The organism is Flavobacterium chungnamense (genome assembly GCF_039539165.1).
GTDB lineage: Bacteria > Bacteroidota > Bacteroidia > Flavobacteriales > Flavobacteriaceae > Flavobacterium > Flavobacterium chungnamense.
The window spans coordinates 1-57,671 of record NZ_BAABCS010000009.1 but is presented as its reverse complement, the minus strand read 5'-3'; the positions used below and the strand labels follow the sequence as shown (position 1 = coordinate 57,671).

55 protein-coding genes and 1 tRNA gene (1 of these 56 running past the window's edge) are annotated in these 57,671 nt (G+C 32.3%); 35 read left to right on the top strand and 21 right to left on the bottom strand.

The window, feature by feature from the left end; all coding sequences use genetic code 11:
• The 6 genes from ABD771_RS05005 to ABD771_RS04980 all read left to right on the top strand — a co-directional run.
• Window positions 1-803 carry the final stretch of a M1 family metallopeptidase gene (locus ABD771_RS05005; RefSeq protein ID WP_345091502.1) on the top strand. It extends 1,117 nt beyond the left edge of the window, so 803 of the gene's 1,920 nt are visible here — the last part of the coding sequence; its start codon lies off the left edge, out of view; it ends in the stop codon at window positions 801-803.
• Window positions 804-884: 81 nt separating this feature from the next.
• Window positions 885-2,231 carry an RIP metalloprotease RseP gene (gene rseP / locus ABD771_RS05000; protein ID WP_345091498.1) on the top strand — a complete coding sequence of 449 codons (1,347 nt, stop codon included), beginning with the start codon at window positions 885-887 and terminating at the stop codon, window positions 2,229-2,231.
• Between the two features lie 132 nt (window positions 2,232-2,363).
• Window positions 2,364-2,437 (top strand) — tRNA-Asn (locus ABD771_RS04995).
• Between the two features lie 254 nt (window positions 2,438-2,691).
• Window positions 2,692-2,907: a type II toxin-antitoxin system Y4mF family antitoxin gene (locus tag ABD771_RS04990; protein ID WP_345091495.1), complete on the top strand. Its 216-nt coding sequence runs from the start codon at window positions 2,692-2,694 to the stop codon at window positions 2,905-2,907.
• Window positions 2,894-3,223 carry a HipA N-terminal domain-containing protein gene (locus ABD771_RS04985; protein WP_345091493.1) on the top strand — a complete coding sequence of 110 codons (330 nt, stop codon included), beginning with the start codon at window positions 2,894-2,896 and terminating at the stop codon, window positions 3,221-3,223. Before ABD771_RS04990 ends, ABD771_RS04985 begins: the two co-directional genes overlap by 14 nt.
• Window positions 3,224-3,315: 92 nt before the next feature.
• Window positions 3,316-4,254 (top strand): HipA domain-containing protein, encoded by a 939-nt coding sequence (locus tag ABD771_RS04980; RefSeq protein ID WP_345091491.1) that lies wholly within the window; start codon window positions 3,316-3,318, stop codon window positions 4,252-4,254.
• A 500-nt stretch (window positions 4,255-4,754) separates the two neighbouring features.
• Here ABD771_RS04980 and ABD771_RS04975 read toward each other — a convergent pair whose 3' ends face one another.
• The 4 genes from ABD771_RS04975 to ABD771_RS04960 all read right to left on the bottom strand — a co-directional run bounded on the left by ABD771_RS04975 (window position 4,755) and on the right by ABD771_RS04960 (window position 7,991).
• Window positions 4,755-5,699, bottom strand: coding sequence for a CE1 family esterase (locus ABD771_RS04975; RefSeq protein ID WP_345091488.1), 945 nt, complete (start codon window positions 5,697-5,699; stop codon window positions 4,755-4,757).
• 270 nt (window positions 5,700-5,969) lie between these two features.
• Entirely contained in the window at window positions 5,970-6,542 is a 573-nt protein-coding gene (locus ABD771_RS04970; protein WP_345091485.1) for an alpha/beta hydrolase family protein, read from the bottom strand.
• Window positions 6,543-6,605: 63 nt separating this feature from the next.
• On the bottom strand, window positions 6,606-6,815 hold the full coding sequence (locus tag ABD771_RS04965) for a hypothetical protein (protein WP_345091482.1): 210 nt from the start codon (window positions 6,813-6,815) through the stop codon (window positions 6,606-6,608).
• A gap of 189 nt (window positions 6,816-7,004) precedes the next feature.
• Window positions 7,005-7,991 carry a CE1 family esterase gene (locus ABD771_RS04960; RefSeq protein ID WP_345091479.1) on the bottom strand — a complete coding sequence of 329 codons (987 nt, stop codon included), beginning with the start codon at window positions 7,989-7,991 and terminating at the stop codon, window positions 7,005-7,007.
• Window positions 7,992-8,717: 726 nt separating this feature from the next.
• On the opposite strand from ABD771_RS04960, the gene ABD771_RS04955 reads away from it, so the two are divergent.
• From ABD771_RS04955 to ABD771_RS04945, 3 genes are all read left to right on the top strand, one after another.
• A complete protein-coding gene (locus tag ABD771_RS04955) occupies window positions 8,718-10,073 on the top strand; it encodes an alpha-amylase family glycosyl hydrolase (protein WP_345091477.1) in 1,356 nt (451 codons plus the stop codon).
• 95 nt (window positions 10,074-10,168) lie between these two features.
• A complete protein-coding gene (locus ABD771_RS04950; protein WP_345091475.1) occupies window positions 10,169-12,187 on the top strand; it encodes a M13 family metallopeptidase in 2,019 nt (672 codons plus the stop codon).
• Between the two features lie 137 nt (window positions 12,188-12,324).
• Entirely contained in the window at window positions 12,325-14,427 is a 2,103-nt protein-coding gene (locus ABD771_RS04945; protein ID WP_345091472.1) for a prolyl oligopeptidase family serine peptidase, read from the top strand.
• 293 nt (window positions 14,428-14,720) lie between these two features.
• Here ABD771_RS04945 and ABD771_RS04940 read toward each other — a convergent pair whose 3' ends face one another.
• A complete protein-coding gene (locus tag ABD771_RS04940; protein ID WP_425556449.1) occupies window positions 14,721-15,269 on the bottom strand; it encodes a hypothetical protein in 549 nt (182 codons plus the stop codon).
• Between the two features lie 128 nt (window positions 15,270-15,397).
• Here ABD771_RS04940 and ABD771_RS04935 point away from each other — a divergent pair, with 128 nt between their 5' ends.
• The 5 genes from ABD771_RS04935 to ABD771_RS04915 all read left to right on the top strand — a co-directional run bounded on the left by ABD771_RS04935 (window position 15,398) and on the right by ABD771_RS04915 (window position 21,137).
• Window positions 15,398-16,408: a hypothetical protein gene (locus tag ABD771_RS04935; RefSeq protein WP_345091466.1), complete on the top strand. Its 1,011-nt coding sequence runs from the start codon at window positions 15,398-15,400 to the stop codon at window positions 16,406-16,408.
• Between the two features lie 194 nt (window positions 16,409-16,602).
• Window positions 16,603-16,818 carry a helix-turn-helix domain-containing protein gene (locus ABD771_RS04930; RefSeq protein ID WP_345091463.1) on the top strand — a complete coding sequence of 72 codons (216 nt, stop codon included), beginning with the start codon at window positions 16,603-16,605 and terminating at the stop codon, window positions 16,816-16,818.
• Window positions 16,818-17,765 (top strand): DNA cytosine methyltransferase, encoded by a 948-nt coding sequence (locus ABD771_RS04925; RefSeq protein WP_345091458.1) that lies wholly within the window; start codon window positions 16,818-16,820, stop codon window positions 17,763-17,765. Before ABD771_RS04930 ends, ABD771_RS04925 begins: the two co-directional genes overlap by 1 nt.
• A gap of 32 nt (window positions 17,766-17,797) precedes the next feature.
• Window positions 17,798-19,453, top strand: coding sequence for an McrB family protein (locus ABD771_RS04920; protein ID WP_345091455.1), 1,656 nt, complete (start codon window positions 17,798-17,800; stop codon window positions 19,451-19,453).
• 4 nt (window positions 19,454-19,457) lie between these two features.
• On the top strand, window positions 19,458-21,137 hold the full coding sequence (locus tag ABD771_RS04915; RefSeq protein ID WP_345091451.1) for a hypothetical protein: 1,680 nt from the start codon (window positions 19,458-19,460) through the stop codon (window positions 21,135-21,137).
• Between the two features lie 13 nt (window positions 21,138-21,150).
• Here ABD771_RS04915 and ABD771_RS04910 read toward each other — a convergent pair whose 3' ends face one another.
• Complete coding sequence (locus ABD771_RS04910; protein ID WP_345091448.1) at window positions 21,151-21,744, bottom strand: 2OG-Fe(II) oxygenase; 594 nt, start codon at window positions 21,742-21,744, stop codon at window positions 21,151-21,153.
• A gap of 205 nt (window positions 21,745-21,949) precedes the next feature.
• On the opposite strand from ABD771_RS04910, the gene ABD771_RS04905 reads away from it, so the two are divergent.
• Window positions 21,950-22,543, top strand: a complete 594-nt coding sequence (locus ABD771_RS04905) for an ATPase (protein ID WP_345091445.1) — start codon at window positions 21,950-21,952, stop codon at window positions 22,541-22,543.
• Window positions 22,522-22,668 carry a hypothetical protein gene (locus ABD771_RS04900; RefSeq protein ID WP_345091442.1) on the top strand — a complete coding sequence of 49 codons (147 nt, stop codon included), beginning with the start codon at window positions 22,522-22,524 and terminating at the stop codon, window positions 22,666-22,668. The genes ABD771_RS04905 and ABD771_RS04900 overlap by 22 nt, the downstream gene beginning before the upstream one ends.
• 604 nt (window positions 22,669-23,272) lie before the next feature.
• On the opposite strand, the gene ABD771_RS04895 is transcribed toward ABD771_RS04900, so the two are convergent.
• On the bottom strand, window positions 23,273-23,446 hold the full coding sequence (locus ABD771_RS04895; protein ID WP_345091694.1) for a hypothetical protein: 174 nt from the start codon (window positions 23,444-23,446) through the stop codon (window positions 23,273-23,275).
• Here ABD771_RS04895 and ABD771_RS04890 point away from each other — a divergent pair.
• From ABD771_RS04890 to ABD771_RS04875, 4 genes are all read left to right on the top strand, one after another.
• Window positions 23,364-24,632: an ammonium transporter gene (locus tag ABD771_RS04890; protein WP_345091691.1), complete on the top strand. Its 1,269-nt coding sequence runs from the start codon at window positions 23,364-23,366 to the stop codon at window positions 24,630-24,632. The genes ABD771_RS04895 and ABD771_RS04890 overlap by 83 nt on opposite strands.
• Window positions 24,633-24,759: 127 nt before the next feature.
• Window positions 24,760-25,251 carry a nuclear transport factor 2 family protein gene (locus ABD771_RS04885; protein WP_345091439.1) on the top strand — a complete coding sequence of 164 codons (492 nt, stop codon included), beginning with the start codon at window positions 24,760-24,762 and terminating at the stop codon, window positions 25,249-25,251.
• A 78-nt stretch (window positions 25,252-25,329) separates the two neighbouring features.
• Window positions 25,330-25,755 (top strand): hypothetical protein, encoded by a 426-nt coding sequence (locus tag ABD771_RS04880; protein ID WP_345091436.1) that lies wholly within the window; start codon window positions 25,330-25,332, stop codon window positions 25,753-25,755.
• 22 nt (window positions 25,756-25,777) lie between these two features.
• On the top strand, window positions 25,778-26,368 hold the full coding sequence (locus tag ABD771_RS04875; protein WP_345091433.1) for a globin family protein: 591 nt from the start codon (window positions 25,778-25,780) through the stop codon (window positions 26,366-26,368).
• Between the two features lie 60 nt (window positions 26,369-26,428).
• Here ABD771_RS04875 and ABD771_RS04870 read toward each other — a convergent pair whose 3' ends face one another.
• Window positions 26,429-27,376, bottom strand: coding sequence for an NAD-dependent epimerase/dehydratase family protein (locus tag ABD771_RS04870; protein ID WP_345091430.1), 948 nt, complete (start codon window positions 27,374-27,376; stop codon window positions 26,429-26,431).
• 159 nt (window positions 27,377-27,535) lie between these two features.
• Here ABD771_RS04870 and ABD771_RS04865 point away from each other — a divergent pair, with 159 nt between their 5' ends.
• Window positions 27,536-28,129 carry a hypothetical protein gene (locus tag ABD771_RS04865; RefSeq protein ID WP_345091427.1) on the top strand — a complete coding sequence of 198 codons (594 nt, stop codon included), beginning with the start codon at window positions 27,536-27,538 and terminating at the stop codon, window positions 28,127-28,129.
• A gap of 2 nt (window positions 28,130-28,131) precedes the next feature.
• Entirely contained in the window at window positions 28,132-31,488 is a 3,357-nt protein-coding gene (gene mfd, locus ABD771_RS04860) for a transcription-repair coupling factor (protein ID WP_345091424.1), read from the top strand.
• Between the two features lie 49 nt (window positions 31,489-31,537).
• Here the strand turns inward: mfd and ABD771_RS04855 are convergent, their stop codons facing one another.
• The 4 genes from ABD771_RS04855 to ABD771_RS04840 form a co-directional block, all read right to left on the bottom strand.
• Window positions 31,538-33,748 carry a M12 family metallo-peptidase gene (locus tag ABD771_RS04855; RefSeq protein WP_345091421.1) on the bottom strand — a complete coding sequence of 737 codons (2,211 nt, stop codon included), beginning with the start codon at window positions 33,746-33,748 and terminating at the stop codon, window positions 31,538-31,540.
• Between the two features lie 97 nt (window positions 33,749-33,845).
• Window positions 33,846-34,205 (bottom strand): YraN family protein, encoded by a 360-nt coding sequence (locus tag ABD771_RS04850; RefSeq protein ID WP_345091418.1) that lies wholly within the window; start codon window positions 34,203-34,205, stop codon window positions 33,846-33,848.
• A 91-nt stretch (window positions 34,206-34,296) separates the two neighbouring features.
• The gene (locus ABD771_RS04845; RefSeq protein ID WP_425556448.1) at window positions 34,297-35,190 is read right to left on the bottom strand and encodes a S66 peptidase family protein; all 894 of its coding nucleotides are present in this window, start codon (window positions 35,188-35,190) and stop codon (window positions 34,297-34,299) included.
• A 94-nt stretch (window positions 35,191-35,284) separates the two neighbouring features.
• Window positions 35,285-35,884 carry a hypothetical protein gene (locus ABD771_RS04840; protein WP_345091412.1) on the bottom strand — a complete coding sequence of 200 codons (600 nt, stop codon included), beginning with the start codon at window positions 35,882-35,884 and terminating at the stop codon, window positions 35,285-35,287.
• A 124-nt stretch (window positions 35,885-36,008) separates the two neighbouring features.
• Between ABD771_RS04840 and metG the strand changes: the two genes are divergently transcribed.
• The 3 genes from metG (at window position 36,009) to ABD771_RS04825 (ending at window position 39,477) form a co-directional block, all read left to right on the top strand.
• On the top strand, window positions 36,009-38,069 hold the full coding sequence (metG, locus tag ABD771_RS04835) for a methionine--tRNA ligase (protein WP_345091409.1): 2,061 nt from the start codon (window positions 36,009-36,011) through the stop codon (window positions 38,067-38,069).
• Window positions 38,070-38,079: 10 nt separating this feature from the next.
• Window positions 38,080-38,769: an HAD family hydrolase gene (locus tag ABD771_RS04830; RefSeq protein WP_345091406.1), complete on the top strand. Its 690-nt coding sequence runs from the start codon at window positions 38,080-38,082 to the stop codon at window positions 38,767-38,769.
• 84 nt (window positions 38,770-38,853) lie between these two features.
• On the top strand, window positions 38,854-39,477 hold the full coding sequence (locus ABD771_RS04825; RefSeq protein WP_345091403.1) for a CatA-like O-acetyltransferase: 624 nt from the start codon (window positions 38,854-38,856) through the stop codon (window positions 39,475-39,477).
• On the opposite strand, the gene ABD771_RS04820 is transcribed toward ABD771_RS04825, so the two are convergent.
• The 4 genes from ABD771_RS04820 to ABD771_RS04805 form a co-directional block, all read right to left on the bottom strand.
• Window positions 39,474-39,917 (bottom strand): hypothetical protein, encoded by a 444-nt coding sequence (locus ABD771_RS04820; protein ID WP_345091400.1) that lies wholly within the window; start codon window positions 39,915-39,917, stop codon window positions 39,474-39,476. The genes ABD771_RS04825 and ABD771_RS04820 overlap by 4 nt on opposite strands.
• A 221-nt stretch (window positions 39,918-40,138) precedes the next feature.
• Window positions 40,139-40,567 carry an HRDC domain-containing protein gene (locus tag ABD771_RS04815; RefSeq protein WP_345091397.1) on the bottom strand — a complete coding sequence of 143 codons (429 nt, stop codon included), beginning with the start codon at window positions 40,565-40,567 and terminating at the stop codon, window positions 40,139-40,141.
• 22 nt (window positions 40,568-40,589) lie between these two features.
• The gene (locus ABD771_RS04810; RefSeq protein WP_298308794.1) at window positions 40,590-40,922 is read right to left on the bottom strand and encodes a single-stranded DNA-binding protein; all 333 of its coding nucleotides are present in this window, start codon (window positions 40,920-40,922) and stop codon (window positions 40,590-40,592) included.
• Window positions 40,923-40,983: 61 nt separating this feature from the next.
• Complete coding sequence (locus tag ABD771_RS04805) at window positions 40,984-41,307, bottom strand: single-stranded DNA-binding protein (protein ID WP_344815910.1); 324 nt, start codon at window positions 41,305-41,307, stop codon at window positions 40,984-40,986.
• Between the two features lie 329 nt (window positions 41,308-41,636).
• Here ABD771_RS04805 and ABD771_RS04800 point away from each other — a divergent pair, with 329 nt between their 5' ends.
• From ABD771_RS04800 to ABD771_RS04780, 5 genes are all read left to right on the top strand, one after another.
• A complete protein-coding gene (locus tag ABD771_RS04800; protein ID WP_345091393.1) occupies window positions 41,637-42,416 on the top strand; it encodes a hypothetical protein in 780 nt (259 codons plus the stop codon).
• A 14-nt stretch (window positions 42,417-42,430) separates the two neighbouring features.
• Window positions 42,431-42,781: a hypothetical protein gene (locus ABD771_RS04795; RefSeq protein ID WP_345091390.1), complete on the top strand. Its 351-nt coding sequence runs from the start codon at window positions 42,431-42,433 to the stop codon at window positions 42,779-42,781.
• Between the two features lie 99 nt (window positions 42,782-42,880).
• Entirely contained in the window at window positions 42,881-45,262 is a 2,382-nt protein-coding gene (locus ABD771_RS04790) for a M20/M25/M40 family metallo-hydrolase (RefSeq protein WP_345091387.1), read from the top strand.
• Window positions 45,263-45,312: 50 nt separating this feature from the next.
• A complete protein-coding gene (locus ABD771_RS04785) occupies window positions 45,313-46,143 on the top strand; it encodes an NAD(P)H-binding protein (protein WP_345091384.1) in 831 nt (276 codons plus the stop codon).
• Window positions 46,140-46,382 carry a CBU_0592 family membrane protein gene (locus tag ABD771_RS04780; RefSeq protein ID WP_345091381.1) on the top strand — a complete coding sequence of 81 codons (243 nt, stop codon included), beginning with the start codon at window positions 46,140-46,142 and terminating at the stop codon, window positions 46,380-46,382. The genes ABD771_RS04785 and ABD771_RS04780 overlap by 4 nt, the downstream gene beginning before the upstream one ends.
• On the opposite strand, the gene ABD771_RS04775 is transcribed toward ABD771_RS04780, so the two are convergent.
• Together ABD771_RS04775 and ABD771_RS04770 are read right to left on the bottom strand one after the other, a co-directional pair.
• Window positions 46,372-47,097: a GLPGLI family protein gene (locus tag ABD771_RS04775; RefSeq protein WP_345091378.1), complete on the bottom strand. Its 726-nt coding sequence runs from the start codon at window positions 47,095-47,097 to the stop codon at window positions 46,372-46,374. The genes ABD771_RS04780 and ABD771_RS04775 overlap by 11 nt on opposite strands.
• 64 nt (window positions 47,098-47,161) lie before the next feature.
• Complete coding sequence (locus ABD771_RS04770) at window positions 47,162-49,204, bottom strand: M13 family metallopeptidase (RefSeq protein ID WP_345091375.1); 2,043 nt, start codon at window positions 49,202-49,204, stop codon at window positions 47,162-47,164.
• 136 nt (window positions 49,205-49,340) lie between these two features.
• On the opposite strand from ABD771_RS04770, the gene ABD771_RS04765 reads away from it, so the two are divergent.
• From ABD771_RS04765 to feoB, 3 genes are all read left to right on the top strand, one after another.
• Window positions 49,341-50,036 (top strand): SCO family protein, encoded by a 696-nt coding sequence (locus ABD771_RS04765; protein ID WP_345091372.1) that lies wholly within the window; start codon window positions 49,341-49,343, stop codon window positions 50,034-50,036.
• 128 nt (window positions 50,037-50,164) lie between these two features.
• Complete coding sequence (locus ABD771_RS04760) at window positions 50,165-50,401, top strand: FeoA family protein (RefSeq protein WP_345091368.1); 237 nt, start codon at window positions 50,165-50,167, stop codon at window positions 50,399-50,401.
• Window positions 50,401-52,506 (top strand): ferrous iron transport protein B, encoded by a 2,106-nt coding sequence (gene feoB, locus ABD771_RS04755; RefSeq protein ID WP_345091365.1) that lies wholly within the window; start codon window positions 50,401-50,403, stop codon window positions 52,504-52,506. Before ABD771_RS04760 ends, feoB begins: the two co-directional genes overlap by 1 nt.
• 118 nt (window positions 52,507-52,624) lie before the next feature.
• On the opposite strand, the gene ABD771_RS04750 is transcribed toward feoB, so the two are convergent.
• The 3 genes from ABD771_RS04750 to ABD771_RS04740 are packed head-to-tail and all read right to left on the bottom strand — an operon-like array spanning window position 52,625 to window position 55,543.
• Window positions 52,625-53,011 carry a hypothetical protein gene (locus tag ABD771_RS04750; protein WP_345091362.1) on the bottom strand — a complete coding sequence of 129 codons (387 nt, stop codon included), beginning with the start codon at window positions 53,009-53,011 and terminating at the stop codon, window positions 52,625-52,627.
• Window positions 53,012-53,014: 3 nt separating this feature from the next.
• A complete protein-coding gene (locus ABD771_RS04745) occupies window positions 53,015-54,886 on the bottom strand; it encodes an Nramp family divalent metal transporter (RefSeq protein WP_345091360.1) in 1,872 nt (623 codons plus the stop codon).
• A gap of 3 nt (window positions 54,887-54,889) precedes the next feature.
• Entirely contained in the window at window positions 54,890-55,543 is a 654-nt protein-coding gene (locus ABD771_RS04740) for a metal-dependent transcriptional regulator (RefSeq protein WP_345091357.1), read from the bottom strand.
• An 81-nt stretch (window positions 55,544-55,624) separates the two neighbouring features.
• On the opposite strand from ABD771_RS04740, the gene ABD771_RS04735 reads away from it, so the two are divergent.
• Window positions 55,625-56,368: a transporter gene (locus ABD771_RS04735; RefSeq protein ID WP_345091354.1), complete on the top strand. Its 744-nt coding sequence runs from the start codon at window positions 55,625-55,627 to the stop codon at window positions 56,366-56,368.
• Window positions 56,369-56,371: 3 nt separating this feature from the next.
• Window positions 56,372-57,511: a lycopene cyclase family protein gene (locus ABD771_RS04730; protein WP_345091351.1), complete on the top strand. Its 1,140-nt coding sequence runs from the start codon at window positions 56,372-56,374 to the stop codon at window positions 57,509-57,511.
• The last annotated feature ends 160 nt before the right edge of the window (window positions 57,512-57,671 follow it).

The window sequence follows — 57,671 nt, the reverse complement described above, 5'->3', positions numbered from 1 at the left end:
ACAGCATTACTTCTCAAGTTGGTGGTGCAGTTTATCTTACAGATACTGAGGCTCTAAACGTAGGACGTATCTTCAGTTCAAGATTATCCTACAACAAAGGCGCGATGGTTTTAAACATGTTGCGACTAAAAATGGGTGATACAATGTTCTTTCAAGCTTTAAGAAATTATCTAGCCGACACCAATTTAGCTTATAAATATGCTGTTACAAGTGATTTAAAATTTCATTTAGAAGCAGTTTACGGAAGTAGCTTAACAGAATTCTTCAATGATTGGGTTATTTATCAAGGATATCCATCTTATAATATTACTGCACAAAATTGGGGTGCTGGGCAAGCTAAGATTACCGTTAGCCAAACACAATCTCATAGCAGTGTTTCATTTTTCGAAATGCCAATTCCAGTAAGATTAACTGGCGCAGGAGGGCAAACATTTGATACAATTTTAGAAAATACAACCAATAATCAAGAGTTTATTATATCGGTTCCCTTTGCAATTACTGGGGCAAATTTCGACCCAGAGAAAGATATAATCTCTAAAAACAACACGGTTACTTTAGGTAATGAAAATTTCAATTTAGAAAAAGCTATAGCTCTTTACCCAAATCCTGTGTCAAATGAATTACACATACAAATACCAAGCAATATTTCTATAGAAAAAGTAATCATTTTTAATAGTTTAGGACAAAAAACAATTGAAAGTAATGAATTAAATTTCTCTGTTAACCAATTATCTTCTGGTGTACATTTCGTTCAAATTCAAACATCAGAAGGGACATTTCATAAAAAAATTATAAAAAATTAGACATAAACAACATATTTAGTAAAAAGTAAGGTGAAAACCTTACTTTTGCTTTTTTTAGAAACATTAGATTTACAAGATTAAATGATACAAGTTGCACAAATTATTTTTATCCTTTCAGTATTAGTTATACTTCACGAGTTCGGTCACTACATTACCGCAAAAATTTTTAAAGTAAGAGTCGAAAAATTCTACCTTTTTATGGATGCTGGTTTTTCATTAGTAAAGAAAAAAATTGGAGAAACTGAATGGGGTATTGGATGGTTACCAATTGGAGGATACGTGAAACTTTCAGGAATGATTGATGAAAGCATGGACACCGAGCAAATGAAACAACCAGCTCAACCATGGGAATTTCGTTCGAAACCAGCTTGGCAAAGATTAATAATCATGCTTGGTGGAATTATTGTAAATATTATTTTAGCAATAACGATTTATACCATAATGTTTTCTACTGTTGGACAGAAATACACAGCAACTAATGTGGTCCAAAAAAATGGATTAAGTTTTAGCCAAGTAGGAAAAGATGTAGGCTTTAAAAATGGAGACAAAATAGTTTCTGTAGATGGCGAACTAGTTCAAAATAAATTTAATAGGTTAATTATAGACGTTCTTTTAAGTGATAAATTAATTGTAGATCGAGACGGACAAAACAAAGAAATTACTTTATCAGATGAAGATAAAGCAAAAATATTGGGTGCAGAAGGCAAAAACTTTATGGCTCCAAGAATTGAAGGATTTAAAATTGATTCTATTTTACCAAAATCAGGTGCATTCAATGCAGGTTTAAAAGTAAACGATCAAATTATATCGGTAAACAATAAAGAATTTAAATATTTTGATGAATTCTCTGAACTAATTACTAACAAAGCCAATGATTCAATCGCTTTAGCAGTTCAAAGAGACAATAAAATTGTAAATCTTAAAGCTAAACTTGATAAAAATAGTAAATTAGGCTTTCTGCCTGGTCTGAGTCTTACCAATGATAAAGAAAAATATGAGGTAGTAAACAAACTGTCTTTTGGCAGTGCATTACCCCAAGCAATGAGAGAATCTTGGGAATTACTTGTTTATAATGTTAAACAATTCAAACTAATCTTAAAACCAAAAACTCAAGCTTACAAACAAGTAAAAAGTCCAATTGGTATTGCAAGAATGTTACCAGACGAATGGAACTGGGAATTTATTTGGAGTTTTACAGCACTTTTTTCAATTGGTTTAGCCTTCATGAACCTACTTCCAATTCCAGGATTAGATGGAGGACATGCTCTTTTCACTATTGTAGAAATGATTACAGGTAAAACTTTAAACGAAAAAACAGCAGGTTACGTTCAAACCGCTGGAATGATTATCTTACTGACTTTAATGGCTTTAACCTTTGGAAAAGACATTTATCAATTAGTAATGGATAAAATTTTTACAAATCATTAAAAAAATTATTCTTTTTTGTTTGCAAAAAATAAAAAACGCTTTATATTTGCAACCGCTTAGCAGATAAAAATTATCTTTTTTATTCTTGAGTAGCCACAAAAAAGTTCTTAAAAAAAATTAAAATATACAGTTTCCTTCTTAGCTCAGTTGGTTAGAGCATCTGACTGTTAATCAGAGGGTCCTTGGTTCGAGCCCAAGAGAGGGAGCTACTAAAGAAAAGACTTCACAGAGATGTGAGGTCTTTTTTGGTTTTATAGGTCATACATTTGTAAAACTTTCTCCATTTTCTTTACAGACCAAAGTTGCTATGATAAAAAAATTGCGTTTTCTTATCATATCAAAAAACATCTCTTTTATTATACCCGTTGTGGTATATTGTCTCTTGAAAAAATAAATTTACACCTTAAAGGGTATAAATTAAAAATATATTACTACTTTTATACCCGAAAAGGTGCATATTATGGAATTAAGTAAGTTTGTAAAACAAAAAAGAACCTCCGCTAAATTAACTCAACCAGAATTAGCAGAGAAAGCAGGAGTGGGTCTTCGTTTCCTCCGAGAATTGGAACAGGGTAAAGAAACACTAAGGTTAGACAAAGTAAATCAGGTGTTAAAATTATTTGGATATAAGGTAGGAGCAGTGCAACTAATAGTAGAGGAAAATGAGAAAGGCTGAAATAAAAATATATGATACAACTTCGGGTTGGTTGGTAGAAGATGAAAATGGATATCATTTTAACTATGATAGTTCTTATTTGAATTCTTCAAATCCTGACCCTATTAGTTTGACCCTTCCACTCAAAGAACAACCTTATACAAGTAAAATCTTGTTCCCTTTTTTTGATGGTCTTATACCCGAAGGATGGTTGTTAGATATTGCTCAAAACAATTGGAAACTAAACCCACGAGATAGAATGGGTCTTTTAATGGCTTGTTGTAAAGATTGTATAGGAGCCGTTAGTGTCCATCCATTAAATAATGAAGAACTATGAAATCGCCACTAACTATTAGTTTGCCTAAGCAAACACCTATAAATAAAAAGGGGATAACATATATGACCGTTAACAAATAAACTTATACATATATGAAAAGATGTCTCTATTGTTACGAAACATTATCTGAAAATGAAGTAGATTTTCATCCTTCTTGTTGTAAAAAAATATTTGGACAATCTACTCCACCGGAATTACCATATACAGAAAATCAAATGGAAGAATTGGCTTTACAGGTAGTGAAAAGTCAAACTACTTTAACAGGGGTACAAGCTAAATTATCTTTGGAATTAACACCAAGTGCAAAGGGAGAAGCCAAACGATTTACAATAGTTGGTCTGTGGGGAGATTACATATTAAAACCACCTACTAAAAATTTTAATCAATTACCGGAGGTAGAAGACCTAACAATGCACTTGGGAGCCATAGCAAAAATAAAAATGGTACCCCATAGTTTGATACGATTACAATCAGGAAATCTTGCCTACATCACCAAGAGAATTGACCGCGTAAAAGGTCAAAAACTTTTAATGGAGGATATGTGTCAATTGACAGAAAGAATGACCGAAAACAAGTATCGCGGGTCTTACGAACAGATTGCTAAAGTTCTTTTGAAACATTCCTCTAATCCGGGGTTGGATTTAGTAAATTTCTTTGAACAAGTGTTATTTTCATTTTTAACCGGGAATGCGGATATGCACTTAAAAAACTTCTCTATAATCAAAACAAAGGAGCAAGGATACATTCTATCTCCCGCTTATGATATGGTGGCAACCGCAATCGTTAATCCTGCCGATGATGAAGATTTGGCTCTAACTCTTAATGCTAAGAAGAAAAAAATTAGCAGAAAAGATTTCACAACGGTATTCAATTCATTTAAGTTAGACAACAAACAACAGGAAAATATTTTTAATAAAATGGAGAAGGCTAAGGATAAATGGTTTCGTTGTATTGATGAAAGTTTTATGAGTGATGAGTTTAAGGTTGCCTACAAAGAATTGATAAAAAACAGATTTGAAAGAATTGCTTAAAATAAATTACAAAAATCATATCAATTACTTTACTTTTTCAAATAATACTATATTTATTATAGTAATAGATAATGATGGGTCTTAAAGACCGGCAAACCCCACCACGAGAAGAAGAGGATATGAAGTGGGGGAATATGATATCTATTATATAAATCTACCTTGAACGTTGTTGGATATGGGTAGTCGGTAATTCCGTTAAAAACTCTGTAGGGCTGAGAAATCAGTTGAGCAACCAGGTTCAACTTAATTGTTGAGCGAGAACATAAACTTTGTTCTCCCCAGCCCAGCAAAAAACAAGAAACTTTCCATTTTCTTAGCAGAAAATAGAAATGAAAAACTAATAAATAAATAATATCTAAAAAAATCTATACTCTTGATTTTAAGAGAATTGAATAAGCAATCATCGCATTAAAATTGTAACTTTCTCCAATAGGGGGAGCAAATGAAAAAGAGGTCGTTATTGACCTCTTTTTTTATGGAAAAAATCAAAGCTTAATTTCTTATAGTCTTCTAAATCTTTTGAAAAAAGACCAAATTACTTCACAAGCATTCATATCCTGACTCGTCTTGCCAATAATTAATTCATTTAGATACTGATAACCTTGTGGCCAAGTATGTCCCCCATTTGTTATAACATAACTTACTACCTCGCTTCCGTTTGTAGAATTTGAATATACTCTTTGTTTTATTGTTGTGCCATCGTTTGCAATATCAGGTAAATCTGTTATTACAGGAGTGCTCGTACATCCATTAATAGTTATCCATTTATCAACTGCTTGAAAATGCGATAAAACCGTTCCTCCTGCTGTTCCACCAGCCGTCATTTGTCCACCAGTAAATGGAACTAATGGGTCGGTAGTTCCGTGAATATAAATTGCAGGGACTGGTCTGCCGGGATTACAACTTGAAGCAATTGTTGTAGCTTCTATTGTCGCAGCATCTACAGCAATTGCCGCAATTCTATTACTTAATTCACAACCCAATCGCGAAGACATAAATCCACCATTTGAGATTCCAGTTGCATATATTTTTGTGCCATCAACAGATAAATTTGCAATTGCATAATCACACATTTGATTGAAAAAACTAACATCATTAATTCCCAATTGATTTGGAGTAGTTGGTCGCCCATCATTCCAATTATTCTGTATTCCGGCAGGATAAATTAACACTACTTTTTCTCTATCTGAAATAGGTTTGAAATTAGCAATGTTAATCATTCCTTCAGGTGTTCCGCTTCCGCCGTGAATTGCGAAAATTAAAGGCATTTTTCCTGCGTTGTTGTAACCTGTTGGAAGATATACTATAAAACTTCTTGCGTTTCCGTCAACTGTTAGATTTACTGTTTTTTGTTCACTTGGTTTGTCAGGGGTTATTGAATTATCTTCTTTGTTACAAGACAATAATGTAATAAAAAGAAGAGAAAAAATTAGCTTGATTTTCATAACTTATCATTTAATAAATTAGGCATTCATTTTTTTGCTAAAATACAAAAATATTTAACACTGGCATTTTCTATGGTTTTAACTCTTGGTTTTTCTAATAGTTAAGTAAATTACCATCGCATCAAAATTGTAACTTTCTCCAATAGGGGGAGCAAAACAAACCCGATACGAAAGTGTCGGGTTTTTTTGTTTTTACAATTTTGTTAAACCATCTTTAAATTAAGTTTAAAACCCAATCTTGCCAAACGGCTGTCAGCAATAGTTTTATCATTAGTGGCTATTTATAAAATTATTGAATTCAGTCTTTGCTGTTTGGCTTTGAAAAATGGCAGTATGACCTCCTGGGACTTCTACAAATTGGCGATTTTGGCAATTGGAGCAATTAATTACATCTTGTTTAAAAGCTGGCCAAGAGTATAATTGTATTGCCATATCATCTAATCCTTGAACAAATAAAATATCCGATTTAAAGCCATTTGTAAAATTAAGTAATGACCTTTGGTGGTAGGCATTGGAATTGGCAACTGTCGTCCCATATATATTTCTTAAATTATTACAGGGATAACTTGCTGGTGCTTGTCCATTTTCTTCTAATTGACATCTATAAACTAAATTCAAAGGGCCTGGTGCATTTGCTATTACACCATTTGTTTGATGCATTGTGTTAAGTCTAGTAACCAAATAGCCACCCTGTGAATGTCCTGCTAAAAATATTTTTTTTACTGTAATTCCTAATTCTTGGTTTGCTTTGTTCTTAACCCATAACAGTGCAGCCTCTGCTTGCAGGATATTGTCACCAAACAAAATATTAAGTTGAGGATGTGCAACACTTATAATCATCATATCTTGTCGATTCAAAATATTTTTAAATTGGTTAAGAGTAGTTTCTGCAGCAGATAAAATATCTTAATCACTTTGCACGGTACCGTGATAAGTAATTAATACATCAAATTCATTTCCTTCAGGCTTGTCAATAATTACATCTACGCCTACACTATTGTAAGAGATAGATTTAGTAATTCTATAAGCCGAAGTATTTGGGTTAGACTGGTTTGCAGAGTTGTCTTTTTCACACGATAAAAACAACAATAATAATAAAGAAATAAAAATTCTCATAATACTAAATTGTAAATATTTATTCAAACTATGTTTACTAATAGACTTTTTTATTTTAATAGGTTTAATCTTCTCGCAATAAACTTAACTATGAAGTTTCCCAGCTTGTCAAAGTATCTAATTTAGAAGTACTTAATTTCAATTTAGCACTAAACACGCCATTTTGACAAACTGCTGTGGTGCATTGTTTTATTGAAGTCCTTTAAAAAAGTTCCAAACTTCTTCCGCATATTCTATATCTCTATTTTGAACTCCACTTGCAGGTGAAGAATTGGTATAAACTGTCTTACTTGGCACAGCGTGACCAGCGTTATTTAGAACAAAATAAATCAATGGTTTTGCACCAGCATAAATTCTTTTTTCTACGTTTCCTGCATCTGTTGTGTTCACATTAAAAGTTGATATGGTTGGATTAATATTTTGTAAACCGTTTCTTTGTAACCAATAATTTAAGGTTGCAGTTTGAGATATTACTTTTCCACGATTACAATTGCCACCAATATCTGCAACACAGCCACCATTTGCCGGCATTGCAGGGTCGCTTGTTCCGTGAGTTATCAAGATTGGCAAAGGCATATTTGAGCCATTTGTACAAAGTCCGCTTTCAGGAAACTGTGGTAAATTTCCACTTGAAACGGCTATCGCTTTAATAGTTTCAGGAAATTGAAAAGCATAAGAATAGGTCATTAATGCGCCATTACTTGTCCCTGTTAAATACATTTTGCTTGAATTAATATTTAACTCTGAGATTAATTTTGAATTTAACTGTTTCAAAAAGAAAATGTCGTCACCTTGACTTCCTGATATATCATCACTTCTACAATCATTCCATCCCGGATTTCCTTGAATGTCGAGTGAACCTTCTGGATAGATTACTAAAAACTTTTCATTGTCTGCAATTGTCCGAAAAACGGATAATGGATGAGCGCCTATTTCTGAAACTCCAATACCAAGTCCACCGCCACCGTGCAAAACTGTTACAACTGCATTTACAGTTGTCATTCCTGTTGGTCTATAAACTAAATATTTTCTGGTAATGTTGTTAATTGTTATATAATTTGTTGTCAAACCTTCTTGGTATGGAATAACATTAGGATTTGAAGGATTTGGATTGTCGTCATCTTTGTTACAACCAAGGGTAAAAATCACGACAAATAATAAAAATATTCTAATCATATTTTATTTAATTATTATAGTTATACCTTGTTAGATATTATTTTCATTAAAAGGTTTAATCTTGACACGCTTTTTTAAAAAAGTACAGGACTCATTTATATGTATGACAAAGTCGTACAAATCAACCTCGTTTTGGGTAGATAGGTATTGCTGTCGTCATATATTATTTCAAATATAGCTATTTTAATTAATAATGTTTAAAATACAAAAATTGTATTATTATGCTATTTTAAGTTCAATCTCCATAACTTCAATATAAAATCCTGTATCTATACATAATTATACCTTATTGATATTATACAATAAAAACTCTTTAATTAATAGTAGTTCATTCATATGAATAGGTTTTAAAGATTTTAAAGTGATTTTCTCCGAAGAAGTATGAAGATAATAACTGAGACAAAGAATTATTTGTTAACTCTTTGTTTTTCTGATTGTTAAATAAATTACCATCGCGTCAAAATTGTAACTTTCTCCAATAGGGGGAGCTTCTTAAAAATCCAGTTTATTTATTTAAACTGGATTTTTTGTTTTTAGGAATATCCTATCCGATTAAATCTATTTATTCAAATATCCAAAATTCCAATTTATTTATAATCTTCCGTGTAACGTGTTTTCTTAAAATAAATTTTTCTATAATGAACAAATAAAATCATTGGAAGAAAGTATGCCACCTCATCAAAATTTAAGATATTTACCTTTTCTAATACTTAAATTAATTTCACTATGAAAAAAGTCGGTATATCATTTTTATTAGTTGGTTTTATTCTTTCTTTCATTTGTTGTAAAAATGATAAATTAGTAAATGAGGATAATCTACAAATTGACGGTCATCCAGCTTGGATTATGCAAAGCAACATCTATGAGGTTAATGTTAGACAATATACTCCAGAAGGCACTCTAAATGCTTTTGCTAAACATCTTGACCGACTTAAAGCAATGGGAGTTGAAACTATTTGGTTCATGCCTATAAATCCAATTAGTAAAGTAGATAGAAAAGGTTCTTTAGGAAGTTACTATGCTGTTTCCGATTTTACTTCTATTAATCCAGAATTTGGGACTTTAGAAGACTTTAAAAATGTAGTGAAAGCAATTCATGATAGAGGAATGAAAGTAATAATTGACTGGGTTCCTAATCATACTGGAGCAGACCATCGTTGGTTAAAACAACATCCTGATTTTTATGTAAAAGACAGTGCTGGAAAAGCCGCAGTAGCTTTTGATTGGGCTGACGTTAGACAATTAGATTTTAAAAATCCTGTCTTACAAGATAGTATGGTAGCAGCTATGAAATTTTGGATAAAAGACACAGACATTGATGGATTTCGATGTGATGTTGCTTGGAATGTTCCAGCTAATTTTTGGAAAAAATCCATTCCACAATTGAAAAAAATGAAAAATGTTTTCATGTTGGCCGAAGGTGATAGCACCTATCTTCCAAAAAGTGGTTTTGACGCAGTATATCCTTGGCACATGTTCAAAATGATGGAAAAAGTGGCCAAAGGAGAAAGACCTGCGTTTAGTTTAGACAGTATTAATAAAGAAAATGAAACGCGTTATCCAAAGAATACCATCCAAATGTACTTCACAAGCAATCATGATGAAAACAGTTGGAACAAGGCCGATTATGGAACTTTTCCAAATGACGTACATGCACCTTTTGCAGTATTTACGCAAACAATGAAAAACTCCGTTCCACTTATTTACAGCGGACAGGAAGAACCTACTTTAAGAGCATTGAAGTTTTTTGACAAAGATCCGATGGAATTTAAAAATCTTAAAAGAGAGAAATTCTACAAAACATTACTTCATCTAAGAAAAAGAAATATAGCACTCTCTGCAAATGCTTCCTTCAAAAAAGTTGAAGCTGGTAATAAAGATGTTATTTATGCATACACCAGAAAAAAAGACAACAAAAAAATCCTTGTTATTTTAAATTTTTCTAATAAAGAGCAAAGTATCAAAATTTCTGATAAAACACTATTAGGAAAAGCTCATAATGTTTTTAACGAAAAAGAAGAAACCTTAAGTGGTAATGAGAGAAAAATAAAGCCTTGGGGTTATGAGGTTTATGAATACTAACACATAGCTAATTTTCAAGAGTGTGTAACATTTCATTCAAAATGATTACTAATAAATAGTTACTTATACTAAACAAACTAAAATTAAACTAAAATATGAAAAACATCAAAATCTCACTTCTTGCAGCAACCGTGCTTTTAGCATCTTGTAGCAAAAAAGAAGAATTGGTATCAGGTATTACCAAAAAGAATATGGATACCTTAGTGAAACCTGGCGATAACTTCGACCGTTTCGTTAATGGAACTTGGGCTAAAAACAACAAAATTCCTGCAGATAAATCATCGTATGGTGCTTTTGATATGCTGTATGACAAATCGCAAAAAGACGTTAAAGCTATCATTGAAGAAGCTTCTAAAGGAAGCTTTTCTGAAGGTTCAGACGAGCAAAAAATTGGAGATTACTACAGCTCTTATACAAATCGTAAAGACCGTGATGCTAAAGGCGTTACTCCTATTCAATCGGAATTAAAAGCTATTGATGCTATTGCGAATTATACGGACTTAGCAACTTATTTTGGAAAAGCTAACAGAACTGGAGTATCAATTCCTTTTTCAGTTGCTGTTACTGAAGATTTTAAAGATCCAAAAAAATACACTTTAATGACTTGGCAAGGTGGCTTAGGACTTCCTGAAAGAGAATACTACCTACAGAACGATGCCAAAATGTCGGACATTCGTAAGAACTATGTAGCGCATATCGAAAAAATGTGGCAACTAGTTGGATTACCAAATGGCGCTGAAAGTGCAGCTAAAGTTATGGCTTTAGAAACTACTTTGGCAACCAACCACATGAAAAAAGAAGACACTCGTAACACAGCAGCGCTTTACAACAAATATGCTTTAACCGATTTAAAATCGTTAATGCCTGATTTTGATTGGACAGCTATGTTAAAAAATGCAGGTGTTGCTAACGAAAAAAATATTGTGATTGCTCAAGTTGCTTACACAAAAAGCTTAAACAACATCATCAAAAATACACCTATTGATACTTGGAAAACGTATTTAAAATGGAGTTTAATTAACAACACTGCTGGTTATTTAAACACTGCTTTAGACAAACAAAACTTCGAGTTCTACGGAAAAACATTGTACGGAACAGAACAACAAGAAGAAGATTGGAAAAGAGCGGTTAGCGCTGTAAATGGTGGTTTGGGTGAAATTGTTGGTAAAGTATATGTAAAAAAACACTTTACTCCAGAAGCTAAAGAACGCATGACAGCTATGGTAAAAAACCTACTTAAAGCTTACGCAGCAAGCATCAAAGAATTAGATTGGATGAGTGCTAACACTAAAAAAGAAGCTCTTGCCAAAGTAGATAAATTCATGATTAAAATTGGATATCCAGACAAATGGAGAGACTACTCAGCATTAAAAGTTGCTAAAAATGATTTGTTCGGAAATGCAACTAGAGCTACCGAATTTGAATACAACCGTATGCTAAACAAATTAGGAAAACCTGTTGATAGAGCTGAATGGGGAATGAATCCTCAAACGGTGAATGCTTATTACAACCCTACGCTTAACGAAATTGTTTTTCCAGCGGCAATTCTTCAACCACCTTTCTTTAATTTAGAAGCTGATGATGCTGTAAATTATGGTGGAATTGGAGCTGTTATTGGACACGAAATCGGACACGGATTCGACGATCAAGGAAGTACTTTTGATGGTGAAGGTGTAATGAGAAATTGGTGGACTCCACAAGATTTAACAGCTTTTCAAACAAGAACAAAAGCGCTTGTTGACCAATACAACAGCTTTAAAGCTTTCCCAGACTTAAACCTTAACGGAAGTTTTACTCTTGGTGAAAACATTGGTGACTTAGGTGGATTGAGCATCGCTCTTAAAGCTTACAAAATGTCACTAAACGGAAAAGAAGCTCCTAAAATGGACGGTTACACAGGAATTCAAAGAGTATTCCTTGGTTGGGGACAAGTATGGTTAGACAAAACTCGTGAAGAGGCCTTGAGAAGTCAAGTAGCTTCCGACCCACATTCGCCTGCTAAATTTAGAATTAATGGTGTGGTTAGAAACATCCCAGAATTCTACGAAGCATTCAACGTAAAAGCAACAGATTCGCTTTATTTAGCTCCAGAAAAAAGAGTTAAAATTTGGTAATCAAATTCAAATCAATAATCAAACCCAGCAGCAATGTTGGGTTTTTTTTAGCTTTAAATTCTGATAGAGAAATTTAAAAAATGGTAACAAATAAATTCACTATTTTTGTTTTGCAAACACTTCAACACAATCAAAAAATGAAAAAATCAATTCTAATAATGGCTTTGGCACTCCCAATTACACTTATGAGTCAAAACAAAATGCAATATCCAACCACCACAAAAGGTCAAGTAACCGATACCTATTTCTATACAAAAGTAGCCGATCCTTACCGTTGGCTTGAAGACGATAGGTCAGAGGAAACTGGTTCGTGGGTGAAAGAACAAAACCGTCTTACTTACGATTATCTTAGTAAAATTCCCTATCGTGACGCCCTAAAATCAAGACTTGAAAAACTATGGAACTACGAAAAAATAAGCGCTCCTTTCAAAGAAGGTAACTTTACGTATTACTATAAAAACAACGGACTTCAAAACCAATCAGTGCTTTACAGAAAAGATGCCAAAGGAGAAGAAAGCGTATTTCTTGACCCAAATACTTTTTCTAAAGATGGAACCTCATCACTTGGTGGTGTAAATTTTTCTGAAGATGGTTCTAAAGTGGCCTACTCTATTTCTGAAGGTGGTAGCGATTGGAGAAAAGTAATCGTTATGGATGCCGTTACCAAAAAAATATTGGAACCAACTTTGGAAGACATTAAATTCAGTGGCGTGTCTTGGAAAGGAAACGATGGCTTCTATTATTCAAGTTATGACAAACCTGATGGTAGCGAACTTTCGGCAAAAACCGACCAACACAAATTGTATTACCATAAAGTAGGAACACGTCAAAAAGACGATAAAGTAATTTTTGGCTTAGACCAAAAAAGAAGATATGTAGGTGGTTATGTAACAGAAGACAATCATTATTTAGTGATTACTGCTTCTACATCCACTTATGGAAATGAATTGTACATTCAAGATTTAACCAAACCAAATAGTCCCATTGTAACTATTGTAGATAATTTCAATAGCGATAATTCTATCATCGACAATCAAGGTTCAAAATTGTTTATTGCTACCGATTTAAATGCACCAAACACACGCGTTGTAACCGTTGATGTTAGCAATCCGAAACCTGAAAATTGGAAAGACCTTATTCCAGAAACCGAGAACGTTCTTAATGTTTCGACAGGAAGTGGTTATCTTTTTGCCAACTACATGATTGATGCTGTTTCGGCTATCAAACAATATGATTATTCTGGAAAATTAGTAAGAAACATCCAATTGCCAGGAATAGGAACTGCTGGAGGTTTTGGCGGTAAAAAAACGGAAAAGGTACTTTATTACTCTTTTACAAATTATACAACGCCGGGTTCAACGTATTCATTTGACCCAAAATCTGGTGTTTCTAAAGTATATCAAACACCTAAAATTGATTTCAATTCCAACGATTACGAATCTAAACAAGTGTTTTATACTTCCAAAGATGGAACTAAAATCCCAATGATTATTACCCACAAAAAAGGATTGAAATTGGATGGTAAAAACCCAACTATTCTTTATGGATATGGTGGTTTTAATATTAGTTTGACACCAAGTTTTAGTATTTCAAATGCCGTTTGGATGGAAAATGGTGGTATTTATGCTGTAGCCAACCTTCGTGGTGGTGGCGAATACGGAAAAAAATGGCACGTAGCCGGAACAAAAATGCAAAAGCAAAATGTATTCAACGATTTCATTGCTGCTGCAGAATATCTAATCTCAGAAAAATATACTTCTTCTGATTTCCTAGCCATTCGTGGTGGTTCTAATGGCGGATTGCTAGTAGGCGCAACCATGACTCAAAGACCAGATTTGATGAAAGTAGCACTACCAGCAGTTGGTGTAATGGACATGTTACGTTACCACACTTTTACCGCAGGAGCAGGTTGGGCATACGATTATGGAACAGCCGAAGACAGTAAAGAAATGTTCGAATACATTAAAGGCTATTCACCAGTACACAATGTAAAACCAAATACTAAATATCCTGCAACTATGGTAACCACTGGCGACCATGATGACAGAGTAGTTCCGGCACACAGTTTTAAATTTGCTGCCGAGTTGCAAGACAAACAAGCTGGTGACAACCCAACATTAATAAGAATAGACATAAACGCCGGACACGGAGCTGGAAAATCAGTAGCAGCATCCATCCAAGAAAGTGTAGATATTATGGCATTCACACTATACAATATGGGAATAACAAAACTTCCGTAGTCAGTATTCAGTGCTCAGTGTTCAGTTAACATAAATACTGAACACTGAACACTGATAAAACTAAACGTCTTTTTTAGATTTCTCCTCCTCTGGAGAAGTGGCTGAAAGCCGAGGTGGCTTTTGATTTTCTTAGATAAAACATCATTTTAAAAATCAGAAAACACGCAAAATGAAATTAATCACACTAACTTAGTGCTAAATGCTAATTGCTAATTGCTGATTGCTAATTGCTAATTGCTGATTGCTAATTGCTGATTGCTAATTGCTAATTGCTAATTGCTAAACACTAAACCCTACTCCTTCTTAGGCAAAGGCGCACCAACAGCAACAGAACAAACATGTCCTTCTTGACCGTGAGGTGGATTCATTCCTGGAGCCGTTTCTACAGGAGCTGCAATAGTTGCAGGTAAGTTATTATTAGTAGTTGTAATTTTTGCACCATTTTGAGTTACCGTTCCTGGAGTTGAACCAGCAGAAGTAATAGTTGCCGATTGTGTTGAAGCCGTTGTTGTTTTGGCTGGAGCCGAATTCAATGGAGCACCAACAGCTACATCACAACGATGCCCTGGTTGACCATGCGCTGGATTCATTCCTTTTCCAACTTTTACTGGTTGAGCCGTTGTTGGAGTTACCATGCCATTTGGTGTAGTCATCATAGGCGCACCAGGTTGTGCAGCAGCAGTTGATGGTGTTGTAGGCTCAGCAGTTGGACCTTTAAAATCATCCGAAAAGGCAGAGGTTTCTGGATTAGTTGAAACTACATTGGTTTCCTCTTCCTGCTTACAAGAAACAAATCCTAAAGCCACTAAAACTATACATGATACTATATTCTTCATAACAATACTTTTTTTGATAACATCAAATATACAAGTTTTATAAAACAAAACAACAAACTGGCTGTCATTTTAAAAAATTCTAATCGTTACTCCAACTAAAAAATCACTACATTTATACCTCCTAAAATAATACTATGTCTGTCGCCAAATACACGCTGCTGCTTTTGTCATTACTTGTACTTACCTCAAGTTGCAACCAATCGCAGTCTAAGGAAAATAAGCCAGCAAAAGCCAAAGTAGATACTGTCAAAGTAGCCAAAGTCATCACTTTAGATACTGTCGATTATCAAAAAAGAATGGTAGCACTAAGCAATGGCGACACTACTGGAAAATGGCCAGTAAAAACCGTTCATCCTTTGCCTGGAGCACTTTTGCCCTACAAACGCATCATCGCTTTTTACGGAAACCTCTATTCTAAACGAATGGGAATATTAGGCGAACTTCCTAAAACGGAAATGCTCAACAAACTAAAAGAAGAAGTAGCACTTTGGAAAGCAGCAGATTCTACGGTAGAAACCGTTCCTGCGTTGCATTATATTGCGGTTACAGCTCAAGGCAAAAATGGTAGCGGTAGCAACTACAGACTAAGAATGCCGTTCAAACAAATTGATACCGTAATGGCTTGGGCAAAAGAAATTGATGCCTTAGTTTTTCTAGACGTTCAAGTGGGACACAGCACTGTGAAAGAAGAAATTGCAACACTAACCGATTATTTAAAACTTCCCAACGTTCACTTAGGCATTGATCCCGAATTTTCTATGAAAGGTGGCGAAGTTCCTGGTGCCAAAATTGGAACCATGTCGGCAACCGATATCAATGATGCCATAGATTTTCTTACTACTCTAGTTACAGAAAACAACCTACCACCAAAAGTATTGGTAGTACATCGTTTTACCAAAAAAATGATTACCGACTACGACCAAATAAAACCAACCGCGCAAGTACAAGTAGTAATTGACATGGACGGCTTTGGCAGCAAAGAACTAAAAAAAGCCACTTGGATGCGAACCATCTACCCAGAACCAGTACAATTCACGGGCTTCAAACTTTTCTACAAAAACGACAACGAAGGCAAAGCCGAAATGTACACACCACAAGAATTACTTCAATTCACACCAAAACCGATTTATATACAATACCAATAAAAAATACTTCCTCAACATTCTTCTCCTCTGAAGTAGTGCCCGAAGGACGAGGTGGAAAACACTACCTTTTTAAAAACCTCTAACGAAAGTTGGAGGTTTTTTTTGTTACTTATTATAACCAAATATTCCAAAATGGAATAGCAATATTTAGTTTATAATATTGCTTATTGGAATAATTTATTATTTCTACTACTATGACAGAAAAAAAAATTAATCAAAACATTTCACACCAATTAGTTAAAGCTAGAGAAGAATTGGGCTTTACTCAAATGAAAGTACAAAACGATAAAATTATCAAACAAAGTACTTTATCTAAAATTGAAAACGGAGTGAAAAACATTAGCGCTGCCAAACTTTTTATTCTGGCTGAATATTATAAAAAACCTATAGAATACTTTTTTGAGAAATAATGAAAGATAAATTAAGAGTCTTTGAAGCTTTTGCAGGATATGGTGGAGCTTCTTTTGGACTTAAAAAAGCAAAAATAAAACATGAAGTTATTGGTTATTCTGAATTTGACAAATACGCATCTGAAATTTTTGAACTAAATCATCCTAAAATCAAAGCTTTTGGTGATATAACACTAATAAATCCTAAAGATTTACCTGATTTTGATTTATTTACTGGAGGATTTCCTTGTCAGCCATTTTCATCTGCTGGTTTAGGAAAAGGTGAGTTAGATATAAGAGGAACACTTTTTTATGATGTAATAAGAATTTGTGAAGCAAAAAAACCAAAACATATTCTATTAGAAAATGTTAAAGGATTGACGACAAAAAGACACAAGGATACTTTTGAGAAAATTCTTAGTGAGTTGAAAAGAATAGGGTATGAAGTTTCTTGGAAAGTTTTAAATTCAAAAGATTATGATAATGCTCAAAATCGTGAGAGATTATGGATTTATGGTTGTCTCGATGGTTTGCCTAATGATTTTGACATTGATCCAGGGAAAATAGAGTTAAAAAAGAGATTCTCAGATTTTCTTGATGAAAATCCTGAAGAAAATTTATTTTTAAATGACAAACAAATATCAAGATTAGAAGAATTACACAAAGTTGATTTTAATGTTAAAGAAAGTCTTTGTCTAGATATTTATAACAAAAAGATTCGTCTTGATGGAACATGTATAACAATAACAGAGCCTCATCATAATTCATTGAGAGTTGTTCATCCTCCTAAGGATGGAAAATTTATTGTAAGAAAGTTATCTGTAAAAGAACATTATAGATTAATGGGTTTTACCGATGGTGAAATGAATTTTGGTAATCAGTCATACCAACAATTATGTAAAAGAGCTGGTAATGGTTGGGATGTGAATTTAGTATCATTGATAACCAAAAAAATCTTTAAAAAATAATTTAACATATTATGAGATTAAATTTATCAACAATGTTCACAAAAATCTCCTCTCCAATAAAAAGTGGAGGGAATGCTGGATGGAATCTAGAAATTGGACAATCTGAAAAATATAATTTCACTTTCACTCATAGTGGTGTTTCTGAAATCTTTAATGGAATGTTATATAATAAAGTGAAAGATGAAACATTATTTAATTATGGTAGTGAAAGTGGAGAAAAGAAATTCAAACTAATTTCAGTTTTTAATAATATCAAATTAAAAATTTTTGATGTTGAAGATTCAAATTTCAAAATTCATGAAATGGTAAATCCATTTATTTTTTTGTTGATGGAGGATGATTCAGAATCTCATTCAAACGAAAATTCAAAAAGGCATATTTTAAAATTCAAAAAAGCATTTAAATATAGTGATATTTCTAATGATAAGTTTTATGATGAAATTGACAACATAATAGGTCTAAATACTCCATGGTTTGGTATTGAAATGAATTATTATCCAGTTATAGAAAAAGAAAGTAACTTATTAGTATTTGATATTATTAAATGTAAAAAAGGAGAAAAAGATTATTATTTAGACTCGTCTGCGAGAGGTAAATTTTGGAATAAATACATTAAGATGTATGACAATTCTTTGATTGAAAATCCAGGAAACAACGAAACTATTTATAATAAAATTAATCTTCCTGATCATGAATCAGGATTAAATAAAATATTTTATGGTGCACCTGGAACAGGAAAATCATATAAAGTTGACACCCTAATTCAAGGTTTAGAATCTAAATATTATGAAAGAGTAACATTTCATCCAGAATTTGATAACGCAAGTTTTATTGGTGGGTATAAGCCGATATCAACAAAGGATGAAAATGGTGATGATATAATTAAATATAAATTTATTCCTCAATCGTTTACAAATATTTATGCAAGAGCTTGGCAAAATATTGAAAATCCATATTATATGGTGATTGAAGAAATAAATAGAGGCAATTGTGCAGAGATTTTTGGTGAATTATTTCAACTCCTAGATAGAAATTCTAATTATTCTGTTTCTCCTTCAAGTGAGTTAAAAGAATATTTAGAGAATGAGGTTTTTGAAGATAAAAATCATGAAGGAATCATAAATGGATTAAAACTACCACCCAATTTAAACATTTATGCGACAATGAATACTTCAGACCAATCTCTATTCCCAATGGATAGTGCTTTCAAAAGAAGATGGGATTGGGAATATATTCCTATTTGCTACAAAACAACAGATGATTTTGGTAAACCAAACGATTCATATTATTTTGAAATTGATATAGAAAATGGTAAAAAGTATAGTTGGTTAGATTTTATTAAAATAGTCAACCTAAATCACATTAAAATAAATCCTTCACTAGGTATGGATAAATGTATTGGTAACTATTTTATTAAGCCTGATAATGATAAAACAATCTCATTACAACCATTCATAAACAAAGTAATTTTCTATTTATGGAATGATGTCTTTAAGGATGAGGACAATAAAGTTTTTGAAGAAAACACATCATATGAAGATTTCTTTCCAATTAGTTCAAATGGTAAGAAAAAAATTAACGAGTTATTCGATAGAATTGAACTACTTCCTATAAAAGATTATAAAGAAAACCAACAAGAACCTAAATTAGGATTAGTAGCCGAAGATAAAGAAGAAATGGATTCGTAATACCATGAAAATCTTAATTGAAAACGAAATATATCCAATAGAATTACTTCAAGAAGTATTCGATGATCCAAAGTTTTATAAACAAAACGGTTTGGAAGGATCTATAACGTCTGTTGGTTATTATCATTCTTTTGAGAAAAATAGTTTGGTTTTTATGATACCTAAAGTCTTTATGCGTGATAAAGACAAAACTGTTTTTGGCTGTACAAAAAATGAATTGGTTAACTTAATTGAAAACGAATCTATAAAACATAAAACCCAATACAATTGGGTTAGACAACTATCAGTACACTTTTACAATAGTTTAACTGAATTCAAAAAAAGATATAATCAAACTTCAATAATTCACAATTCTGAAACCTTTGAACTAAACACAAATTTAGGCGACAAAGAATATTCCTTTCTTGATTTATTATTAAGCTTTGTAAACTTCTATAAAAAGAACAAACAACAAATCTTATTCAAGCATATTGAATTTGTTTCCAACCAAGCAAAAAAACCAAAATGGGAGAAAACCATTAGAAAATCATTACCGATTTTATTAAATGGAAAAACTCCAATTTATACGGAAATAAGAAACAAGAAGAAAATAATCAATAATGAAGAGGAATTATTAACCTACTTCTTTTCAATACTAAATCGTTTAAACAAACAACATAATTTAAATCTTAAAATCGATAAATCATATAATTTAATTGAGGGAATTCCTTTTGAAAGATTATGCAGAAATGGCAGTTCTAAACTAAGAAAAATTAAGCATCGTTATTTCAATGATACATTAAGAAAAATGTATGTTTTATGTGATTTATATTTTTCACAATTTGACAAAAGTAGCATCAAAAGAAAAAAAGAAGATTTCCTAGCCATTAACAACTATAACTTAGTTTTTGAAGATATGGTAGATAAATTGTTCTCTGATAAATTAATAACTTTAGAAGTCGATGGTATTACAATAGAAAAACTTAAAAACAATGATGATGGTAAAATTATAGATCATATTTATGATTATAAATCTTTAATTGATACAAGTAATATTTTCTATATTGGAGACTCAAAATATTATAAATCAAACAATAATGCTGATAAAGTTTCAAAGTATAAGCAATTTACCTATGCAAAAAATATAATTCAATTTAATATTGATTTATTGAATAAAAAAGGAGAAAATAATATTGGTAATTTAAGATATAGAGATGGAATAACTGAAGGTTATAATATTTCTCCTAATTTCTTTATTTATGGATATATAAATGATGTTTCCGATTATGAACAACATTCCATTGTCAAGAAAAAAGAAACAATACCATCATTTCATTTTAAAGAGAGATTATTTGATAGAGATACATTATTTGTTCATCAATACAAGATAAATTTTTTATATGTTTTAAAAGCTTACACAAACTTCAATGAATCTGAAATAAAAGATTTTAGAAAGGAAATAAAAGACACTTTTAGAAATCACTTTCTTGATTTTTTTAACAATAAAGAAGAATGTGGTTTTGAATTTTACGAATCAAAACTTCCAACGGAAGAGTATAAAACATTTGTAAATCAAAACTTTAAAAAATTAAATGGTAAATGTTTTTGCACTATTGACAATAAATTATTACTAGCAAAACATAAAGATGATTCAGAATTGGAAGAGCTATTAGCTTATTTCAAAAAAATTGATGCTTTACAATAATTTCAAAACAACTCTATCCTCTCTTCAACCAACCAGTCACACTAAACCTTCTTTCATTGGTAACTAAAACTTCGTGTTGCAGTTCGTCGCTTTTAAAGAAAACGGTTTTACCTTGCATGGGTGCAATGGTTTGGTTATTGGGTTTTTGGTGTATAAAGAGTTCGCCACCATCTTCGGTGTTCCAATGTGGGTTCAGGTAACTCACCATCGAGAATTGGCGTTTGTTGTCGTCTTCAAATTGGTCTAAATGCGGTCGGTAAAAACTTCCAATTTCATATAGCGAGTAATGAAACTCATAGCTTTTTATGTTGGTAAAACAAGTCTCGTTTAGGTACTCAATAAACGCTTCTATTTTTTCTAGAAACTCCGTTTCGTGGCGGTTGTTGTGGGCTTTGTCTAGCCAATAAATCTTGTCGTTTCTTATCAAATCGTCAAAAACCATAGTGCCATCGTTGCCAACACCAGCCGTAATCATCTTTTGGTCGTCGTTCAAAGCAAGCATATTGGCTTTTAAATGATAACACAAATCATCACTCAAAAAGTGGTCGGCAACACCCACTTTATGTTCCATATAACTCGCAATCAAGGTTTCAAAATTTGCATCCATACTACATTCCCAACACTTGATTAGACAAGATGGTGTAAGGTAACGCTTTAAAAACCGGTAAAGTTCTTATTTAACGTTTAGTACAAGAATTAACTCCTGTTTTAATAGTAAGTAATTTGGTTTCTGTAATTTCTATTGAACTTAAGAATAATCGTTTTCAGTTCACTTCGAAAATTATTCTGTCAATTTAGTTATATTTGCGTCTATGGAAGAAAAGAATTTGTATATAATTGCAGGTTGCAACGGTGCTGGAAAAACAACAGCCTCTTTTACTATTCTTCCTGAAATTCTAGATTGCAAGGAATTTGTTAATGCTGATGAAATTGCAAAAGGACTCTCACCATTTCAGCCAGAAAAAGTTTCCTTTGAAGCTGGTAGAATAATGCTTAACAGAATTGAAGATTTGTTGTCTCAAAATGAAAATTTTGCATTTGAAACAACACTAGCAACAAGGAGTTATAAAAACAAAGTTCTTGAAGCAAAAAAAAGAGGTTACAATGTTACACTACTATTTTTTTGGCTTAAGAATCCAGAACTAGCTAAAGAAAGAGTGAAAATAAGAGTTCTTGAAGGTGGTCACAACATCCCTGAGGATGTAATCGAAAGAAGATATTATAAAGGAATTAAAAACCTTTTTGAAATTTATCTTTCAATTGTTGATCAAGCGTTACTTTTTGATAACTCTGAAGGAAAACATGATTTAATTGCAGAAATGTCGGCGAGTGAAGAATTAAATATTCTAAATGAGAATAAGTTTAACGAATTAATAAATTACTTATGTCACCAGAATCCAAAATAGAAAAAAGAAATAAAATCTTGAAAGGTTTAGAAAAAGCCTACGAAAAAATGATTGCATTCAAAAAAGAGCACAAAAGTGAACTTGTAATTATTCAAGATAATAAAATAGTTAAAATCAAACTATAATTAGATATTTTAAACTTCATTAGTTTATAACGAGTGTATTTTTATGTATGCCGAGTGTATGCTAGAAGTAAGAATGAAGTATAGAATAGATTACTCAGAAGTATCAAATTAACTATTAGATTATTTCAAATTTACTACAACATTTAAAGTATCACTCCATCTTAAAAATCCGTCCTTATCCGCGTTGCAAAGCATCCGTCCAATCCGCGTTCCATAAAAGCGAAGCGCATCCAAAAACCATAAAAACTATATTTGTATAACTATAATAGGATTTATTAATCTGTATAGTTATTTTAGGACGGGTCAAACGTATAGATACTTCATAGATAAAGCATAGATAGTGTATAGATAAAGCATGGATAGTGCATGAAATGTGAAAGAATTAAGTAGTTAAAAAACAGTAGTCAAATAAGTCCTATTCAATCCAAATACACCAAGTAATTTCTAATAATAAAGCATTGATAAAATAAAGAGCTTTTATTTTCATAAATACAAAAAATAGTGATTTTTAATAAATAATTAATAAAAATCAATATACAACCCTATTTTTTCATTCAAATTAAACTAAAAATACTACTATTTTTATAATTTTACCCTATTATTTTTAGGGTATAGTGTAAAAATAAATAAAAATGGGTTTAGAAAAACGTTGGATATCGGCTTTTGTAATTATTACTGTAGTAGCAGTAACAGGTTTGTTTTGGCAACACCAACCGCCAACTACCAATTTCAACGAAGCCAACACCATTAACTTTGCTGATGTAGCTTGGTTGCTCACAGCATCGTGCTTAGTTTTACTAATGACACCCGGACTTTCCTTTTTCTATGGCGGTATGGTAGGTAAGAAAAACGTTATTTCTACCATGCTCAAAAGTTTCATCTGCCTTGGAGTCGTAAGTTTGTTATGGGTAACCGTAGGATTCAGTCTCTCCTTCGGAAGCCCAATAGGAATCAACCTCAACGGAACGTATTATGGAATTATTGGCAACCCACTAGATTTTGCCTTCTTCGATCAAGTAGAACTTTTGCCTCACAAAGCTTTAGGTTCTAGTATTCCTTTCATCTTGTTTGCCCTTTTTCAAATGAAATTTGCTGTGATTACGCCTGCAATCATAACCGGCGCTTTAGCCGAGCGTATTCGCTTTATCTCTTTCCTCTTATTTATTTGTTTGTTTACAGTTTGTATTTACGCACCGTTATGCCACATGATTTGGCATCCTCACGGCCTATTGGGTGGTTATTTCGGCGTAAAGGATTTCGCTGGAGGTACAGTGGTACACATGAGCGCAGGTTTCGCAGCATTAGCAGGAGTCATTGTTTTGGGCAAAAGAAAAAACAGCGAACACATTCCAACCAACATTCCGTTCGTACTTCTAGGAACCGGATTGCTATGGTTTGGCTGGTTTGGTTTCAATGCAGGTTCGGCACTTGCAGCCAACGCAACAGCAGCTATGGCATTTGCAACAACCACCATCGCGTCAGCTTCAGCCATGATGACGTGGGTATTTTTTGATAGACTAAACGGAAGAAAAGTTTCCGCTCTCGGAGCTTGTATTGGAGCAGTAGTTGGTTTAGTTGTAATCACACCATCAGCAGGTTACATAACCGTTCCACAAAGTATCTTCTTCGGATTCATAGGCGCCATAGTTTCCAACAAAATGGTCTATTGGAAAAAGCTAAAGCAAATAGACGACACGCTAGACGTTTTCGCCTGTCACGGAGTAGGCGGAATAATGGGTATGATTCTAACAGCCATCTTCGCCCACGGAGAAAACGCAAGCCTACTTCACGGCGGTTGGAGTGTTTTTGGTCACCACATGATGGCATTGGTTTTAGTCTCTGCGTTCACTTTTGGAGGCGCTTATTTACTTTTCAAACTAACCAACCTCATCATCCCAATCCGCGTCACAGAAGAATCTGAAGACTTAGGTTTGGACTTGTCCCAACATGGTGAGAAGTTCTAACTCAAAATTAAAAGATCGCAACACTGATTAAAGAAATTTTTAAAATTATTATAATTTCTTTAATCAGTGTTCCAAAAAAATAAGTGTATTTGATAAAATTTTTCCTATTTTTATCAAAACAAATCCCATGAAAAAACTACTTCTCACACTAGCACTTATAACACAATTGTCCTTTGCCCAAGACAAACAAGCTATAAACACAATGCTAGACAATTGGCACAAAGCAGCAGCTGATGTTCAATTTGACAGCTACTTCAGTTACTTAACAGATGACGCTATCTACATAGGAACCGATGCCACAGAAAACTGGAATAAAAAACAATTCCAAGCTTTTGCAAAACCCTATTTCGATAAAGGTCGCGCATGGAGTTTCACAGCTTTAGAAAGAAACATCTACTTCTCTAAAGACGGAAAAATGGCATGGTTTGACGAACTTTTAAACACCCAAATGAAAATCTGTAGAGGTTCTGGTGTACTCGTAAAAGTAAAAAACACTTGGAAAATAAAGCACTATGTATTATCGATGACCATCCCCAACGACAATACCAACGATGTCATAAAAACAAAGGCGCCAATAGAAGATGCGCTGATTGAAAAACTAAAAACTAAAGTTCCTTAATTGGAACTTTTTTTATGCCCAATAAAACCAAACCTTTTTTTTTCTCGTACATGACTCTATAAACAAATCAAGAACGTCATGAAAATTAACAAAAAAGTAAAAATCGCTCTACTCAGTCTTCTGGGAATCGGACTATTATTTTTTGCAATATTAGTCTATCACATAGCTAATGCTAGACCAATTGAAAATGCAACCATCCAAATCAGCAGAATCGATTTTGACAAACCATTTGATTCCATCGGAACGGTTGAAATAAGAGAAAAACTACACGCTATTAAAGGTGTAAAAAGTGACATTATTATCAAAAACAATGTAGTGGTCTACTTTCACGACAACACCATAGCCAACTCAGAAAAAGTGTATAACGAATTAATGAGTAAAGGAAATTATAAAGCAGAACGTTTTGTATTACCAACCAATCTTGCCAACAAGCAAGTGTGCCCAGTAATCAAGAAAGATGGCTTGAGTTATAAGTTTACCAAACTAGTACAATCAATTTTTTAATTAATCTTTAAATATAAATGCTATGACTAAATTTTCAAAACTTGCACTTTGTGCATTGGTAATTGGAGCATCAGTGTTCACATCTTGTAGTGATGATGATGAAACACCAGCAGCTCCAGAAAAACCATCAATTTACGCTAGATTGGGTGGAACAACAATGGTAGCCGATCCAGACAATGCTGGACAAATGATCGAGCAAGGTCGTTTGAGCTACAGAAAAGTGGTAAATTCAACAATTGGACTAATCGTTGCTGATGTTCAAAATGGTGCTTCAGGTAACTTAGGCGCACATTTTTCGCCAGTACTTACAGAAGTTGGTGCAGGAAACACAACTAATTTAGCCATTCTAGTGGATAACTTAACCGATTTCTTCTCGTTCAACACAGGAGGAACAAATCCAGTAAATACTTACTCAGGACTTAACATGGTTGATGCTCACAATCCAGCAACTAACCCAAGAATGGGTGTAAAATCTACTAATGCAAACTACGACAAATTTGAAGGTTATGTAGGTGCTGCTGCCGTTGCTAACGGTGTACCAGCTAACTCAGAACTATATAATGATGTAGTAGCTGTATTAGAATCTCTAAGAGCTCCGATTGTTCAACAATAGGATTTTTTTGTTTAGAGTGAGCGCTACCTTGTTCTTGGGGTAGCGCTTTTTTTATGCCTATTATTTTTGTTTCTTCAAATTTTCCAACATTTCAACTGTCATGTTTTCTATGTTGAAATCGTTGCTCCAACCCCAATCTTCTCTTGCAGAAGTATCATCAATAGAAGCAGGCCAACTATCAGCAATCTTCTGACGGAAATCAGGATTATAATCTATAGTAAAATTTGGATAGTGTTTCTTAATCTCTTCAGCAATCTCTTTTGGAGTAAAACTCATCGCCGATAAATTATAAGAAGAACGTATTTTAATCTTTTCTAAATCGGCTTGCATAATGCTAACGGTTGCTTTAATAGCATCATCCATATACATCATGGGCAAAGCAGTATCTTCTGAAAGAAACGAAGTGAACGAACCTTTTTCAATAGCTTTGTGATAAATATCTACCGCATAATCCGTTGTTCCGCCACCAGGTTCAGTAGTCCAACTAATTAATCCTGGATAACGAATACTTCTTACATCTACACCATATTGATGGTGATAATATTCGCACCAACGCTCGCCAGTTTGTTTAGAAATTCCGTAAACTGTTGTCGGTTCCATTATAGTAAACTGAGGTGTGTTTTCTCTTGGTGTCGTAGGTCCGAAAACCGCTATACTTGAAGGCCAAAATATCTTCTTAATCTTTTTTGCTTTCGCCAAATTCAACACATGAAATAACGAATTCATATTCAAATCCCAAGCAAAAGCAGGATTCTTCTCAGCTGTAGCAGAAAGTAAAGCCGCCATTAAATAAACATCGGTAATCTGATATTGTTCAATTAAATGCTCAATCTGATTGTAATCTAAAGCATTAACCACTTCAAAAATGCCATTGTTGACAATATCATTATTCAATTTTCGAATATCCGAAGCAATCACGTTGTCATTTCCGTAAATACTTCTTAATTTGGTGGTTAACTCGGTACCTATTTGCCCACAAGCACCGATTATTAATATTTTAGTAGTCATAGTTTGTTTGTTTGTATTACAAAGATAACGTTTTCGTTAGAATGATGTTACAGTTTCCATTTGAAAAACAATTAGTGAACATTTATAAAACCTTTCACAAAATCTCTAAAACAAAACTCCTACTTTTGTACTTTTGTAATCAAACCCATTATTCTTCTAATGAAGTTATCATCGATATATCTAGTTTTCTTTATGTTAGTATTGGCATCGTGTCAAAACGATAACACTACACTGATTATTGAACAACAGAAAGAAGCAAAGAAAAAAGAAGTCATTTTCAACAACATCAACCGCGGATGGGTTTTTAATATTGCACCTGTAGAATCTTTAACACAAAGCCGCATCAACAGTTGGATGGAATGGCGTAACTTTCTAACAGAAATCAATCAAAAACCAAAGAGTACCATTGGCGCTTTTCAGAAAAAATCGAAAGCCCTTTCTGTAAAAGTAATGGACTTAAACAACAATATTCCATTAGAATTCAATAAACCACAAGTTAAAGCCAGAATAGCTGTTGTAACAACCAAAATAAAATCGTTGGATTTATTCATTCACCTAAACCAAATTCCTGACGCAAAAGTTGTAAAACTAATTGGCGAAATAAATATGGAAGTAGAATACCTTCAATTACAGATGGAAGAAATTGTAAAAAGAAGTCTAATACCAAGAGAAGATGGCGAACCAGATATGATGAGTATGAAAGACTCAACAAGAGCTGTTCCATCTACAAACATTGATCCCGATTTAGAATAATTTTGAGTAAAAATAACGTCCTTTCTGTCTATCAAAAGTCGGCAAAAGTCCAACTTTTATCTAATGCTTTAGAGCAACGTGATTCCAAAATAAATGCGAAAGGTTTATTGGGTTCTGCGTTGTCTTTTGTAATTCAATCTACTTTTGAAAAAGCGGAACTACCTTTTCTTTTGTTATTTAGTGATAAAGAAGAAGCTGCTTATTATCTCAATGATTTAGAACAACTCATCAACGATCAAGATGTGTTGTTTTATCCAGGTTCCTACCGTCGTCCTTATCAAATAGACGAAACCGATAACGCCAACATTCTACTTAGAGCCGAAGTTTTAAATAGAATCAATTCGCGTAAAAAACCAGCTATTATTGTTTCGTATGCCGAAGCTATTTTTGAAAAAGTAGTCACTAAAAAAGACCTTGACAAAAACACGTTAAAGATTGCTGCAAACGACAAAATAACCATCGATTTTATCAATGAAGTACTTTTTGAATATAATTTTAAAAGAGTAGATTTTGTAACAGAACCAGGAGAATTCTCTGTTCGTGGTGGAATTGTGGATGTTTTTTCTTTTTCAAATGATAATCCTTATAGAATAGAGTTTTTCGGAAACGAAGTAGATTCCATCAGAAGTTTTGATGTTGAAACACAATTGTCTATCGAAAAACTGAAGAAAATCTCCATCATTCCTAACGTTGAAAACAAATTCTTCGAAGAAAACAGAGAAAGTTTCTTAGACTACATCGACCAGAAAACAGTACTTTTTATTCAGAATACCGATTTACTTTGCCAGCAACTAGACAAACTTTTTGCAAAAGCAAAAGAAGTATTTGATAAATTAGACACTACCATAAAACATCTTGAACCTAAAGATTTATTTCTTAATCAAGAACAATTTTTGAAGAAAGCATTAAACTTTTCTGCAGTAGAATTGAGTAATGCGCCAACTTATAAAATTGATAAAACTATAGAATTTCATATTCAACCGCAACCTTCGTTCAATAAGCAATTTGATTTATTGATGAACAACTTGGCAGAAAATCATTTCAACGGAATTAAGAATTACTTGTTTTGTTCCAATGAAAATCAAGCCAATCGTTTTCATGATATTTTTGAAGATATTGATGAAGAGAATCATGAAAGCGTTCGCAAACAATACAAAACCGTTGTTTTCCCATTGTTTCAAGGATTTATTGATGAAGAAAACCAAATAGCGTGTTACACCGACCATCAAATATTTGAACGTTACCACAAATTCAATATTAAAAACGGTTATTCCAAGAAACAAACCATCACTCTAAAAGAGTTGACTTCCTTGACTGTAGGCGATTATGTAACGCACATCGATCACGGAATTGGAAAGTTTGGAGGATTGCAAAAAATACAGGTTGAAGGTAAAACACAAGAAGCTATAAAATTGGTTTACGCCGATAATGACATCGTTTATGTAAGCATACATTCGCTGCATAAAATTTCTAAATACAACGGAAAAGACGGCGCACCACCAAAGATTTACAAACTAGGAAGTGGCGCTTGGAAAGCTTTAAAACAAAAAACAAAAGCACGAGTAAAACATATTGCCTTCAACTTAATTCAGCTTTATGCAAAGCGAAGATTGGAAAAAGGATTTGCTTGCGCGCCAGACAGTTATTTACAAAAAGAGTTGGAAAGTTCGTTCATTTATGAAGATACTCCCGACCAAATCACCTCAACACAAGATGTAAAAGCCGACATGGAAACCGATAGACCAATGGATCGATTAGTCTGTGGCGACGTAGGTTTTGGTAAAACAGAAGTTGCCATTAGAGCAGCATTTAAAGCCGTTGATAACGGAAAACAAGTGGCTGTTTTGGTTCCGACAACAATCTTGGCTTACCAACATTATAGAACTTTTTCAGAACGATTAAAAGACATGCCAGTCACGGTAAATTATTTGAACCGATTTAGAACGGCAAAAGAAAGAACCGAAACCATAAAATTACTTGGTGAAGGAAAAGTTGATATCATCATTGGAACCCATCAATTGGTAAACAAAGATGTAAAATTCAAAGATTTAGGGTTGTTGATTATTGATGAGGAGCAAAAATTTGGTGTAAACGTAAAAGACAAACTCAAAACGATTTCGGCCAATGTGGATACGTTGACTTTAACGGCGACGCCAATTCCGAGAACGTTGCAATTTTCTTTGATGGCTGCTCGTGATTTATCAGTAATTACAACACCTCCACCAAATAGATATCCAATTGAAACACATGTGGTTCGTTTTCACGAAGAATTAATTCGCGATGCTATTTCGTATGAAATTCAAAGAAACGGACAAGTGTTTTTTATCAATAATAGAATTGAAAACATCAAAGAAGTTGCCGGAATGATTCAGCGATTGGTTCCAGATGCACGCGTCGGAATTGGTCACGGACAATTAGACGGTAAAAAATTAGAAGAATTAATGTTGGCTTTCATGAATGGCGAATTTGATGTTTTAGTAGCTACAACAATCATCGAAAGTGGTTTAGATGTGCCCAATGCGAATACAATTTTCATTAATAATGCGAATAATTTTGGTTTGTCCGATTTGCATCAAATGCGTGGTCGTGTGGGAAGAAGTAATAAAAAAGCATTTTGTTATTTCATTACGCCACCATATTCTGCGATGACCGATGATGCTAGAAAACGTATTCATGCTTTAGAACAATTTTCAGAATTAGGAAGCGGATTTAACATTGCCATGAAAGATTTAGAAATTCGTGGTGCTGGAGATCTATTAGGTGGTGAACAAAGTGGATTCATTAATGATATAGGATTTGACACTTATCAAAAAATCATGAACGAAGCCATTGAAGAGTTGAAAGAAAACGAATTCAAAGATTTGTATCCAACAGAAAACGACATCGAAACCAAAGAATACGTAAAAGATTTACAAATCGACACCGATTTTGAATTACTCTTCCCAGACGAATACATCAATAATATTACCGAGCGTTTGAATTTATACAACGAATTGAGTTTGATTAAAAACGAAGAAGCATTACAAGTATTCGAACAGAAATTAATTGACCGATTTGGAGCTCTTCCAAAAGAAGCTAATGCCTTACTAAACAGCATTCGAATCAAATGGAAAGCAACCACTGTAGGTATTGAGAAATTGGTAATGAAACAAGGTAAAATGGTAGGCTATTTTGTAGGCGACCAACAAAGTGATTTCTACCAATCGAATCGTTTTATGAAAATGGTTCAGTTTGTTCAAATGAACAGTAGCCTATGCAAAATGAAAGAAAAAGAAACCAAAAACGGACTTCGACTGCTATTAACTTTTGAGAATGTAAAATCAATAAACAAAGCTTTGGAGTTGATGAATAGAATATAAAACAAAAGCCATCTGAATCAGATGGCTTTTGTTTATTCTAAAGATATTCTTATCTTCTTAGTACTTTGAAATTAGCTTCTTTATCGCCATCAAACTTCAATTTGAAGAAATAAGTTCCTTGAGCAAATGCTGAAATATCAACATTAGTAGTAGTCTCATTCAAGTTTTTATCTAACAATAATTGCCCAGTAACATTATAAACTTGAATTTGATTGATAGTTGTTTTTGAATTGATTGTAACCTTTCCATTAGATGGATTTGGATAATAACTAAAATCAATATAATTGTTACTATTAGTATTTAATCTTGGCGAACAAGTAATGTTTGCAATATAACCTGCATCAATCACTCCTTGATCAGAATAAAACTTAACCGTTAAAGAACCATCAGTTGCAGAAGAAACAAACGGACCAGGAATATCTGTACCAGTAGAACCCCCAGGATTCATTAATGGTGCAGCAGTCGAATTTCCATCATAAACATATAAATAATCATAATCTAATTCTAGAGAAAATGCCGAAAAGGTCAATACAATTTCATTGTTTGCAACATTTGGAATAATTGTTCTTATTACAGTTTCCATATCTGTATAATCTCCTGTTGCGCCACCAGAATCTGTAAATACAATACCACTACAAAAGTTTGCTGCAGTCACAAAAATTAATTGTCTTCCTCCAATTTCAAGACCTGCTGTACAACTCGGACTAATTTCTGCCACATAGTATGAGTTAGAATTTAAACCATTTACAACATAATTATTTGTAGTAACGGTAACCCAACTACCAGGTGTTCCTCCAAAAGGATACACTCTAACTTTCCAAGCAGTAAATGTTCCAGAATCAATCCAACTAACAGTTGCAGTATCTGTCCCTACATTATTTATTGATATAGATGAGACTGTGTTGATACAGGTATTTATACAATCTGTACTCAAACAAGGACCATTATTTACAGCTGTTAAAACTGCGTTTTTAGGCTGTGTACCAAATCCGTTACTAAATTTAATTCCTACACCGCTTACTAGGTGACAATAACTCATGATTGTTCCTTTTGTAGTAGTTGAAGGAATAGTTAAAGGTGTAGTTCTACAAGAATAACCTTCTGCTGAAGATCCTAATGCAGACGACGCACAATTATCAATAGCTGTATTATTTCCGTTCCATGCACAAGAATGAGTATGCCTAGAACCTAACAAGTGACCAAACTCATGAGTAATTACTTGAACGGTCCAAGAATATACTGGAATTGCTGGTGGTGTTGCTCCTGTATATGAAAAGTTAACATCAGAATAACTAAAATTATTTTGAGAACACAACCCATTTATTCCAACTGCAACTCCTCCCAATCCTCCTGGATCAATTCCAACTAGTTGTCCAACATCTCCATCAAAAATAGGTCGCACCTCATTGAACTTATACAAGTAAGTTGAAGAAGAAGTACCTATTCCTTCATACGGATCTAGAGTAGTCCAAATGAACATTGATTTCAATGATACTGTAATGCCATCAACAGCATAAAGTGATTTGACATTGTTAAAAACAGAAGTCATCCAGTTGGTAGTAGTAGTAGTACTATTTCCATTTGATTGAAATAAATTATAGTCAACTTCAAAATACATTGTAACACATCTTACACTATTGATATCTCTATTTGCAACTATTGATTCATCGCTATGAAGTGATTCATCATCTTTGAAAGAACATTCAAATCCACTTCCTACTTGCATTTTAGAATCGGAATAAACGATATAGTCATTAACATTATTCGTTTTATCTAATTTTCCAATTACTAAATTATTTAGATCATCATTGGAGGCAACTCCATTTAGTTCATTAGGAAAGAAATTAAAAGATGCAACAGAATTGTAATCGCCTTTAACAATTCCACGATAGTGAACTCCTTTTTCGTAAGCTATATTTTTTGCTTTATCTGTATCTACATGAAATCCTTCTGCGAATAAATTTACTTTGTATAAATCTAATTTTACAATTGACCCATTGTAAGGAATTGATAATTCTATAAATTCATATTTATTGGCAACGATATCGTTAACAACGGTAGTTTTAATTGTTGCTAATGTGGCATCAGTGACAACATTATTCATATTCTCATCTGGTTTAACTTGTGAGGCTGTTAAAACCGTAAAAGGTCTAAAAACAACTCTAGATGCTTCTAATTCTTGAATCTTTTTCGCAACTTCATTCTGTGCAAACAAGAAAACAAAACTAAACAATGAGGCAATTGTAAAGATTTTTTTCATAGTATTTAAGGTAAAATTATGTGGTAAAGTTAATAAAAATGTAATTAGTTTATAATAACAGTAAAATAAATGTGTGATTTTTATAAATTGTTTAATCTTAGAAATAAAAAAAAGCGTCTTCCAAATGTTCTATCTTCAACTCATTGTCTTCTTTATAAACCGAAATAATATCAAATCGAACTTCCAAATCTAAATCATTGGAAATCAAATATTCATTTACGGCTTTGACCAAAAGTTGGATTTTTTTTGGCTTTACAAAATCTTGAGGCAATCCAAACTCTAGTGAGGAACGAGTTTTTACCTCGACTATGGAAAGTGTATTTTCTTTTTGGGCAATAATGTCGATTTCGGCTTTTTGGAACGTCCAATTAGTTTCAAGAATATCATAGCCATTCTTTTGCAGAAAATCTACAGCTAATTCTTCTCCCAGTTTCCCTAAATCATTGTGTTCTGCCATTTTTCAGATTGTTGGATTTTTTAGACTATTGGATTGTTGGATTTCTTTGAATGCTTTTTCTAAAAATCTAATAATCCAAAAATCTAACCATCTATTCAAAAACCACTTTACTCTCTAAATCGTTCACTTCCATTGTTACTTGCTTTCCAAAAATCAAGGCACGATTATCTGCCATATGTCCTGCAGGAAAATTATAAATTATAGGAATATTATAGTTTTTAGTAACATCTTGAATGATTTCTAGTGCGTTTTTTCCCCAAGGAATATCATTGTCTTTCATTTTGGTCATTCCGCCAACGATGATTCCTTTCAAACTTTCAAGACAACCATTGCGTTTTAAGTTTATCATCATTCTATCAATATGATACAAGTATTCATCTAAATCTTCAATAAAAAGAATTTTATCAGAACAATCAATTGCCGATGGAGAACCAAACAAACTGTATAAAATAGATAAATTTCCTCCAACTAATTCACCTTTAGCTGTTCCGTATTTATTCATAAACTCACATGGAACAGCATATTCTATAGGTTCGCCAAACAAAGCTTTTCTTAAAGTCTCTTTTGCTTCTTCACTCGCTTTAGAACTCACAGGCATAATTCCGTGAATTGATGCATAACCCATAGTGTTCAAATGACTATGTAAAACGGTAACATCACTAAAACCAACTATCCAATTAGGAGATTGCTTAAATTTTGTAAAATCTAATAAATCAATCATTCTCACTGTTCCATAACCACCACGAACACACCAAATAGCTTTAATGTTTGGATTGTCTAACTGCTCTTGAAAATCGGCTGCTCGTTGCTCATCAGTTCCTGCTAATTGGTTATTGTCTAAACCTATTGTAGAACCAACAACTACTTCTAAACCCCAATTTTTCAACCAAGAAATGGCTGGTTTTAGATTGTCTTCAATGTTTTTACGAGCTGTTGCCACAATAGCAACGGTATCGCCTTTTTTTAAATTAGGTGGAAATATCATCTTTTTTTGTGCTTGAATATTTGAAACAAATAAAATTGTAACGATTAAAATACTATTTACTTTCTTCATTAAAGTTTAAAATCTTTAGGCAAATCTAATAATTTTTGTGCCAACCTAAACCAAATGTTATTCCTAATCCTACAAAAGAGGTTTTTGAAACATTACCATAAAATTTAAAACCAATACTATTTGCAAAACTTGTAGGTTTTCCAACAGGAATCATCTCATAAATTCTAAAAGGCTCTTTCTTTGCATTGAACCATTTTATATTCAATTCAAATGGAAATCCAATGCTTTGATTGTTATTGTATTTCAAAACACCATTCGTATCATCAATCAAAAATTCTCTGTCAACATAAGCAATTCCTGCTGAATAACTATAAGATAAATTATCTTCAACTATTCTTTTACCAAATAGTAATGCTTGTTCTCTAACACTTTCTATTTGTATATAATCCGGTAAAAATTGTGTTTCCTGTCGTCTGATTTTGGATAATTCTAAATAGCGATAAGAAAATAAATAATTGTTTTTTTGATAGTTTAAAGTTCCGCCACTTGTAACTCCTTTAGAACTTCCATTAGAATATCCTATTATAATTTCTCCAAAAACTATTGGATTCGTTTTTTCTTCTTGAGCAAAACAATTCAAACCAATAAAAAACATAAACCCTAAAATTAAAGCTTTCTTTTTCATAAGTTTTTTACCAAAAATAGAAAAATTACATCGATTATATCAAACTAATTAACAAGTACACAAAAGTCACTACTTGTCTCTGCTAAAAAATACTTATTTTTGCAAAATATATACCGAATTTACAATGTTAGAAAATCCAAAAAGATATACCATAACGGCAGCATTGCCTTATACCAACGGACCAATTCATATTGGTCATTTAGCTGGAGTTTATGTTCCATCCGATATTTATGCTCGCTATTTACGTCTGCAAGGTAAAGATGTGGCATTTATTTGCGGAAGCGATGAACACGGCGTTGCCATTTCGATGAAAGCCAAAAAAGAAGGAATAACTCCTCAACAAGTTATTGATAAATATGATGGAATAATTCGTCAGTCGTTTCTTGATTTTGGAATTTCGTTTGACAATTATTCTAGAACTTCTTCTAAAATTCATCACGATACAGCATCTGATTTTTTTAGAAAATTATACGATAACGGCGACTTTATTGAAGAAGTAACTGAGCAATTATATGATGCGAAAGCCGACCAGTTTCTTGCAGATAGATTTGTGGTTGGAACTTGTCCAAAATGTGGCAATGAAGAAGCTTATGGTGATCAATGCGAAAAATGTGGTTCGACACTAAATGCAACTGATTTAATCAATCCAAAATCGACTATAACTGGTGAAACTCCAATTTTAAAATCGACTAAACACTGGTTTTTACCTTTGGATAAATATGATGATTTCTTGAAAGAATGGATTTTAGTTGGACATGCCAAAGATTGGAAAACAAATGTTTTGGGACAAGTAAAATCGTGGTTGGACGACGGACTGAAACCTCGTGCAGTAACGCGTGATCTAGATTGGGGAATTGACGTTCCTGTTGAAGGTGCAGAAGGAAAGAAACTTTATGTATGGTTTGATGCACCAATTGGTTATATTTCGTCTACCAAAGAATGGGCAGCTCATGAAGGAAAAGATTGGGAACCGTATTGGAAAGATGCCGATACTAAATTGGTTCACTTCATTGGAAAAGACAATATTGTTTTCCATTGTATCATTTTTCCTGCGATGTTGAAAGCTGAAGGAAGTTTTATCTTGCCAGATAACGTTCCTGCCAATGAGTTTTTGAATTTGGAAGGAAACAAACTTTCTACTTCAAAAAATTGGGCCGTTTGGTTGCACGAGTATTTGTTAGATTTCCCAGATAAACAAGATTCTTTGCGTTATGCCTTAACATCAAACGCACCAGAAACTAAAGACAACGACTTTACTTGGAAAGATTTTCAGGCAAGAAACAATAATGAATTGGCTTCTATTTTTGGAAATTTCATTAATCGTGTGGTTGTTTTAACTAACAAATATTACGACGGAATTGTTCCTAATCCAAATGATTTTACTGAAGTTGACGAACAAACTTTAACAGAATTAAAAGCTTATCCTGCTGTAATTTCTTCGTCAATTGAAAGATTCCGATTTAGAGAAGCACAAGGTGAATTGATGAATGTAGCTCGTTTAGGAAATAAATATTTAGCCGACGAAGAACCTTGGAAAATGGTAAAAGAAAACCCAGAAAGAGTAAAAACGCAAATGTATGTTGCCTTACAAATTGCCGCTGCGTTAAGAGTTTTATCTGAACCTTTCTTGCCATTTACCGCATGCAAATTATCAGGAATTCTAAAAACCGATTTGAATTTGAGTTGGAAAGATGTTTCTGAAAGAACCGATTTACTCCCATCTGGGAATCAAATTGGACAAGCTGAAATTTTATTTGCTCAAATAGAAGACGCTGAAATTCAAAAGCAAATAGACAAACTAGAAGCTACAAAAAAAGCAAATGTTATGGAGAATCAAGTTGTAGAACCACAAAAACAAACAGCAACATTTGAAGATTTTTCAAAATTAGATTTGCGTGTTGGAACTATTTTAGAAGCTGAAAAAATGCCAAAAGCAAACAAACTTTTAGTTTTAAAAGTTGATACAGGAATAGACGTAAGAACCATAGTTTCGGGAATTGCAGAACATTTCTCACCAGAAGAAGTGGTTGGAAAACGCGTTACCGTTTTAGTAAACTTAGCTCCAAGAGCATTACGTGGCGTTGAAAGTCAAGGAATGATTTTGATGACGAATGATGCAGAAGGTAAATTAGTTTTCGTGAATCCAAGCGCTGATGGAGTTGAAAACGGAGCTATAATTTCGTAAATAACTATTCATGAATCCAAAAATAATCGCTTTTGATGCTGATGACACTCTTTGGCACAACGAACCTTACTTTGATGAAGCACAAGCAAAGTTCTGTGAACTTTTTACTGATTATGCTTCCAAGCAAGAAATTTTACAACTGATATTAAGTCATCAAGTAAAAAATCTTCCTTTGTATGGATTTGGAATTAAGGCGTTTACACTTTCTATGATTGATTCTGCTTTAGAATTGACCAATGATCAAATATCGGGACAAGGCATCAAAAAAATTATTGCTATTGGTAGAGATTTACTTCAAAAACCTGTAGAACTTTTACCTGAAGTGGAAGATGTTTTACAACAATTAAAAGGAAAATACAAACTTGTTGTAGCAACCAAAGGCGATTTGAAAGACCAACATAGAAAATTACACGATTCTGGAATTGGACATTATTTTCATCATATTGAAGTAATGAGCGACAAAAAAGAATTGGATTACGAAAAAATGTTAGGTCGTTTAGACACAAAACCTGAAGATTTTATCATGATTGGAAACTCATTAAAATCGGATGTTTTGCCTGTTTTAAACATTGGAGGACATGGTTATCATATTGCTTATCACACCACTTGGGAATATGAAAAAATTGATTTTGAAATAGAACACAACAACTTCAAATCACTAGAAAAAATCTCAGACGTTTTACCATTATTATTACAATAATTGAAAATTATTTTAACCGCAAATTCGCAAATTATTTAAAAATGAAGAAGACAAATTTGCGAATTTGCGGTAAATTATTTTTTTATGAAACAAAAACTCAACTTAGAAACCTGGAATCGTAAAGAACATTTTCTGTTTTTCAAACAAATGGAAGAACCTTTTTTTGGTGTAACAATTACAGTTGATTGCACCAAAGCTTATGATAAAGCAAAAGAACTTGGCGTTTCGTTTTTTACTTATTATTTGCATAAAACATTGACAGCGGTTAATCAATGTGAACCTTTTCGTTACGGAATAATTGACAATGAAGTTTATATTTTTGATAGAATTGATGTTTCTTCAACCATTTTAAGAGAAGACAAAACCTTTGGGTTTTCCCAAATAGAATATTCCAAAGACTTAAACCAATTTGCAGAAAATACAAAAAAAGAAATCGCAAGAATTCAATCAACATCAGGACTTTTTACTAGAGAATATTCCGAAAATCTAATTCATTTTTCTGTATTGCCTTGGATTAATTTTACTTCTTTTTCACATGCAAGAAGTTTTACTTGGCTAGACAGCTGTCCAAAAATATCTTTTGGAAAAATGATGGACGAAAACGGCAAAAAAACCATGTCAATGTCCATTCACGTGCATCACGGATTAATGGATGGATTTCACGTCGGAGAATTTGTTGAACTATTTCAAAAGTTAATGGACGATTAGAAAAAATAGGTCCAATTAGCGCCATCACTTACAACAATAACTGTTTTTAAAATTGCATTTGGTGGCATGTTTAGAGGTGAAGAAGTAAGTGTACTTGAATCTTTAGAAAAAAAGTTTCCTCCAAAAGTATATATCTGCGCGGTAACAGAGTTTGAAATGTTTCTAAGTATGTAAATCCTCCCAGGAACATTAACGGCATTGGGTAAAATAAATTCTTGATTACCTGATGTAGGAGTCAATGAAATATAAACTCCATCATTAATTGGTGTAGCACTACCTGATGGCCCACCATTAAACACAGCAGAACCTGCAACATTAGTATTAATTATTCCTATTTCTTTAATAGTCAAATTTCCATTAATATCCAATGTACTCATTGGTGTTGATGTATTAATTCCAACTTGAGAAAATCCGCTTTGAAAAAAGCAGCCAAACACCATTAAAAAAAGGATTTGTTTAAAGTGGAACATCTTTTAAAGTTAATTGTTTATTGTATTCTAAATAAAGATATTAAAAAAATCAACAGTTGTTAATTTAATCTTTCTCGAAAACGTTTTCGTGTTAAAAACTTCTTTATTTTCGTAGCATTGTTTCTACATATACAAAAAAAACGACAGAATTTTACTTCCATCGCTTTGTTTAAAGTTCAATTAATTTTCTTTTAAAAAGTATTCAAAATTGATAAAATATCATCTCCATAATTTAAGGTTCTTGTCTCTCCAAAACTTTTCACTGCTTTTAGCTCATCTAAATTTTGTGGTTTTGATTTTGCAATTGAAATCAAATGTGAATTATGACAAATTCTAAAAGCCGACCAACCTAATTTTTGAGCTAAATCATTGCGCCATTGTTTCAAGGCTGTGAAGATTTCGTTCTCTTGTTCATTAAGTTCTATAACTTCGGTAGGTTTTGAATCACTTTTTTTCAATTCATAGAAAACTACTGCCGACCAAAAATCTGTTGTTCCTGTGGTTACAAAATTGGTTGAAGTAAGCTTTACCTCTACCGAATCAAGAAACGCATTCATACGTGTTTGATCCTGCTGACAATTTTCTTTATCTAAACGAATATTAAATACTTTGATGTTCATCGTGACACTTTTTTACGTTAGACTATTTACCTAAAAGCAATAACTCGTTGGCAACAATTTCAGTGATGTAACGCTTGTTTCCTTCTTTATCGTCATAACTTCTGTGCGTCAGTTTTCCCTCTATAGCGATTTCTTTACCTTTGATAACATATTTCTCAATAATGTCAGCTACTTTTCCCCAAGCGGTAATTCTATGCCATTCGGTGTTCTCAACTTTCTCACCTTTATTATTAGTGTAACTCTCATTAGTAGCAATAGTAATATTAGCTACTTTCTTTCCTCCATCAAACGTTTTGATTTCTGGTTCTTGTCCTACGTGTCCGATTAATTGTACTTTGTTTTTAATTGCATTCATGGCGTGTAAATTTTTAATTGTTTTTGTTATTTGAAAATTATTCTTGATTTGAAATTGTAAATTATTTGCTCATTAAAACAAGCTCGTTTACCATTACCTCTGTGATGTAACGCTTGTTTCCGTCTTTGTCATCATAACTTCTGTGAGTAAGTTTTCCCTCAATGGCGATTTCTTTTCCTTTAGTTACATACTTTTCGATAATGTCGGCTGTTTTTCCCCAAGCGCTTACTCGGTGCCATTCGGTGTTTTCAACTTTATCACCGTTTTCTTTGTAATAAACTTCATTAGTAGCGATGGTAAGGTTGGCTACTTTTTTTCCTCCTTCAAATGTTTTGATTTCTGGTTCTTGACCTACATGTCCGATTAATTGTACTTTGTTTCTCATGGCGTGTAAAATTTAAATTGTTATTATTAATATTATATTTTGTCATGTTTGAAATTTGAAATTGCTATTGAAATTGATTTTTGCAATTGTTGTTTCATTTCGACGATGCAAAGTTGTGGCGGCTTACAAACTTTATTCGGTTGATTACCATTTAAAATCGGTTGTAAATATTTGTAAACGTTTGTAAACGGAAATTTTTTATTATATTTGACTGATTTTAAAAAAATTGACAATTCATATTATATCAAATGAAAAAAGTATATTTTATTTTATTTATTTACCTTTTTATAGGAAATTCAATTTTATTATCTCAAAATCTTACTCAAATTGTGAAGAAAATAAGTGATATAAATGAATTGCAATACAATGAAAAACAATTCGGAGAGATATATGAAAATTGGGCAAACTTTGAAGAATTAAAAAAAATAGCAAATACAGACAAGTTTATTGAATTAATCGAAAATAAAAATCCTATAGTTAAAGCATACGCTTCATTTGGATTAGTTGATAATAACTATTCTAATATTCCATCAATTTATAGAAAATTTATAGAAAATGACTCAATTGTAGAAACTGCCGATGGAAGTTGTACAGCTGGTCCTGCAAAAATTTCTCATGAACTTTATTTTTACTATTTAAGAAAATTAAAGGATGAAGAAATATGTTGTGACACAGTTTTGTTTCAAATAGATAGCTTAACAATATATAACAAATCATTAGAAAATTTTAACATCTATGATGGAAATGGATTTATTATTAGTAAAGTTTTAACCAATCGCGTATTTCCAAATACATTTAATAAACGGATAGCTTATTTAGCCTTTGAAAAAAATAATGATTATGCTATTGATTATTTATCAAATTGGCACAAAGCTGAATTCAAAAAAGAATTAATTGAAGTATTCCTCAAAAAATTTAAAAAACTGGATTATGAATCAAATGAATTTTTTGATTTTTTCGAAATTACAGAACAATTGCTAAAGTTTTCTAATAAAGATATAAATAATGAAATTGTTGAAATATTAAAAAAGAATGAAAATTGGGTTAAAGACAAAAGACAATTTATAAATTTATTTAATAAATATGGTATTTATGATTTTGGATTTTAAAAACATTTAAAAATATGAGTAAAAACTGTTTAGAATGTAACGAAAAAATTGTTGGTCGCGAGGACAAAAAGTTCTGTAGCGATGGTTGCCGAAATGCGTACAACAACAAAATTAACAAAGACAGCAACAATTACATGCGCAATGTAAACAACAAATTGCGCAAAAATTACCGCATCTTAAGTGAAGCTAATACGGAAGGAAAATCGAAAATAACGAAGACCAAATTGTTGAGTAAAGGATTTGACTTTGATTATTTTACGAATATTTTAAACACCAATACAGGAAACACCTATTACTTTGTGTACGATCAAGGTTATCGTTTCTTGGAAAATGATTTTTATATGTTGGTGAATAAGGAATATTAGAAAGTACGAAGTACGAAATACGAAATACAAAGTACGAAATTATTGAAGTTATAAAAATAATAAAGTATCTAAAAAGATACAGAAACAAGTTCAGTATAAATGAAAAAAAACTACTCTTCCCTATATTCCATGTTGGTGCTTGTGGCGCTATTGTTTGGCATTTTTTATTTTATGATGCCTCAAAGTTATGACACAACAGAAGCGCCACTTTCGGAATTTTCGACCAAACGAGCTTTGGCAAAAGTGAAAGAAATGACTACAAAACCACATTATGTGGGTTCTCAAAATCACGAAGTGGTTGCACAATATTTGGTAAAAGAATTGCAAAATTTAGGTTTACAAACGTCACTTCAAGAAGGTTTTACGATGACTGAAAAGGGCACTTTGGTAAAATCTAAAAATGTATTGGCAAGGATAAAAGGCACTTCTAATACAAAAGCATTGTTGCTGCTTTCTCATTATGATTCAGCGCCACATTCTTATTCTCACGGAGCAAGTGACGATGCTTCTGGTGTGGCAACAATTATTGAAAGTGTTCGAGCTTTTTTACACACAAAAACAAAACATAAGAACGACATCATAATTCTTTTTTCTGACGCAGAAGAATTGGGATTGAATGGCGCAGCACTTTTTGTAACGCAACACCAATGGGCAAAAGAAGTAGGTTTAGTTCTAAATTTTGAAGCTCGTGGCAGTGGCGGACCAAGTTATATGCTGATGGAAACCAACGAAGGTAATGCTAAAATGGTTGATGGTTTCTCTGATGGAAAATTACGCTATCCGGTTTCGAATTCGTTGATGTATAGCATTTATAAAATGTTGCCTAATGATACCGATTTAACGGTTTTTAGAGAAAGTGGTAAAATTCAAGGATTCAATTTTGCCTTTATTGACGATCATTTTGATTATCATACTTCGCAAGATAAATACGAACATTTAGATCCAAAAACCTTGGCGCATCAAGGAACGTATTTGTTTCCGTTGTTGCAACATTTCTCAAATTCTGATTTGTCTAATTTGAATTCTGATAAAGATAAAGTTTATTTTTCTATTCCGTTTTCATTTGTAAGTTATCCTTTTGAATGGATTTTACCAATGCTAATTATTGCTTTCGGACTATTTTTAATCTTCATTTTCATAGGATTAGGAAAACAAATTTTACGTCTAGAAGAGATTATAAGAGGATTTGTTCCACTATTAGGTTCTTTAATTGTTAGTGGTGGAATTACTTTTTTGGGATGGCGAATTTTGCTTGCCATTTACCCACAATACAATGATATTCTCCACGGATTTACCTACAACGGTCACGATTACATCTACGGATTTGTGTGTTTGACGTTGGCAATTTGCTTTTTATTTTATGGGAAAACGGCAAAAAAATATTTGGAAATGAATCAGATGATTGCTCCATTATTTATTTGGTTATTATTAAATATTGGAATCTTCTTAAAACTTCAAGGCGCAGGATTTTTAATAATTCCGGTAATTTCTAGCACATTTATGTTGGGTTATTATGTAGTTACTCAAAAAACAAATTCGTTACTAAATCTGATTTTGGCACTTCCAACTTTGATAATTTTGGCGCCGTTTATTCAAATGTTTCCTATTGGTTTGGGATTGAAAATACTGGTTGGAAGTTCGGTTTTAACGGTTTTGAGTTTTGTTTTATTATTGCCAATTTTTGGTTCGTTTACACAAAAGAAACTCTGGGCAACTTTATTCTTTTTATTAGCCATTGGGTTGTTTATAAAAGCGCATCAATCGAGTGGTTATACTTATGGAAAAGCAAAACCTAATAGTTTGGTTTATGTTTTAAATGCTGATTCAAATAAAGCAAATTGGGCAACTTACGACACCAATTTAGATGAATGGACTAAAGGTTATTTGGGCGAAAATCCGAAAGATGCAAAATCATTAAATACTAATAAATTGTATAGCAAATATGGTTCAGAATTTACTTTTATGAATGATGCACCGTTGAAAAATATTGCAAATCCAACTATTGAATTCCTGAAAGATTCTGTAATAGGAACGAAACGTTATTTGAAAATTAAGCTTTCGCCAAATAGAAAAGTAAATCGTTACGACATTTTCTCCAATACAAAAATCAATAATCTGAAAGCTAATAGAGTGAAATCAATTGATTTGAAAAGTAAAATTTCGGGTAAAATAAGTAATAAGATTTTGAGTTATTATGTGGTTGATAATTTGCCTTTAGAATTAGAATTTTCGATTTCGAATAGTGATAAATTGAATATGAATTTTGTAGAAAGTTCTTTCGATTTGATGACCAATCCATCATTTAGCATGGCAAAAAGACGTGATTGGATGATACCAACGCCATTTGTTTTGACCGATGCTATAATTGTAAAAGGAAAAGTAAAAGCGAGTCCAATTTTAGAAGACAATCCGAAACCTTTGCCTAAACGTGTTTATCGAAATATTGCAGTTGATAGCTTGAAACAATCTGCTACAGAATAAATTTTCACTGATAAAAACTTTGTGCCTTTGTGCCTTTGCGGCAAATAATTATGAAACAAATTAGTATTTTAGGTTGTGGTTGGTTGGGATTACCATTGGCAAAATCAATGTTGGAAAAAGGATTTTCAATAAATGGTTCTACAACATCTGTAGAAAAAATTACTATTTTAGAAAAAGCTGGAATTTCAGCTTTTCAAATTAATTTATTTGAAGATAGAATTGAAGGAAATCTAGATTTATTTTTATCAAATTCAGATGTTCTAATTATAGATATTCCTCCAAAATTGAGAGGAAACTCCTCAGAAAATTTCGTTGCTAAAATTCAAAATATAATTTCGTTTATTGAAAAATCATCGGTTGAAAAAGTGATTTTTGTGAGTTCAACTTCGGTTTATTCAGATGATAATTCGATAATTACAGAAGAAACGATTCCAAATCCTGATACCGAAAGCGGAAGGCAATTGCTAGAAGCCGAACATCTTTTAAGAAGCAATAAAAATTTTCAAACTACAATTTTACGTTTTGGCGGATTGATTGGTGAGGACAGACATCCAATTAAATTTTTGGCTGGAAGAAAAAATATCGAAAATCCGGAAAGTACGATAAACCTTATTCATCAAATAGATTGCATTGGAATTATCGAAGAAATTATTGAAAAAGGACTTCGACAAGCTCAGTCTGAAAATTGGGATTGGAATGAAGTCTTTAATGCAGTTGCGCCATTTCATCCAACTCGAAAAGACTATTATACTCAAAAAGCAATTGAACTTGATTTATCTTTACTAGAATTTGACGAAAGTAGAATTTCTATTGGGAAAACGATTTTGAGTGAGAAAGTTGCATCTGTTTTGAATTATGAATTTAAAAAGAAAACCTTATGAACTCCAATGATTTAATAGGAACTATTGGCGTTGGAATAATTCTTCTCGCCTATTTTTTAAACATGTTTTCATTGATCCCAAACAATGGAAAGTTATTTTATTTACTTAATATTATTGGTGCAAGTATTGCTTGTTTTGCTTCTTATCTTATTAACTATATTCCGTTTGTAATTCTTGAAGGAACTTGGGCTTTGGTTAGTGTTGTTGGCTTGGTTAAAAGTTGTAAATCTAATACTTAGTTGTAGGAAACCCTCTTTCCTCTGCCAATCTATTCATTTCAATTAAAAACTCTTCTTCTGTAACCACTTTTCCTTTTGTTGGCTTCTCTAAAATAAACATTGGCATTTTTTCTGGAGAAAGAATTTCGGTACAATAATATTTTCTTTTTTTATCGGTTAATTCTAAAATTAATCCATCTAATCCGCCAAAATCTTGTGGCCCAACTTGATATTTTAATTCTGGTGCATACCAAGCAATGGTATAAAATGTTTTGTCCTTGCCTTTAATTATTTTTACCTCTTTTGAAACTGCTTTATAACAAGTGTAACCTAATATTTCTTTAGTTTCGTTTGATAATTCCCATTTAAAGTCTTTTTGTTTTTTATTGACTATAAAATAATTATCCAAAAATATCTTTTGCTCAATATAGTTATTAGTTAAACCATCAAAAAAATAATTACTGTCGCCACCCAAAGCTTTTCCCATATGAGCTTCAGAAAAGGACATTTTATCATGTAAAAACCACAATGATTCCTTTCCCTTAATTCTTAATGAATAAGTTAAATCTTCTAATTGTTGGTCCATTTTAAGAAGATATTCTTTAATTAATTTCGAATTTTCATCTGTTGGATCATACATAGATTCTGAACTTGTAACTTTGTAAACAAACTCCATTTTTTCTTGAGAAAACCCAAAAAAACTAAACAATAAAACCAATACTACTATTTTTTTCATTTTAAAAACCTTTGTGGTTAAACGATAAAAGGCACAATTTCTTGTGCCTTTTAATTATTTTATTCTACCAAATCTTAACTCGATTCTCAGGCTTAACATATAATTTATCTGTTTCTTTAATATCGAATGCTTTATAAAATTCATCAACATTTACTAAAGGAACATAAGCACGATATTGTCCTGGCGAATGTGGATCGGTTTTAACTTGATTTTTAATGGCTTCATCACGCATTTTACTTCTCCAAATCGTTGCCCATGAAATGAATAAACGTTGTTCTGGTGTGTATCCGTCAATTAATCCTGGATTTCCATTTTGTTTTAAATGTATTTGTAAACCATCATAAGCAGCGTTAATTCCTCCCAAATCACCAATATTTTCTCCAAGAGTAAATTTTCCATCCACAAAAGTTCCAGGTAATGGTTGTAATGCGCTATATTGAGCTGCCAATGCACCACCAAGTCCTGTAAATTGTTTTAAATCGTCTTCTGTCCACCAATTTACAAGGTTTCCATCGGCATTGTATCTTGAACCTGAATCATCAAATCCATGAGAAATTTCATGACCAATCACTGCTCCAATTCCACCATAATTTACAGCTTCATCAGCTTTATAGTCATAAAATGGTGGTTGCAAAATTGCTGCAGGAAACACAATTTCATTGTATGATGCATTATAATAAGCATTTACCGTTTGCGGCGACATTCCCCAACGAGTTTTATCCACTGGTTTTTGTAAATCGGCAATATTTTCTGCAAAACCCCATTTTGAAACACTTTTCATATTGTCATAATAGTTTCCGCCTTCTTCAATACTTTTGATTTCTAATTTGGAGTAATCCTTCCATTTATCTGGATAACCAATTTTTACAACAGATTTTCTCAATTTATTGATTGCTCCTTTTCTAGTTTCAGGTGTCATCCATGATAAATTATTGATTCTATTTTCAAAAGCTAAGAAAATATTATCAATCATTTTTCTTGCTTTTTCTTTAGCTTCAGCTGGGAATTTTTGTTCAACATACAATTTTCCTAAAGCCTCACCAACCGTTCCGTTTACAACTTGCAAAGCCCTTTCTTCTCTAGGTCGTTGTGCTTTTGCGCCTTGTAATGCTTTACTATAAAACTCCCAATTTGCCTTTTCTAAATCGGTAGTTAAAACATCTGAAGATTTATTTAGTAATGACCAACGTAAATAAGCTTTCCATTCGTCAACTTTATTTTCTTTAAAAATAGTTTCAAGAGCTGTCATGTATTTTGGTTGTGATACAATAATCGAATCCAATTTTGAAATTCCAACACCTTTAATATAATTATCCCAATTTACAGATGGTGTTAATTTTTGTAAATCAGCAACCGACATTGGATTATAAGTCTTTCTTCTATCTCTTCGTTCTACTCTGTCTAATCTTGGTGTAGCCATTGCCGTTTCAATAGCTAAAACTTTTTTAGCGTTTGCTAAAGCTACTTCTGGTTTATCGCCAATAAGTTGAAGCATTCTTGCAACGTGAGCAACATATTTTTCTCGTTTTTCTTTAGAATCAGCATCTTCAGAAACATAGTAATCTCTGTCTGGTAAACCCAAACTCCCTAACCCGATATTTACAAAATTTCTGTTACTGTTTTTTGCATCTGGACTAACTCCAATTCCATAAAAACCTAAACCACCTTGAGGTTGCATTTCAATAATTAACTTATTTAAATCGGCAATAGATTTTACAGCATCAATTTTAGTCAAAATTGGTTTTATCGGTTTTATTCCAAGTTTATTTCTTGAAATAGTATCCATATATGTTCTGTAAACATTAACTGCTTTTGCTTGATCTGATTTTGGATCTAATTTTTTAGAAGCAGCATCTTTTAAAATTGCCAAAGCATCCTTATCAGTATTCTGACGCAATTCGTCAAAGCTTCCCCAACGAGTTCTATCGGCAGGAATTTCAGTTTTATCAAACCATGAACCATTTACATATCTGAAAAAATCGTCTCCAGGTTTTACTGACTTATCCATTAAATCAAGATTGATTCCTGGATTTTTTTGCTGAGCATTGATTTGATTTAGCGCAAACAAACTTGCTACAACAAAACCATATTTAATTGTATTTTTCATTTTTAATTTGATTGTTTCCACAAATCTATTCATTTTTTCATTAATCAAATGTTAAAAATCACTTAATCACAATCATATAAGCTAACTATATTTGATGTAAACAAAAGTTGTTTCGTAATTTCGCAAAAAAATAAGTATGCTTTCCAAATTAAAACAATATAGAATTTTCATTGGCTTTTTTGTGATATTTTCAATCATTACAATTAGTGCTTTTTATACCGTTTTAAAACCTAAACCTAAACTTCCTATATTCAATCCAAGTGATGTTAATCCTGAATTAGTGGATTCTACAATACAATATGTTGCCTTAGATCACGAAATTGCTGATTTTAAATTTACCAATCAAAACGGCAAAGTTGTTACCCAAAAAGAGTACGAAGGTAAAATTTATGTAGCAGATTTTTTCTTTACCACTTGTCCGACAATTTGTCCTAAAATGACCAATAATATGGTTTGGTTACAAAATCAAATCAAAAATAATCCTAAAGTGATGCTCTTGTCACATTCGGTTACACCAGATATTGACAGTGTTCCTGTTTTGAAAAAATATGCTCTAGAAAAAGGTGTGATTGATAGCAAATGGAACTTAGTTACAGGAGATAAAAAAGATATCTATTACATTGCAAGAAAATCATATTTAGCTGTAAAAACTGGAAAGCCAGAGGAAATGTATGATATGGTTCATACAGAAAATTTTGTATTAATCGATTCAAAAAGAAGAGTTCGCGGATTTTATGACGGAACCAATCTTGAAGGACCAACAGAGCCAGGAATTAAAAATGTAAAACAACTTTTGGAAGACATCAACATACTTTGTGATGAAGAAAAGTAGTTAAATCTGAAACCTAACTCATAATTATATCGTAAACAAGGTTAAATAAAATCTTAAACTTGACAATAATCATGTTTTTTACGTTTCAAATTCTTATTTTTGTATTTTAATTCAATCTAAATAAAGCTTTGGAAACCACTATTGCTCATCTTAAAATTGGTCAAAAAGGAATCATATCCGATTTTAATATCGATGAAATTCCTTTGAAACTCCTAGAAATGGGATGTCTTCCTGGCAATACTGTTGAGTTAATTCAAATCGCACCTTTTGGTTGTCCTCTATATTTTAATGTCAATGACTCTCATGTGGCTATTAGATTGGAAACTGCAAAAGAAATTAATGTGGTCATTGAATCTAAAAATTAATGGCACAAGAAAACATCAAAGTAGCTTTAATTGGTAATCCAAATACTGGTAAAACATCTGTTTTTAATCAGCTAACCGGCTTGCACCAACAAGTTGGAAATTATCCTGGAATTACTGTTGAAAAGAAAATTGGAACGTGTAAACTTTCCGAAAACACAAGAGCTACAATTCTAGATTTACCCGGAACGTATAGTTTAAACGCAAGTTCAATTGACGAAAATGTCGTGATTGAGTTGTTGATGAATAAAAAAGACGAGAACTTTCCTGATGTTGTTGTTGTTGTAACTGAAGTTGAAAATTTAAAACGAAATTTGCTTCTTTTTACTCAAATAAAAGATTTAGAAATTCCAACGATTTTGGTCATCAACATGAGTGATCGAATGAAATTAAAAGGAATTGAATTAGATATTCCTCATTTAGAACAAGAATTAAAAACTAAAATTGCTCTAGTTAGTTCTAGAAAAAATTTAGGAATTGATAAAATCAAAGATTTAATTCTTAATTATAAATCACTTTCAACCGAGCCTTGTTTAAATGCTTCAAGTATTGATGTTGAATATTTTGATAAATTAAGAAAAGCTTTCCCAAATCAACTCGTTTACAAGCTTTGGTTGGTAATTACTCAAGATGTAAATTTCTTGAATTTAGAACGAAACGAAATGAAAAGTTCGTTTACAAAATCGCATGCCGATTTAAAACGATTGCAACAAAAAGAAACCATAAAACGGTACCAATTTATAAACGATACTTTAAAAATTGGACAAACCATTGACGATTCAAAAGCGTCAGACATCAGAGCTAAACTAGACAGAGTTTTAACCCACAAAGTTTTTGGTTATGTGATTTTCTTTGTCATTTTATTTGGAATTTTTCAATCCATTTTTGATTGGTCGAGTATTCCAATGGATTTTATTGATAGTTCATTTGCCAACTTGGCGTCTTATTCTAAAACACATCTTCCAGCAGGAGAGTTTACAGATTTAATTAGTGAAGGAATCATTCCAGGAATTGGCGGAATTTTAATATTCATTCCACAAATTGCATTTTTATTCCTGTTTATTTCTGTTCTTGAAGAAAGTGGTTACATGAGTCGTGTGGTTTTTTTAATGGATAAATTAATGCGCAGATATGGCTTGTCTGGTAAAAGTATTGTGCCATTAATTTCTGGAACCGCATGTGCAATTCCTGCCATTATGGGTGCACGAAATATTGAAAACTGGAAGGAACGACTAATCACAATTTTAGTTACTCCATTTATAACTTGTTCTGCAAGATTGCCTGTTTATGCCATCTTAATTGCATTAATCATTCCTGAAGGACGCATTTTAGGATTCATAAGTTTACAAGGTTTGACCTTAATGATTTTATATCTTTTGGGTTTTTTTGTTGCTATATTTTCTGCTTATATTTTGAATAAAATTTTAAAAATTAGTTCAAAATCCTACTTTGTAGTTGAAATGCCAAGTTATAAAATTCCGTTATTTAAAAATGTAGCTATTAATGTTTTAGAAAAAACCAAAGCGTTTGTTTTTGGAGCTGGAAAAATCATTTTAGCAATCTCAATTATTCTTTGGTTTTTAGGTTCTCATGGACCAGATAAAGATTTTAAAAATGCTCAAAAAATAATCGAAAACGAAGTTTATTCAAGTAAAACTCCAATAAATGCTTCTGTAATTCCTGATAGAGTTTCTGAATATAAATTAGAACATTCTTACATTGGAATAATCGGAAAATCAATCGAACCAGTAATAAAACCTTTAGGCTATGATTGGAAAATTGGAATTGCTGTGGTAAGTTCTTTTGCGGCTAGAGAAGTTTTTGTTGGAACACTTGCCACAATATATAGTGTTGGAAGTCACAGTGATGAAGAAGCCACTATAAAAAACCGAATGGAAGCCGAAATTAAACCCGATGGAACAAAGATTTTCAACTTTGCCACCGGAATTTCATTACTTCTTTTTTACGCTTTTGCAATGCAATGTGTGAGTACTTTAGCTATTGTGAAAAAAGAAACTAACTCTTGGAAGTGGCCAATAATTCAATTGGTTTTCATGAGTGGATTTGCCTATGTAACGGCATTAATTGCCTATCAATTACTTAAATAATGGTACAAGAAATTCTAACTTATATTGCCTTAGCTGTTGCTGTACTTTTTTTATATCAAAAGTTTTTTGGGAAAAAGAAACCTAAAAAAAATTGTGGTGATGACGACTGCGGTTGTAGTTAATTTTCAAAAACAACATTAATATACTGCTTTTCAGGTTTTACAACAACGCCTTCTTTTTTAGTAGGCAAAACTCCAAGCGATTTAATTTTTCCAGAATAATAAGTTGAAAACCATTGAATATTTTCTTCTCTATTTTTCGAATTGAGAGTCAGCGTCTTTTCTTCTACAAATTTCTTGTCTTTGTAAACTTCAACAATTACCGAAACTTCTCCAGCCCAAACACAATTAGTGCCTTCTGGACAACGAGAATCATTGAAAACACTTTTCAGTTTTAAATGATATCCTTTTTTAGGAATACATTTTTTAGGTGTGATTTTAATTTCTGATTGCGCAAAAAACGAGATACTAAATAATAATGTTAAAAGTAAAAAGAGCTTTTTCATTGTTTAATTTTTTACAATAAATAAAGGTATTGAAATTTTATGACGTAGCTTATCAACTGTGGTGCCAAATAAAATATCTTTAAATCCAGTATGTCCATGCGTTCCCATTACTAAAATATCAAAGTTTCCCTCATTTACAATTTCTGGAATTACTTTGTTGGGCTTTCCAAAACCTAATTTTGTCTGTACTTTAAATCCTTTTCCTGTCAACATTACTTCATATTCTTTTAGTAATTTTTCATCAATTAAGGTTTCGTGATCTTCAATATTTTCTCCATACATTATTGCTCCAACGGTTTCTACAACGTGAATCAAAGTATAATTTGCTTGACTTCCACCCAATTCGAAAGCTGAATTTATAGCGATTTCATCAGCATCAGAAAAATCTACCGAAACAGCTATATTCTTTTTATCATATGTTTCCGATTGAGAAAAATTTAGTTTCAAATTGTGTGGCGAATGATTATCGATGTTGTGTTTTACCTTAGTTACGAAAGGTTTGAAAACTATGTAAAGCAGCAAAAATAAAAATCCGAAAGCCAATGGAACAACTGTAAACCAAAGGATTATTGGATTCTCAGAAGTTTCTAACCAACCTTGAATTTCGTTATAAACCAATTTTGCATTCAATGAAACAATAATTGATGCGATAATCCATGAAGCAACTTGAGTCGTTCTACTAATGTGAAATCCCTTCATTTTAGACTTATCGGAAACAAAATGTATCAATGGAATAATGGCAAAACCAAGTTGCAAACTCAAAATTACCTGACTCAAAATCAGCATTTTTCCAGTTACACTTTCACCAAATATAGAAATCACAATTACCGCCGGAACGATTGCAATTAAACGAGTTATAATACGTCGAACCCAAGGCTGAATTCGTAAATTTAGATAACCTTCCATGATAATTTGCCCAGCCAAAGTTCCTGTAATTGTAGAACTTTGTCCTGCTGCAATTAATGCAACAGCAAATAAAATTGGAGCCCATTGTGTTCCCAACATGGGTTCTAAAAGTCGATGTGCGTCTTGAATCTCGGCAACTTCAAAAAATCCGTTTTTGTGAAATGTTGCTGCCGCCAATATTAAAATCGCTGCATTTACAAAAAACGCCAAGTTCAATGCAATGGTAGAATCTATAAAATTATATTTCAATGCTTGCTTGATTCCTTCTTTACTTCGGTCGAATTTTCGAGTTTGAACCAACGATGAATGCAAGTATAAATTATGTGGCATTACAGTCGCACCAATAATTCCGATGGCGATGTAAAGTGCAGCTTCACTAGGAATAGTCGGAATTAATCCTGTTAACACTTTTCCAACTTCTGGTTGTGCAAAAATCATTTCAAATACAAATGAAAATCCAATAATTGCGACCAATGCAATGATGAAGGCTTCCATTTTTCGCATTCCTTTATTGATAAGAAAAAGCAATAGAAATGTGTCTAAAACAGTAATCATTACACCTTGAATTAAGGAAATGTCAAACAACAAATTCAGTCCGATTGCCATACCTAGAACTTCGGCTAAATCACATGCTGCAATTGCAATTTCGGCTAAGAAATACAAAATATAATTGATGGGTTTCGAATAGGTTTCTCGTGAAGCTTGCGCCAAATCACGTTGCGTAACAATTCCTAATCGGGCGCTCAAACTTTGCAAAAGCAACGCCATGATGTTACTCATCAACAAAACCCAAAGTAGCGAATAACCAAACTGGCTTCCACCGGCTAAATCGGTTGCCCAATTTCCCGGATCCATATAACCTACAGAAATTAAATAAGCCGGACCAAAAAACGCTAATACTTTTCTAAATGTCGACGTTTTTCCTTGTGTAGAAATTGATTCATGAACTTCTTCTAATGATTTACTCATAATTTATTGCACTTTTATAAATAAATTTTCTGCTATTTTATTGGAAATTGAAATGGTATTCGAATTTAAAATTATCGTTAAGGAAGAATCAAATTCTTCTCTCGAAATAACTTTGATAGTCGAGCCCAGTGAAATATTTTGTTTGTCTAAATATTGTAGAAATTCTACCGACGAATTTTTTACGCCAACACACACATAATCGGTATTTAAAATTGCTTCCGACAATAAAAATTTATCAATTTTAACCAATTCACCTTTAGCATTCGGAATTGGATCTCCATGAGGGTCGAAGGATGGAAAACTAAGAAATTCATCCAACTTGTTAATCAACTTTTCCGATTTTATATGTTCTAGCTCTTCTGCAATTTCGTGTACTTCATCCCATGAAAAATTAAGTTTGTCTACCAAAAAAACTTCCCACAAACGGTGTTTTCTTACAATCATTTTTGCCGAATGAAAACCTTTTTCTGTCAAGGTAACACCTTGATATTTTTGATAGGAAACCAACTCTTTTTCGGATAATTTCTTTAACATATCAGTAACCGACGAAGCTTTTGTATCCAACATTCCGGCAATGGCATTGGTGTTTACACCTTTTGGAGAAACCAACGATAAATGATAGATAACTTTGATATAATTTTCTTCTGAAATGGTCATTTTGAATCAATATTTTGACAAATATAATATTTTTTTCAATTTGTTTTAAAATAATTTTTAGTTTTGTCTAAAAATAAATTTATGAAAACTAAAATTTTATCTTTAATATTAATCGTCTCAACTTCAATTTATTCTCAAACGACAGAACCAATTCAAGCTGATAGACCAGATCAAACCGAAACTCCAGCAATTGTTCCAAAAGGAATGTTTCAAGTAGAAACTGGATTTACTTTTCAGAAAAATGATGCGTTTAGTAAGACGTTTAGTTTGCCTTCCATTCTTTGGAAATATGGTGTGAATGAAAATTTTGAGTTGCGATTGATAACCGAATTTTTATCAGAAGAAATAAACAATGAAAAATTCAGTGGATCATCGCCTATTTATGTTGGTTTCAAAGTGAAATTGGCTGAAGAAAAAGGTATAATTCCTAAAACATCATTTATTGCTCATATTGGATTGCCGAATGCCGCTTCATCGAGATACAAAACCGATTATTTTGCACCAGAATTTCGATTTGCGATGCAACATACATTGTCAGAAAAATTCAGTTTGAGTTATAATTTAGGTTCAGAATGGGATGGGTTTTCAGCAGAACCAACATTTTTATATACCTTAACAACTGGTTATGCAATCACTCCAAAAATTGGTTCATATATTGAATTATTTGGTTTTGCACCACAAAATGACAAGGCAAATCACAATTTCGATGGCGGAATCACCTATTTGATAAACAACAATTTTATGGTAGATTTGTCTTCTAGTATTGGAATTACCGATAACGCGCCAGATCATTATATTGCGTTCGGATTTTCGTTCAGGATATAACATATGAAACACTATCATTACATTTTTACAGGTTCAGGATTATCGGCGTTGATGACCGTTTATGAAATGATTTTATCTGGAAAATTTAATGATAAAACTATTTTGTTATTGGATGAAAATCCTAAAAAAAGTAACGATAGAACTTGGTGTTTTTGGGATAATTCTACTCAATTTGATGAAATTGTATCCAAAAAATGGAATGTTGCACTTTTTGCAGATGAAAACTTCCGAAGAAATTTAGATTTGAATCCGTATCAATATAAAATGGTTCGTGGATTGGATTTTTACAATCTTATTTTCGATTTAATTTCAAGACAAGAAAATATTCATTTTGTAAATCAAAAAGTTATAGATTTTGAGGAACTCGGGAATCATTGTATTGTTAAAACGGAAAGTCAAAACTATACTTGTAATAAGATTTTCAATTCTATATACAACCCAAATATTGTTAAAAGTCAATCGAAATATCCTTTATTACAGCAACATTTTATTGGTTGGTTTATAAAATCGAAGGAAGAAGTATTTGATAAAAATACGGCAACTTTCATGGATTTTTCTGTCGAACAAAGAGGAAATACTCGTTTTATGTACGTTCTTCCAACTTCTTCAACCGAAGCTTTAATAGAATATACTTTGTTTTCTAAAGACTTACTTTCTAAAGAAGAATACGAAAACGAAATTCAAAAGTACATTCAAAAGTTAGGAATTACTGATTATGAAATCGTCGAAAAAGAACAAGGAAATATTCCGATGACGAGTTATAAATTTTGGAAACACAACACCAAAAACATTCTGCATATTGGTTCTGTTGGCGGATGGACAAAAGCAAGTACAGGTTATACTTTTAAAAATACTACCAAAAAATCGAAAGCATTAATTCAGTTTTTATCCAACGAATCTGACTTCAGAAAATTTCATAAAATGGATAAATTTTGGTTCTATGATTTGTTATTTTTAGATGTTTTATTCAGACGAAATGATTTGGGCTCTAAAGTATTTTCATCTCTATTCAAAAAAGGAAATCCAACTTTAATTTTCAAATTCTTAGACGAAGAAACTTCTTTTTGGGAAGATTTACAGGTAATTTGGAAATGCCCAAAAGGATTGTTTGTTAATGCGCTGTTAATGAGGGTTTTTAAATAATCATCTTTTCTATCTTTATCAAAATTTATAAAGATGAAGAAAATTATTTTATTAGTTAACGTGAGTTCGACATAAAATTATTGAAAAAGAATTAATTGTTTAGTATCTACAAAGTTGTTTTTTAAAGATGGTTTTTTCTCAGCAAAATTGTAAGCAATCA

Excerpts from the sequence above, each read along its gene's own strand:
- rseP (WP_345091498.1), top strand. The coding sequence starts at position 885 with ATGATACAAGTTGCACAAATTATTTTTATCCTTTCAGTATTAGTTATA.
- ABD771_RS04990 (WP_345091495.1), top strand. The coding sequence starts at position 2,692 with ATGGAATTAAGTAAGTTTGTAAAACAAAAAAGAACCTCCGCTAAATTA.
- ABD771_RS04985 (WP_345091493.1), top strand. The coding sequence starts at position 2,894 with ATGAGAAAGGCTGAAATAAAAATATATGATACAACTTCGGGTTGGTTG.
- ABD771_RS04980 (WP_345091491.1), top strand. The coding sequence starts at position 3,316 with ATGAAAAGATGTCTCTATTGTTACGAAACATTATCTGAAAATGAAGTA.
- ABD771_RS04975 (WP_345091488.1), bottom strand. The coding sequence starts at position 5,699 with ATGAAAATCAAGCTAATTTTTTCTCTTCTTTTTATTACATTATTGTCT.
- ABD771_RS04970 (WP_345091485.1), bottom strand. The coding sequence starts at position 6,542 with ATGATGATTATAAGTGTTGCACATCCTCAACTTAATATTTTGTTTGGT.
- ABD771_RS04965 (WP_345091482.1), bottom strand. The coding sequence starts at position 6,815 with ATGAGAATTTTTATTTCTTTATTATTATTGTTGTTTTTATCGTGTGAA.
- ABD771_RS04960 (WP_345091479.1), bottom strand. The coding sequence starts at position 7,991 with ATGATTAGAATATTTTTATTATTTGTCGTGATTTTTACCCTTGGTTGT.
- ABD771_RS04955 (WP_345091477.1), top strand. The coding sequence starts at position 8,718 with ATGAAAAAAGTCGGTATATCATTTTTATTAGTTGGTTTTATTCTTTCT.
- ABD771_RS04950 (WP_345091475.1), top strand. The coding sequence starts at position 10,169 with ATGAAAAACATCAAAATCTCACTTCTTGCAGCAACCGTGCTTTTAGCA.
- ABD771_RS04945 (WP_345091472.1), top strand. The coding sequence starts at position 12,325 with ATGAAAAAATCAATTCTAATAATGGCTTTGGCACTCCCAATTACACTT.
- ABD771_RS04935 (WP_345091466.1), top strand. The coding sequence starts at position 15,398 with ATGTCTGTCGCCAAATACACGCTGCTGCTTTTGTCATTACTTGTACTT.
- ABD771_RS04930 (WP_345091463.1), top strand. The coding sequence starts at position 16,603 with ATGACAGAAAAAAAAATTAATCAAAACATTTCACACCAATTAGTTAAA.
- ABD771_RS04925 (WP_345091458.1), top strand. The coding sequence starts at position 16,818 with ATGAAAGATAAATTAAGAGTCTTTGAAGCTTTTGCAGGATATGGTGGA.
- ABD771_RS04920 (WP_345091455.1), top strand. The coding sequence starts at position 17,798 with ATGTTCACAAAAATCTCCTCTCCAATAAAAAGTGGAGGGAATGCTGGA.
- ABD771_RS04915 (WP_345091451.1), top strand. The coding sequence starts at position 19,458 with ATGAAAATCTTAATTGAAAACGAAATATATCCAATAGAATTACTTCAA.
- ABD771_RS04910 (WP_345091448.1), bottom strand. The coding sequence starts at position 21,744 with ATGGATGCAAATTTTGAAACCTTGATTGCGAGTTATATGGAACATAAA.
- ABD771_RS04905 (WP_345091445.1), top strand. The coding sequence starts at position 21,950 with ATGGAAGAAAAGAATTTGTATATAATTGCAGGTTGCAACGGTGCTGGA.
- ABD771_RS04900 (WP_345091442.1), top strand. The coding sequence starts at position 22,522 with ATGTCACCAGAATCCAAAATAGAAAAAAGAAATAAAATCTTGAAAGGT.
- ABD771_RS04885 (WP_345091439.1), top strand. The coding sequence starts at position 24,760 with ATGAAAAAACTACTTCTCACACTAGCACTTATAACACAATTGTCCTTT.
- ABD771_RS04880 (WP_345091436.1), top strand. The coding sequence starts at position 25,330 with ATGAAAATTAACAAAAAAGTAAAAATCGCTCTACTCAGTCTTCTGGGA.
- ABD771_RS04875 (WP_345091433.1), top strand. The coding sequence starts at position 25,778 with ATGACTAAATTTTCAAAACTTGCACTTTGTGCATTGGTAATTGGAGCA.
- ABD771_RS04870 (WP_345091430.1), bottom strand. The coding sequence starts at position 27,376 with ATGACTACTAAAATATTAATAATCGGTGCTTGTGGGCAAATAGGTACC.
- ABD771_RS04865 (WP_345091427.1), top strand. The coding sequence starts at position 27,536 with ATGAAGTTATCATCGATATATCTAGTTTTCTTTATGTTAGTATTGGCA.
- ABD771_RS04855 (WP_345091421.1), bottom strand. The coding sequence starts at position 33,748 with ATGAAAAAAATCTTTACAATTGCCTCATTGTTTAGTTTTGTTTTCTTG.
- ABD771_RS04850 (WP_345091418.1), bottom strand. The coding sequence starts at position 34,205 with ATGGCAGAACACAATGATTTAGGGAAACTGGGAGAAGAATTAGCTGTA.
- ABD771_RS04845 (WP_425556448.1), bottom strand. The coding sequence starts at position 35,190 with ATGATATTTCCACCTAATTTAAAAAAAGGCGATACCGTTGCTATTGTG.
- ABD771_RS04840 (WP_345091412.1), bottom strand. The coding sequence starts at position 35,884 with ATGAAAAAGAAAGCTTTAATTTTAGGGTTTATGTTTTTTATTGGTTTG.
- metG (WP_345091409.1), top strand. The coding sequence starts at position 36,009 with ATGTTAGAAAATCCAAAAAGATATACCATAACGGCAGCATTGCCTTAT.
- ABD771_RS04830 (WP_345091406.1), top strand. The coding sequence starts at position 38,080 with ATGAATCCAAAAATAATCGCTTTTGATGCTGATGACACTCTTTGGCAC.
- ABD771_RS04825 (WP_345091403.1), top strand. The coding sequence starts at position 38,854 with ATGAAACAAAAACTCAACTTAGAAACCTGGAATCGTAAAGAACATTTT.
- ABD771_RS04820 (WP_345091400.1), bottom strand. The coding sequence starts at position 39,917 with ATGGTGTTTGGCTGCTTTTTTCAAAGCGGATTTTCTCAAGTTGGAATT.
- ABD771_RS04815 (WP_345091397.1), bottom strand. The coding sequence starts at position 40,567 with ATGAACATCAAAGTATTTAATATTCGTTTAGATAAAGAAAATTGTCAG.
- ABD771_RS04810 (WP_298308794.1), bottom strand. The coding sequence starts at position 40,922 with ATGAATGCAATTAAAAACAAAGTACAATTAATCGGACACGTAGGACAA.
- ABD771_RS04805 (WP_344815910.1), bottom strand. The coding sequence starts at position 41,307 with ATGAGAAACAAAGTACAATTAATCGGACATGTAGGTCAAGAACCAGAA.
- ABD771_RS04795 (WP_345091390.1), top strand. The coding sequence starts at position 42,431 with ATGAGTAAAAACTGTTTAGAATGTAACGAAAAAATTGTTGGTCGCGAG.
- ABD771_RS04790 (WP_345091387.1), top strand. The coding sequence starts at position 42,881 with ATGAAAAAAAACTACTCTTCCCTATATTCCATGTTGGTGCTTGTGGCG.
- ABD771_RS04785 (WP_345091384.1), top strand. The coding sequence starts at position 45,313 with ATGAAACAAATTAGTATTTTAGGTTGTGGTTGGTTGGGATTACCATTG.
- ABD771_RS04780 (WP_345091381.1), top strand. The coding sequence starts at position 46,140 with ATGAACTCCAATGATTTAATAGGAACTATTGGCGTTGGAATAATTCTT.
- ABD771_RS04775 (WP_345091378.1), bottom strand. The coding sequence starts at position 47,097 with ATGAAAAAAATAGTAGTATTGGTTTTATTGTTTAGTTTTTTTGGGTTT.
- ABD771_RS04770 (WP_345091375.1), bottom strand. The coding sequence starts at position 49,204 with ATGAAAAATACAATTAAATATGGTTTTGTTGTAGCAAGTTTGTTTGCG.
- ABD771_RS04765 (WP_345091372.1), top strand. The coding sequence starts at position 49,341 with ATGCTTTCCAAATTAAAACAATATAGAATTTTCATTGGCTTTTTTGTG.
- feoB (WP_345091365.1), top strand. The coding sequence starts at position 50,401 with ATGGCACAAGAAAACATCAAAGTAGCTTTAATTGGTAATCCAAATACT.
- ABD771_RS04750 (WP_345091362.1), bottom strand. The coding sequence starts at position 53,011 with ATGAAAAAGCTCTTTTTACTTTTAACATTATTATTTAGTATCTCGTTT.
- ABD771_RS04745 (WP_345091360.1), bottom strand. The coding sequence starts at position 54,886 with ATGAGTAAATCATTAGAAGAAGTTCATGAATCAATTTCTACACAAGGA.
- ABD771_RS04740 (WP_345091357.1), bottom strand. The coding sequence starts at position 55,543 with ATGACCATTTCAGAAGAAAATTATATCAAAGTTATCTATCATTTATCG.
- ABD771_RS04735 (WP_345091354.1), top strand. The coding sequence starts at position 55,625 with ATGAAAACTAAAATTTTATCTTTAATATTAATCGTCTCAACTTCAATT.
- ABD771_RS04730 (WP_345091351.1), top strand. The coding sequence starts at position 56,372 with ATGAAACACTATCATTACATTTTTACAGGTTCAGGATTATCGGCGTTG.